Origin of the sequence: Pelomonas lactea, from assembly GCF_043555885.1 — a bacterium.
Taxonomy (GTDB): Bacteria; Pseudomonadota; Gammaproteobacteria; order Burkholderiales; family Burkholderiaceae_C; genus Pelomonas; species Pelomonas lactea.
Genome location: NZ_JBIGHX010000008.1, coordinates 279,147 through 330,356 on the forward strand (window position 1 = coordinate 279,147; position 51,210 = coordinate 330,356).

48 protein-coding genes, 2 pseudogenes and 1 riboswitch (1 of these 51 cut by a window edge) are annotated in these 51,210 nt (G+C 65.6%); of the genes and pseudogenes, 12 read left to right on the top strand and 38 right to left on the bottom strand.

Annotation, left to right across the window (positions count from 1 at the left end):
- The 4 genes from ACG04Q_RS20850 to ACG04Q_RS20865 form a co-directional block, all read right to left on the bottom strand.
- Nucleotides 1-833, bottom strand: partial view of an efflux RND transporter periplasmic adaptor subunit gene (locus ACG04Q_RS20850; protein WP_394513300.1) — the 5' portion only. 643 nt of this gene lie to the left of the window's left edge; only the first 833 of its 1,476 coding nucleotides appear in the window; it begins with the start codon at nt 831-833; its stop codon lies off the left edge, out of view.
- Nucleotides 830-2,062 carry a TolC family protein gene (locus tag ACG04Q_RS20855; RefSeq protein ID WP_394513302.1) on the bottom strand — a complete coding sequence of 411 codons (1,233 nt, stop codon included), beginning with the start codon at nt 2,060-2,062 and terminating at the stop codon, nt 830-832. Before ACG04Q_RS20855 ends, ACG04Q_RS20850 begins: the two co-directional genes overlap by 4 nt.
- A 77-nt stretch (nt 2,063-2,139) precedes the next feature.
- Nucleotides 2,140-2,523, bottom strand: coding sequence for a hypothetical protein (locus ACG04Q_RS20860; RefSeq protein WP_394513303.1), 384 nt, complete (start codon nt 2,521-2,523; stop codon nt 2,140-2,142).
- 183 nt (nt 2,524-2,706) lie between these two features.
- Complete coding sequence (locus tag ACG04Q_RS20865; RefSeq protein WP_394417812.1) at nt 2,707-3,039, bottom strand: YnfA family protein; 333 nt, start codon at nt 3,037-3,039, stop codon at nt 2,707-2,709.
- Nucleotides 3,040-3,395: 356 nt separating this feature from the next.
- On the opposite strand from ACG04Q_RS20865, the gene ACG04Q_RS20870 reads away from it, so the two are divergent.
- Nucleotides 3,396-3,755 (top strand): hypothetical protein, encoded by a 360-nt coding sequence (locus tag ACG04Q_RS20870; RefSeq protein ID WP_394417810.1) that lies wholly within the window; start codon nt 3,396-3,398, stop codon nt 3,753-3,755.
- A 17-nt stretch (nt 3,756-3,772) separates the two neighbouring features.
- Nucleotides 3,773-4,228 (top strand): MerR family transcriptional regulator, encoded by a 456-nt coding sequence (locus tag ACG04Q_RS20875; RefSeq protein WP_394417807.1) that lies wholly within the window; start codon nt 3,773-3,775, stop codon nt 4,226-4,228.
- A 122-nt stretch (nt 4,229-4,350) separates the two neighbouring features.
- Here ACG04Q_RS20875 and ACG04Q_RS20880 read toward each other — a convergent pair whose 3' ends face one another.
- The 6 genes from ACG04Q_RS20880 to ACG04Q_RS20905 all read right to left on the bottom strand — a co-directional run bounded on the left by ACG04Q_RS20880 (nt 4,351) and on the right by ACG04Q_RS20905 (nt 13,742).
- Complete coding sequence (locus ACG04Q_RS20880) at nt 4,351-5,337, bottom strand: cation diffusion facilitator family transporter (protein ID WP_394513304.1); 987 nt, start codon at nt 5,335-5,337, stop codon at nt 4,351-4,353.
- A 12-nt stretch (nt 5,338-5,349) separates the two neighbouring features.
- Nucleotides 5,350-8,514 (bottom strand): CusA/CzcA family heavy metal efflux RND transporter, encoded by a 3,165-nt coding sequence (locus ACG04Q_RS20885; RefSeq protein ID WP_394513305.1) that lies wholly within the window; start codon nt 8,512-8,514, stop codon nt 5,350-5,352.
- 14 nt (nt 8,515-8,528) lie between these two features.
- The gene (locus ACG04Q_RS20890; protein ID WP_394513306.1) at nt 8,529-9,770 is read right to left on the bottom strand and encodes an efflux RND transporter periplasmic adaptor subunit; all 1,242 of its coding nucleotides are present in this window, start codon (nt 9,768-9,770) and stop codon (nt 8,529-8,531) included.
- Nucleotides 9,771-9,785: 15 nt separating this feature from the next.
- The gene (locus tag ACG04Q_RS20895) at nt 9,786-11,015 is read right to left on the bottom strand and encodes a TolC family protein (RefSeq protein WP_394513308.1); all 1,230 of its coding nucleotides are present in this window, start codon (nt 11,013-11,015) and stop codon (nt 9,786-9,788) included.
- Between the two features lie 69 nt (nt 11,016-11,084).
- A complete protein-coding gene (gene czcI / locus ACG04Q_RS20900; RefSeq protein WP_394417791.1) occupies nt 11,085-11,438 on the bottom strand; it encodes a cation efflux protein, CzcI family in 354 nt (117 codons plus the stop codon).
- A gap of 30 nt (nt 11,439-11,468) precedes the next feature.
- The gene (locus ACG04Q_RS20905) at nt 11,469-13,742 is read right to left on the bottom strand and encodes a heavy metal translocating P-type ATPase (protein ID WP_394513309.1); all 2,274 of its coding nucleotides are present in this window, start codon (nt 13,740-13,742) and stop codon (nt 11,469-11,471) included.
- Between the two features lie 96 nt (nt 13,743-13,838).
- Between ACG04Q_RS20905 and cadR the strand changes: the two genes are divergently transcribed.
- Nucleotides 13,839-14,291 carry a Cd(II)/Pb(II)-responsive transcriptional regulator gene (gene cadR / locus ACG04Q_RS20910; protein ID WP_394417785.1) on the top strand — a complete coding sequence of 151 codons (453 nt, stop codon included), beginning with the start codon at nt 13,839-13,841 and terminating at the stop codon, nt 14,289-14,291.
- Nucleotides 14,292-14,660: 369 nt separating this feature from the next.
- On the opposite strand, the gene ACG04Q_RS20915 is transcribed toward cadR, so the two are convergent.
- The 7 genes and pseudogenes from ACG04Q_RS20915 to ACG04Q_RS20940 form a co-directional block, all read right to left on the bottom strand.
- A complete protein-coding gene (locus tag ACG04Q_RS20915) occupies nt 14,661-15,239 on the bottom strand; it encodes a TMEM165/GDT1 family protein (protein WP_394513310.1) in 579 nt (192 codons plus the stop codon).
- 2 nt (nt 15,240-15,241) lie between these two features.
- Nucleotides 15,242-15,427, bottom strand: a riboswitch (yybP-ykoY riboswitch).
- Between the two features lie 94 nt (nt 15,428-15,521).
- Entirely contained in the window at nt 15,522-16,820 is a 1,299-nt protein-coding gene (locus ACG04Q_RS20920) for a carbohydrate porin (RefSeq protein WP_394513312.1), read from the bottom strand.
- Between the two features lie 104 nt (nt 16,821-16,924).
- Nucleotides 16,925-18,256: an NRAMP family divalent metal transporter gene (locus ACG04Q_RS20925; RefSeq protein WP_394513313.1), complete on the bottom strand. Its 1,332-nt coding sequence runs from the start codon at nt 18,254-18,256 to the stop codon at nt 16,925-16,927.
- A gap of 377 nt (nt 18,257-18,633) precedes the next feature.
- Entirely contained in the window at nt 18,634-19,590 is a 957-nt protein-coding gene (locus ACG04Q_RS20930) for an IS110 family transposase (protein WP_394513314.1), read from the bottom strand.
- A 273-nt stretch (nt 19,591-19,863) separates the two neighbouring features.
- On the bottom strand, nt 19,864-20,214 hold the full coding sequence (locus tag ACG04Q_RS20935; RefSeq protein WP_394513316.1) for a hypothetical protein: 351 nt from the start codon (nt 20,212-20,214) through the stop codon (nt 19,864-19,866).
- 90 nt (nt 20,215-20,304) lie between these two features.
- Nucleotides 20,305-20,400 (bottom strand): annotated as a pseudogene (locus tag ACG04Q_RS25685) (AraC family transcriptional regulator); the annotation flags it as partial.
- A gap of 126 nt (nt 20,401-20,526) precedes the next feature.
- Nucleotides 20,527-20,769 carry a hypothetical protein gene (locus ACG04Q_RS20940; protein ID WP_394513317.1) on the bottom strand — a complete coding sequence of 81 codons (243 nt, stop codon included), beginning with the start codon at nt 20,767-20,769 and terminating at the stop codon, nt 20,527-20,529.
- Between the two features lie 384 nt (nt 20,770-21,153).
- Between ACG04Q_RS20940 and ACG04Q_RS20945 the strand changes: the two genes are divergently transcribed.
- The 4 genes from ACG04Q_RS20945 to ACG04Q_RS20960 all read left to right on the top strand — a co-directional run bounded on the left by ACG04Q_RS20945 (nt 21,154) and on the right by ACG04Q_RS20960 (nt 23,173).
- Nucleotides 21,154-21,756 (top strand): hypothetical protein, encoded by a 603-nt coding sequence (locus tag ACG04Q_RS20945; RefSeq protein WP_394513318.1) that lies wholly within the window; start codon nt 21,154-21,156, stop codon nt 21,754-21,756.
- Nucleotides 21,757-22,071: 315 nt separating this feature from the next.
- A complete protein-coding gene (locus tag ACG04Q_RS20950) occupies nt 22,072-22,416 on the top strand; it encodes a hypothetical protein (RefSeq protein WP_394513319.1) in 345 nt (114 codons plus the stop codon).
- A 9-nt stretch (nt 22,417-22,425) separates the two neighbouring features.
- Entirely contained in the window at nt 22,426-22,800 is a 375-nt protein-coding gene (locus ACG04Q_RS20955) for a hypothetical protein (RefSeq protein ID WP_394513320.1), read from the top strand.
- A 25-nt stretch (nt 22,801-22,825) separates the two neighbouring features.
- On the top strand, nt 22,826-23,173 hold the full coding sequence (locus ACG04Q_RS20960) for a hypothetical protein (protein ID WP_394513321.1): 348 nt from the start codon (nt 22,826-22,828) through the stop codon (nt 23,171-23,173).
- A gap of 281 nt (nt 23,174-23,454) precedes the next feature.
- Here ACG04Q_RS20960 and ACG04Q_RS20965 read toward each other — a convergent pair whose 3' ends face one another.
- The 5 genes from ACG04Q_RS20965 to ACG04Q_RS20985 all read right to left on the bottom strand — a co-directional run bounded on the left by ACG04Q_RS20965 (nt 23,455) and on the right by ACG04Q_RS20985 (nt 29,425).
- On the bottom strand, nt 23,455-24,033 hold the full coding sequence (locus ACG04Q_RS20965; RefSeq protein WP_394513322.1) for a hypothetical protein: 579 nt from the start codon (nt 24,031-24,033) through the stop codon (nt 23,455-23,457).
- A 28-nt stretch (nt 24,034-24,061) separates the two neighbouring features.
- Complete coding sequence (locus ACG04Q_RS20970; protein ID WP_394418118.1) at nt 24,062-24,856, bottom strand: endonuclease NucS domain-containing protein; 795 nt, start codon at nt 24,854-24,856, stop codon at nt 24,062-24,064.
- 83 nt (nt 24,857-24,939) lie between these two features.
- Nucleotides 24,940-26,034, bottom strand: coding sequence for a patatin-like phospholipase family protein (locus ACG04Q_RS20975; RefSeq protein WP_394513323.1), 1,095 nt, complete (start codon nt 26,032-26,034; stop codon nt 24,940-24,942).
- Nucleotides 26,031-28,271, bottom strand: a complete 2,241-nt coding sequence (locus ACG04Q_RS20980) for a ThiF family adenylyltransferase (RefSeq protein WP_394513325.1) — start codon at nt 28,269-28,271, stop codon at nt 26,031-26,033. Before ACG04Q_RS20980 ends, ACG04Q_RS20975 begins: the two co-directional genes overlap by 4 nt.
- Nucleotides 28,271-29,425: a ComEC/Rec2 family competence protein gene (locus tag ACG04Q_RS20985; protein WP_394513326.1), complete on the bottom strand. Its 1,155-nt coding sequence runs from the start codon at nt 29,423-29,425 to the stop codon at nt 28,271-28,273. Before ACG04Q_RS20985 ends, ACG04Q_RS20980 begins: the two co-directional genes overlap by 1 nt.
- Before the next feature lie 285 nt (nt 29,426-29,710).
- On the opposite strand from ACG04Q_RS20985, the gene ACG04Q_RS20990 reads away from it, so the two are divergent.
- Entirely contained in the window at nt 29,711-30,586 is an 876-nt protein-coding gene (locus ACG04Q_RS20990) for a ComEC/Rec2 family competence protein (RefSeq protein ID WP_394513327.1), read from the top strand.
- A gap of 109 nt (nt 30,587-30,695) precedes the next feature.
- On the opposite strand, the gene ACG04Q_RS20995 is transcribed toward ACG04Q_RS20990, so the two are convergent.
- From ACG04Q_RS20995 to ACG04Q_RS21010, 4 genes are all read right to left on the bottom strand, one after another.
- The gene (locus tag ACG04Q_RS20995) at nt 30,696-31,172 is read right to left on the bottom strand and encodes a hypothetical protein (RefSeq protein WP_394513328.1); all 477 of its coding nucleotides are present in this window, start codon (nt 31,170-31,172) and stop codon (nt 30,696-30,698) included.
- A gap of 105 nt (nt 31,173-31,277) precedes the next feature.
- The gene (locus ACG04Q_RS21000) at nt 31,278-31,721 is read right to left on the bottom strand and encodes a hypothetical protein (RefSeq protein ID WP_394513329.1); all 444 of its coding nucleotides are present in this window, start codon (nt 31,719-31,721) and stop codon (nt 31,278-31,280) included.
- Nucleotides 31,722-31,909: 188 nt separating this feature from the next.
- Nucleotides 31,910-32,647, bottom strand: a complete 738-nt coding sequence (locus ACG04Q_RS21005; RefSeq protein ID WP_394513330.1) for a hypothetical protein — start codon at nt 32,645-32,647, stop codon at nt 31,910-31,912.
- A 27-nt stretch (nt 32,648-32,674) separates the two neighbouring features.
- Nucleotides 32,675-33,121: a hypothetical protein gene (locus tag ACG04Q_RS21010; protein ID WP_394513331.1), complete on the bottom strand. Its 447-nt coding sequence runs from the start codon at nt 33,119-33,121 to the stop codon at nt 32,675-32,677.
- 18 nt (nt 33,122-33,139) lie between these two features.
- On the opposite strand from ACG04Q_RS21010, the gene ACG04Q_RS21015 reads away from it, so the two are divergent.
- On the top strand, nt 33,140-33,475 hold the full coding sequence (locus ACG04Q_RS21015; RefSeq protein WP_394513332.1) for a helix-turn-helix domain-containing protein: 336 nt from the start codon (nt 33,140-33,142) through the stop codon (nt 33,473-33,475).
- 526 nt (nt 33,476-34,001) lie between these two features.
- Here the strand turns inward: ACG04Q_RS21015 and ACG04Q_RS21020 are convergent.
- From ACG04Q_RS21020 to ACG04Q_RS21050, 7 genes and pseudogenes are all read right to left on the bottom strand, one after another.
- Nucleotides 34,002-34,652, bottom strand: a pseudogene (locus ACG04Q_RS21020) (thymidylate synthase); the annotation flags it as partial.
- 52 nt (nt 34,653-34,704) lie between these two features.
- A complete protein-coding gene (locus tag ACG04Q_RS21025) occupies nt 34,705-35,112 on the bottom strand; it encodes a hypothetical protein (RefSeq protein WP_394513334.1) in 408 nt (135 codons plus the stop codon).
- A 93-nt stretch (nt 35,113-35,205) separates the two neighbouring features.
- Nucleotides 35,206-36,393 (bottom strand): hypothetical protein, encoded by a 1,188-nt coding sequence (locus ACG04Q_RS21030; RefSeq protein ID WP_394513335.1) that lies wholly within the window; start codon nt 36,391-36,393, stop codon nt 35,206-35,208.
- Between the two features lie 269 nt (nt 36,394-36,662).
- Nucleotides 36,663-37,271 (bottom strand): TetR/AcrR family transcriptional regulator, encoded by a 609-nt coding sequence (locus ACG04Q_RS21035; RefSeq protein WP_394513336.1) that lies wholly within the window; start codon nt 37,269-37,271, stop codon nt 36,663-36,665.
- Nucleotides 37,268-38,671 (bottom strand): efflux transporter outer membrane subunit, encoded by a 1,404-nt coding sequence (locus tag ACG04Q_RS21040; protein ID WP_394513338.1) that lies wholly within the window; start codon nt 38,669-38,671, stop codon nt 37,268-37,270. Before ACG04Q_RS21040 ends, ACG04Q_RS21035 begins: the two co-directional genes overlap by 4 nt.
- A 1-nt stretch (nt 38,672) precedes the next feature.
- On the bottom strand, nt 38,673-41,816 hold the full coding sequence (locus ACG04Q_RS21045) for an efflux RND transporter permease subunit (protein WP_394513339.1): 3,144 nt from the start codon (nt 41,814-41,816) through the stop codon (nt 38,673-38,675).
- 16 nt (nt 41,817-41,832) lie between these two features.
- Nucleotides 41,833-43,017, bottom strand: coding sequence for an efflux RND transporter periplasmic adaptor subunit (locus tag ACG04Q_RS21050; protein ID WP_394513354.1), 1,185 nt, complete (start codon nt 43,015-43,017; stop codon nt 41,833-41,835).
- Nucleotides 43,018-43,403: 386 nt separating this feature from the next.
- On the opposite strand from ACG04Q_RS21050, the gene ACG04Q_RS21055 reads away from it, so the two are divergent.
- The gene (locus ACG04Q_RS21055) at nt 43,404-43,904 is read left to right on the top strand and encodes an endonuclease V (RefSeq protein ID WP_394513340.1); all 501 of its coding nucleotides are present in this window, start codon (nt 43,404-43,406) and stop codon (nt 43,902-43,904) included.
- Between the two features lie 10 nt (nt 43,905-43,914).
- Here ACG04Q_RS21055 and ACG04Q_RS21060 read toward each other — a convergent pair whose 3' ends face one another.
- The 3 genes from ACG04Q_RS21060 to ACG04Q_RS21070 form a co-directional block, all read right to left on the bottom strand.
- The gene (locus tag ACG04Q_RS21060) at nt 43,915-44,229 is read right to left on the bottom strand and encodes a CcdB family protein (RefSeq protein ID WP_394513341.1); all 315 of its coding nucleotides are present in this window, start codon (nt 44,227-44,229) and stop codon (nt 43,915-43,917) included.
- The gene (locus ACG04Q_RS21065) at nt 44,229-44,480 is read right to left on the bottom strand and encodes a type II toxin-antitoxin system CcdA family antitoxin (protein ID WP_394513342.1); all 252 of its coding nucleotides are present in this window, start codon (nt 44,478-44,480) and stop codon (nt 44,229-44,231) included. The genes ACG04Q_RS21060 and ACG04Q_RS21065 overlap by 1 nt, the downstream gene beginning before the upstream one ends.
- Nucleotides 44,481-44,708: 228 nt before the next feature.
- Entirely contained in the window at nt 44,709-45,197 is a 489-nt protein-coding gene (locus ACG04Q_RS21070) for a DUF6622 family protein (RefSeq protein WP_394513343.1), read from the bottom strand.
- A gap of 246 nt (nt 45,198-45,443) precedes the next feature.
- On the opposite strand from ACG04Q_RS21070, the gene ACG04Q_RS21075 reads away from it, so the two are divergent.
- Both ACG04Q_RS21075 and ACG04Q_RS21080 read left to right on the top strand, forming a co-directional pair.
- The gene (locus ACG04Q_RS21075; RefSeq protein WP_394513345.1) at nt 45,444-46,904 is read left to right on the top strand and encodes an endonuclease; all 1,461 of its coding nucleotides are present in this window, start codon (nt 45,444-45,446) and stop codon (nt 46,902-46,904) included.
- A gap of 280 nt (nt 46,905-47,184) precedes the next feature.
- Nucleotides 47,185-47,772 carry a hypothetical protein gene (locus ACG04Q_RS21080; protein WP_394513346.1) on the top strand — a complete coding sequence of 196 codons (588 nt, stop codon included), beginning with the start codon at nt 47,185-47,187 and terminating at the stop codon, nt 47,770-47,772.
- A 451-nt stretch (nt 47,773-48,223) separates the two neighbouring features.
- Here the strand turns inward: ACG04Q_RS21080 and ACG04Q_RS21085 are convergent, their stop codons facing one another.
- Both ACG04Q_RS21085 and ACG04Q_RS21090 read right to left on the bottom strand, forming a co-directional pair.
- Nucleotides 48,224-50,344 (bottom strand): hypothetical protein, encoded by a 2,121-nt coding sequence (locus ACG04Q_RS21085; RefSeq protein WP_394513347.1) that lies wholly within the window; start codon nt 50,342-50,344, stop codon nt 48,224-48,226.
- Between the two features lie 190 nt (nt 50,345-50,534).
- Nucleotides 50,535-50,984 carry a hypothetical protein gene (locus tag ACG04Q_RS21090; RefSeq protein ID WP_394513348.1) on the bottom strand — a complete coding sequence of 150 codons (450 nt, stop codon included), beginning with the start codon at nt 50,982-50,984 and terminating at the stop codon, nt 50,535-50,537.
- Nucleotides 50,985-51,210 lie beyond the last annotated feature (226 nt).

Sequence of the window (51,210 nt, forward strand, 5' to 3'; positions counted from 1 at the left end):
GTCTGCGAAGCGTCAGCCTGCAGGACCGCCTTGACCTTTTGGCCACGCACGAGGCTCACGGCTTGGGCCTCCGGCACTTCGGCCACGGCCCACACCTTCTCAAGGCCGGCAATCCGGAAAACGGTCATGCCTGGCGAGACGGCGACACCTTCGCGCACGCCCAGCTCGGCAACCACGCCACCTGCAGGAGCGCTGAGTGTGAACCGCGCCTGGGCGGTGCCAGTCTCTTCGCTCTGGCGAACAAGCGCGTCTGGGATGGACATGGCGCGCAGCCGGTCGCGCGACGCTGCAATCAAGTCCGGGGCGACGCCAGCGTGCTTGAGCGCCAGCAACTCGTTCTGTGGTCCGAGCCATTCGGGCGCGAAGACAGTGGCTAAAGCCTGGCCCTTGCGGACCTGTTCCATCGGCGCACGCACGGCCAAGCGTTCGATGTAGCCGGCAACGCGGGTCTGGACGGCGACGTTCAACCGCTCGTCGAACTGCACCGCACCCACCGCGTCGAACGACGAGGACACGTCGGTCTGCTTGACGACAGCAGTCCGCACACCGAGGTTCTGCTGCACCGTCGAGCTGACTTTGACGCCGCCGTCGCTCGCCTCGTCGGCGTAGACGGGCACGAGCTGCATGTCCATGAATGGCGACTTGCCCGGCCTCTCGAAGCGCGGGCCTGGGACCATCGGATCGTGCCAGTACAGCGGCTTGCGCTCTGCCGAGGTCGTGGCAGCGTCCGGCGCGGACGCGGTGGGTTGAGTCGAACGGCCGGCGTAGAACCCGCCGACGGCCAGTAGTGCGCCGCCTGCGACCAGCGCGGCGACGAGAGTTGCGCGCTTCATCGGGCGGCTCCTTCGAGGATGGATTTCAGAGCAAGCTGAGCCTGGGTCTTGGCCAGGTCGCGTTGGAGGGAGAGCAGCTTTCGCTGCGCCTCGACCTCGGCGTGTCGAGCCTCGAACAGCGTCATAAGGGGAGCCTGGTTGGAGCGGTAGGCCGCCAAGGCCGCCTCCGTGCGTTGCTGAGCAGCGACCACCACCGACCCTCGGTAGCGCTCGATGCGGTCGGCGAGGCGCTTCGCGTCGCTGGCGAGGGCTCGGTATTCGCCGATGGCCATGCGCGTGGCTTCGGCCAAGGCAGCCTCTGCCTTCTCGGTCATGGCCAGCTTGGACGCGATTTCACGGTCCTGTCGCGATGCCGGCGCGATGGTCAATGGAACGCTGACGCCGAACGAGACCATGTCGGGATAGCCAGCGCGCTGGCCGTAGCTGACCTCCCAAGACCAGTTCGGGTTGCGGCTGGTTCGCGCCAGCTCCGCCTCTCTGCGGGCCAGCTCGGCGTCCAGTTGAGCGGCAACCACGGCGGGATGGCTGGCCACATAGGCTTGCTCTTCCGGTATCGGGAGGCCTGCTGGTGCGGCCAGGTCATCGGCTTGGGCGCCCACCCAACGCTCCAAGGCGGCGCGAGCGGTGGCCTGCTGCTGTTTGACCTCGGCCGTCTCGTCCTCTGCGACGCCCCTGGCGCCGGTCAACGCAAGGACTTCCTGACTGTTGCCGGTCGCGGAGGACAGCCGGGCGCGTGCGGCCTCGAGCTCCTCGTGGGCATGGTGCTCCATCAAGGTAGTGAGCTTGAGCGTCTCGCCCATGAACCAGGCGTCGAGGTAGGCCAGGCCGGTCTGGAGGCGAACTTCTGCCGCAGTGGACTGCACTGCAGCAGCTTCCCGCCCGACCATCGCGTCCGCGGCCGCCTGTCGCGCGGCACGCTTCTCGGCAGATAGCCATTCCTGGCTGATGCCGACGCGCTTCATCGTCATCGAGTCCCGCGAGCTGAACCGGTCAACGCCGGAGATGGGCAGGTTGTCGACACCTGCGCGCAGGACCGGGTCGGGTAGTTGGCCAGCGGCGCGAGCGGCCTCGGTAGCACTTGCCGTGCCGGCGCGGGCAGCGTGGGTGGACTCGGAACGCTGAACGGCCAGCTCGAGGGCTTGGTCAAACGTGAGGGGTGCTGCCCAGCACAGGACAGGCAGCAATGCGGCAGCCATTGCGACTGCTCGCAGGAAACGTGGTGATGGCATGAAAACTCCGTGGACGAGCGGCGGCGTTGCCGGGATGCGGACGTGCCGCACCGGCGCCTGTCAGTCGACGGAGCTGGTCAGACTCGGAGTCTGAGCGTGGAAAGGAAGAGTGGGTCCGGAGGCGGCTGAGCCTCCGCTGTGGCCGTAGCGGGCACGGTTGCCGCCTCGACAGCGTCGAGCACCAGCGGCAGTTCCAGCACCTGGACCACCATCGGCAGTGCCAGGGTGGGAACCTTGACGACCTCGAAGGACTGAGCGGCGCTGGAGGAGTGCTCCGCGCAGAGCCCAGGTTGGTCCTGATCCATGCCTTGGCAGGGCACGCCAGCCGCCATCATTTCCGCCATCGTGGCCGGGTCTGCCTGTTGCGGGCAGACGTAGCTTGCCAACGCCAGCTGTGACAACAGCAGCGACAAAACCACGAAGAATGCGGTGGTCAGGCGGCGGGTGGTACGGCGGAACATAAGCGGTCGTAGTCTAGCGCCGCGGCTTAAACCGCGCTGAACGCGACCGAGAACCATGGCATAGGTCAAACGTGGTCGCGCCATGGCGAGCTTCGTTGACAGACGAAGGACGGCCGTGACGGTCTAGGTCTGGCTAAACCTTCTCGACCCTGCGCCGTTCGTGCGGCAAGCGCACGCAGAGCGCTATGCGTTGCGTGGCCCAAACATGATGATGGCCATCCCCGCCAAGCTGACCGCAACCCCAACCCAGTCGGACGTCGATGGCCGCACGTTGTCGACGAGCATCAGCCACACCACGGCCACGCCGATGTACACGCCGCCATAGGCCGCGTAGACACGTCCAGAAGCGGTCGGATGAAGCGAAAGCAGCCACGCAAACAGCGCAAGGCTGGCGGCCGCCGGGATGAGCAGCCAGGAGGTCTTGCCTTGCTTCAGCCACAGGTACGGCAGGTAGCAACCGACGATTTCCGCGACTGCGGTCACGACAAACAGCACCAGGGTCTTCATTGGTTCCATCGCCGAATTGTGGTCGGACCGCTTGCCCCTCAAGTTACTTGAGGTCCTACCTTCGCGATGTGGGCGTTGTGCTCAAGCATCGGAGACGGACATGAGACCTTGGAAGGCTGTTCTGGGCGTGGGCGCGGCGTGCGCCGTATGTTGCGCGGTCCCGCTTCTGGGAGGCGCTGCAGCGCTGACGGCAGGCACGGCGACGCTGGCGGCCACTGGCTCTGCATTGCTGGCCTGCGCTGACGAGCTAGCACCCCTCGGTGCTGGGCTGTTGGTGCTGGCCGCGGCGGCGGGCGGCGTCGTCTGGTGGAGACGTAGTGCTCGGCGTCAGGTTCAACCTACTGTGGGCTGTGGGGGCAACTGCAATGCAAGTCGCGGCTGACGCTCCCATTGCCTGCACCCTGTCCTCTGCTGAGCTGCCAGGGCGGCTGGCTTGGATTCGGCAAGTCACGGCGCAGAGCCTGACCGCGCACCGGCTAGAAGAAACCACGCTGCACCTGACCTACGCGCGCGAGGCCCGGATAGAGCTGGAGCGCATCGTCGATGGTGAACGGCGATGCTGCGGCTTCCTTCGCTTCTACCTCCGCGACACGCCAGTGTCCGTTGAGCTGACCATTGAGGCCCCTGCTGAAGCTGGTGCCGATGCGCGGTGGTTGTTCGATCAGTTCCTGCCCCAGCTGGTTGCCGCCAAGGCATGTGGATGCTCGCCGGGCGCCTGTGGGTGAGTGGCTAGGATGGCGGCATGAGTGCAAGACTCTCCATCGGGCTTGTTGCCCGCCGTACCGGCGCGACGGTGCCCACGGTTCGGTACTACGAAGACATTGGTCTCCTGCCACCGGCCGCGAGAACAGAAGCCGGCCAACGCAGCTATGACGAGGCGACCGTCCGACGCCTCGTCTTCATCCGCCGCTGCCGAGACTTCGGCTTTTCCATCGAGCAAGTGCGGGAACTGGTCGGGCTCGTCGACCAGCCTGACCGCCCGTGCGCCGAAGTGCGCGACATCGCCGCCGCCCACCTGGCGCAGGTGCAGCAGAAGCTTGAGGAGCTGAAGGCGCTCGAAGCCAACCTGAGCGCTTTCGTCTGCAGTTGCGATACCGCCTGTTCGGGCGGCCCGGCAGTCGACTGCACCATCCTGGAGGACTTGGCCTTGCCGGCAGAGAAAGCTCAGGTTGTAGGCGCAGCACGGTGCTGCGGATAGAGGGGCGGGCCTCCCGGCCAGGTCTGGCAGCAGCTCGGCGTTAGGACCACACCAAGCAGTTGCCCACCGGCGCCTGCATGCGTGGTCACCCCACGCCAGTTCGATAAAAACAGTCGCAAATTTCAGTGCTCATGGCCTTGGTGTGAATGGCTCTTCTCGTCATGCTCCTCGGCGAGCGCGGCGGTAGCGCTCTTGAAATGATCCCCCTCGTCGGTCTGGCCACAAGGCTCCAGCTCGCACTGCACGGTGATGTGGTGGATGCCGAAGGTCTCCGCCAGGCGCCTGCGCACCTCGGGAAGGACTTGCTTTTCGACGTTCACTTCCGGCTCCGTCACCAGGTGGACTGTGAGCGTGCTCTTGCCGCTCGTGACCGCCCAGACGTGCAAGTCGTGGAGGCTCTTGACGCACGGAACGGCCAACAGGAGCTTTTTCAGCTCGACCATGTCAACGTCTTCGGGCACCCCTTCCAACAGGATGTTGATGCTCGACTTGAGCAACGTCCAAGTCCGAGGCACGACCCACAGGCCGATGAGGATGGCGACCGCTGAGTCGACCCAGGCCCAGCCTGTGAACTTCAGGATGACCGCCCCGACGATGACGCCGACGGAGCCAATCATGTCGGCCCACACCTCGAGGTAGGCACCCTTCACGTTCAGGCTCGACTCCTGGCCGCCCTGAAGAACGCGCATGCTGACGAGGTTGACCAGCAGGCCAACGACTGCGATGACGAGCATCGCCGTCGACTGGATTTCCGGCGGCGCCTTGATGCGCAGGTAGGCCTCGTAGAGGATGTAGACGGCCACCCCGAACAGCAGCATGGCGTTGAACGCTGCAGCCAGGATTTCGAAGCGGTGATAACCGAAGGTCCTTCGGGCATCGGCCGGACGCTTCGCTATCCGGATGGCCGCGAGCGCGATGGCCAGCGCCGCGACGTCCGTGAACATGTGCGCCGCATCCGAGATGAGCGCAAGGCTCTGCGACACGATGCCGCCGACCAGCTCGACGAACAGGAACACCGTCGTGAGCCCGAAGGCAATCTTCAGCGAGCGCTGGTTCGCGCCCGCTGTGTGGTCGTGGCCTGCTGACCCGTGAGCGTGGTCGTGCGACATCGTCATTTCTCCTTAGGCGTTCACTAAGGTCGCAGCAGGTGCTTCGACTTCGTCGTCATCCCGTCGGTGTGCCCACCGATACAGCAACGGCAGTACAAGCAGGGTGAGCGCGGTCGACGACAAGATGCCTCCGATGACCACCGTTGCCAGCGGCCGCTGCACTTCCGCACCAGTGCCAGTGGCGATTGCCATAGGCACAAAGCCGAGCGAAGCGACCAAGGCCGTCATCAGCACGGGACGCAACCGGGTCAGCGCGCCTTCCCAGATGGCGTCGTCGAGGCTCTTGCCTTCCTCGCGAAGGCTGCGGATGAACGACAGCATCACCAGCCCGTTGAGCACGGCGACACCGGACAAGGCGATGAAGCCGACTGCCGCTGAAATCGACAGCGGAATGCCTCTCAGCCACAGCGCCAGGACACCGCCGGTGAGCGCAAACGGGATGCCCGTGAAAACCAAGAGGCCGTCCTTGGCGTTGCCGAACATGGTGAAGAGGAGTGCAAAGACCATCGCCAGGGCCAGGGGTACTACAACCTGCAGGCGCTGCGACGCGGACTGCAACTGCTCGAAAGTGCCGCCCCAGGCGGTCCAGTAACCCGTCGGCACCTTCACGCTCGCCATCGCAGCCTGCGCGTCGGCGACGAACGAGCCGAGGTCTCGCCCTGTCACGTTGGCGCTGACGACGACCCGGCGCTTGCCGTTCTCCCGGGACACCTGGTTGGGTCCGGGGGCAACTTCTAGGGCCGCGACTTCCCCGAGCGGGATGTATGACGCGCGGCCTTCAGCCCCCGATTTCGGCAACGGGATGGGAAGGCGCTTGAGCGCCTCTACGTCCTGTCGCACGTCTTCCGGCAGCCGCACGAGGATGTCGAAGCGCCGGTCACCCTGGAAGAAGGTGCCGGCTTCGCGACCGCCCACGGCCGTCGCCACGGCCTCCTGCACGTCGGTCATGTTCAGGCCGTAGCGCGTGGCCTTGGCACGGTCGATGTTGACTGAGAGCATCGGCAGGCCCGTCGTCTGCTCGACCTTGACCTCGGTCGCGCCTGGCACCTTCTGCAACGTGGCTGCGATGCGGTTGGCCGTCTCGTTGAGCAGGTCGTTGTCGTCACCGAAAACCTTGACGGCCACATCCGAGCGCACGCCGCTGATGAGTTCGTTGAAGCGGAGCTGGATGGGCTGCGAGAACTCGTAGTTGTTGCCAGGCACTGTGGCGGCTTCCTCGCGGATGGCTGCAAGAAGCTCGTCGCGCGTCTTGCGCGGCTCGGGCCACTGGTCCATGGCTTTCAGCATGATGTAGCCGTCGCTGATGTTGGGCGGCATCGGGTCCGCCGCAATCTCGGCCGTGCCGGTGCGGGCAAAGATGCGCTCAATCTCGGGGAACTTTGCCTTGAGCGTCGCCTCGAGCTGCTTCTGCATCTCCACCGATTGCGTCAAGCTCGTGCCCGGGATACGCAGCGCCTGGATGGCGAAGTCGCCCTCGTTGAGGTTGGGCACGAACTCGCTGCCCAATTTGGTGGCCACGATGACGGACAGAGCCACCATGACGGTCGCGAATGTCATCACGACGGGCGCGTTGCCCAGGGTCGCCTTGAGCGCGGGCTCGTAGCGGCGCTTGGCCCACTCCATCAGGCGGTTCTCCTTCTCTGTCACACGCTCGCCGATGAACAGCGCCACGGCAGCTGGAACGAAGGTCACCGACAGCACCATCGCGCCGAGCAGTGCGAGCAGCACCGTGTAGGCCATCGGATGGAACATCTTGCCCTCCACGCCGGTGAGGGCAAGGATGGGCACGTAGACCACCATGATGATGAGCTGGCCGAAGAGCAGCGGCCGGCGAGCCTCCTTGGCCGCTACGAACACCTCGTGGAAGCGTTCGGCGCGCGTCAGCGCCCGACCCTTGTGTGCCTGGACGTGCGCCAGCCGGCGCACAGCGTTCTCGATGATGACCACTGCGCCGTCCACGATGATGCCGAAGTCCAAAGCGCCCAGGCTCATCAGGTTGGCGCTGATGCCGTACTTCACCATTCCGGTGAAGGTGAAGAGCATCGACAGCGGGATGACCATGGCCGTGATGAGCGCCGCACGGAAGTTGCCGAGGAAGGCGAACAGCACCGCGATGACCAGCAACGCGCCTTCGACCAGGTTCTTCTGGACGGTCTTGATGGCCTTGTCGACAAGCGTGGTCCGGTCGTAGACCGTGACGGCCTTGACGCCAGCGGGCAGCGTCTTGTTGATGGCCTCCATCTGCTTGTCCACGGCTCGCGAGACGGTCCGGCTGTTCTCGCCCATCAGCATGAAGACGGTGCCGAGCACCACCTCCTGGCCGTTCTCGGTGGCCGCGCCGGTGCGCAGCTCCCGCCCCAGCTCGACGGCAGCGACGTCGCGGACGCGGATGGGCTGACCCTGTGCCGTGCCGATGATGATTTCGCCAATGTCCTCGATGGACTTGACCTGACCAGGCGCGCGCACGAGGTATTGCTCACCGCGCCGCTCGATGTAGCCGGCGCCGAGGTTGGAGTTGTTCTTCTCCAGCGCATTGACGACGTCGGCCAGGCTGAGGCCGAAGGCACCGAGGCGCTCAAGGTTGGGCGCCACGACGTACTGCTTCGCGAAGCCGCCGATGGAGTTGATTTCAGTGACGCCGGGCACGTTGCGCAGCTGCGGCTTGACGACCCAATCCTGGATTTCACGCAGGTCAGTGGGCGTGTAGGCTGTGCCGTCGAGCTTCTTCGCGCCCTTCACCGCCTCGACCGTCCAAAGGTAGATTTCTCCAAGGCCGGTGGAAATGGGACCCATGCTCGGCGTCACGCCGGCCGGCAGCCGCTCGCGCGCCTCCTGGAGGCGCTGGTTGACGAGCTGCCGCGCGAAGTAGATGTCGGTGCCGTCCTTGAAGATGACGGTGACCTGAGACAAGCCATAGCGCGACAGGGAGCGCGTCTGTTCCAGGCCAGGCAGGCCGGCCATGACCGTCTCGATGGGATAGGTGACGCGCTGCTCGGTCTCCAGCGGCGAATAGCCCGGTGCCTGGCTGTTGACGACGACCTGCACGTTGGAGATGTCGACGACGGCGTCGATGGGCAGCTTGGTGTAGCTGTAGGCTCCGAGGGTTGCCATGGCCAGCACGGCCAGCATGACCAGCCAACGCTGCTCGATGCAGAAGCGGATGATGCGTTCAAACATGTCCGTCCTCCCGTTCAGTGTTCGTGGCCCGCGCTGGCTTTGCCCAGCTCGGACTTGAGGACGAAGGTGTTCTTGGACGCGACCTGGTCGCCGGCCTTGAGGCCGCTGAGCACCTCGACCGTGCGACCGTCGGAGCGGCCCACCTTGACGGCCACCGCCTCGAATCCGCCGGACACGGCCTTGAAGACCATGGCCTGGTTCTCGATGGTCTGGACCGCATCGGCCGGCACCGTCAGAGGGACGTCCTGGTTCTCGCCGTACACGGCGACAGTGACGAAGAGGCCGGGGCGCCAGGCGCCATCGGGATTGGTCAGCGTCACGCGGGCACGGGCGGTGCGGGTCTGTTCGCCCAGCAGCGCGCCGACGTAGGAGATGGTGCCTTCCACCTTGCTCTCGAACGCAGTCGACGAGACCGAGACACGCTGACCCACGCGAACGGTGGCCAGGTCCTTGGGCGCGACGTTGAACTCCGCCCAGACCAACCGGAGGTCGGAGACGGTGAAGATGCTGGCGTCTTCCTTGACCGCCTCTCCGAGCGCCAGGTGCTTCTCGACCACCGTGCCGTCGAAGGGCGCGCGCAGCTCGAAGCGATTGAGGTTGGCCGACGAACCGGTGGCACCCACGGCCGCGAGCTTCTGGGTCGCATTGCGGACCGCGATGTCCGCTTCACGCAGGGCAGACTGGGCCTGCAGGTAGTCCTGCTCCGCAGAAATCTTCTCCTGCCAGAGCTTCTTCTCGCGCTCGTAGGTGACGCGGGCCGCATCGCGGCGCTCCTGGGCGGTCAGCAGCTCGCTGCGTTGCTCTGACAGCGAGTTGCTGGCAATGACGGCCAGGACCTCACCCTTGCGCACCGACTGGCCGAGATTGGCGACGACTTGTTCGGCCACACCCGCCAGGCGCGGCACGACGTGGGCCGTGCGGTCCTCGTTGAAGCGGATTTCGCCGGTGAACTTGGCGGCAGCCTGAAGCTTCGCCGGGCCCGCGACTTGCACCGCGATGCCAGCCTTCTTGACTTGTTCCTCGGTCAGCTTGACCGCGCGATCTTCATGCTCCTCGTGCGCTTCCTTGGCAGCCGGGGCGGCCTTCTTGTCGTCGTCACCCTCCTTGTGCGCGTAGCCGGCCTCATTGGTGTTTTGGGCCTGTTCGGCTTCTTCGCCGGTCTTGTGCCGTTCGGTGAGCAGCAGTCCGCCGCCGGCCATGACGCCGACCAGGACGATGACCGCCATCGCGATGCGCTGTTTCTTCGTGATTGCCATGTTGGTGTTCCGTTCTCAGCGACCGAGCAGGCGGTCGATGGCCGTGGCGGCCTGGTATGCGTTGGAGAGCGTGCTCAGGTAGCGCGCCCGGGCTTGCAGCAGGGAGCGCTGCGCGTCGATGACGTCAAGGAAACCGAACTTGCCGGCCTCGAAGCCCTTGCTGGCCGAGTCGTAGGCCTGCTGTGCAGCGGGCAGGACCGTCGACTGCAGCGTCTGCAGCGATGTGCGAGCAATGGACAACTGCGCTGCCGCCGTCTGCAGGTCAGCAAGGACGCGCAGGCGCGCGGCCTGGAACTCATCCTCCGCCTTGTCCGCTCGCTTGTTGGCCTCGTAGACCGCGCCTTGGTTGCGGTCAAAGAGCGGCAACGGGATGGACAGACCGACGATGGCCTGCGTGCGTCCCAATTCGTTGTCGCGCTTCGCGCCAACGCTCAGCGTCACGTCCGGCGTCGCCTTGCTGCGCTCGACATCCACCAGCGCCTTGCGGCGCTCCACCTCGGTACGGGCGGCCAGCAGCGCCGGAGCCTCCTCGAGCCGGCCCATCAGCTCGGGAAGGGGCGCACGCTCAGGAATGGCGTTGATGTCTCCTGCGACGCGAACGAACCGTGGCTCTGCATCCCCCCAGAGGTTGGCCAGAGCATGGCGGGCAGTGGACAGCTCCGCTTGCGCTTCAGCGAGCTCGAGCTGCGTGTTGGCTTGGTCGACCTGGGCGCGGGTGGCGTCCACCGGCGAGACCTTGCCGGCCGCTACGCGCTTGGATACAGCCTGTGCGCCACTCGTGGCGAGGTCTGCCGAGTTGGTGGCCAGCTTCGAGCGCTCCTGAGCTGCGAGCACTGCGAAGTACGCCGCGATGGCCGATGAACGAACCTGGGCCTTTGCGTTGGCCAGCTCGACCTGGGCGAGGTCACGCGAGCGCTGAGCCGCGTTCACGCGGGCGGTGCGCTTGCCGCCCAGCTCCAACGGAATGTTCAGCGTCGTGGTTGTCGTTCGCGTCGCGCTACGGGTGTCCTCGACGCTTGCAGCGAGTTCCGGGTTGCGGAACGCGCCAGCCTGCCGGACGGAGCCGTCCTGGGCCTCAAGCTCTCGCTGCGCCGCCGACACCACGAAGCTTCGCGACGTCGCCAGCTCGAGCGCCTGTTCAAGGGTGAGGCTGTCTGCCGCCGTGTTTGTCGCCAGTTGGGCGCGGACGGTAAAAGGGCTGAGCAATGCGGCCGCCAGCCCGAGCGGCCAAAGAATTCTTCTCATCGAATCTCATAGGTTGAAACCAGGGATTCGGCGAGACGGGTGTGGTTGGAAGTCCTCCTGTCTCGCCGGCTAGGCGAGACGGCGCCACTGAGGGCGGTCTGGCGCCCTGGTGGGCGCGGACGCATGAGCGTCGAAGGTGGGAATGTCGAGGCGACTCGTCAGAGCAAGCGCCTCCATGCTGGCCGGAGCCTCGCAAGCCATTGCAGAGCAGGTGGCATGGCAAGCCGTGCAGTCGTTGTCGACAGCGAGCTTCGCGCTCGCGGGCTTCTCAGTGCCTTCGTCCGCCTTGTGTTCATGAGCATGGTGGCCCACATGCTTGGCAGACTGCACGCCAGTCTCATGCTGGCAATACACAGCCGCTGCGCCCCAAGCGAATTGGAGCGGCAGTAGCAAAGCGAGCAGCATTGCGACGAGCCGGTACATGGCCTAAGTATCGCTGCGGGACCGTGACAGTCAGTGGCGGGTCGAGACCCGGAGAAGACGCAACCCGTTGAAAACCACCAGCAGGCTCGCGCCCATGTCGGCGAAGACCGCCATCCACATCGTGGCACTGCCGAACACCGCCAGCACGAAAAACACGGCCTTGATGCCAAGCGCCAAGACGATGTTCTGCCAAAGGATGGCGTAGGTGCGCTGGGACAACCGGATGGTCTCAGGAACCTTTCGCAGGTCGTCGTTCATGATGAGCACGTCGGCCGCTTCCTTGGCCGTATCGGTGCCGGCGCCGCCCATCGAGAAACCCACGGCGGCCGCAGCCAAGCTTGGTGAATCGTTGACGCCATCGCCGACCATGCCCGTCTGCTGGGTTTGACCCAGCTCGGAAATCACCTTGAGCTTGTCCTCGGGCAGCAGATTGGCCTGAACTTCGTCGATGCCAACCTGGCTGGCAATCGCCTTCGCCGTGGACGGGTTGTCACCGGTCAGCATGATGGAGTGGATGCCCAGGGTCTTGAGGTCAGCGACGGCCTGCCTGCTGGTCTCCTTGACGGTGTCGGCGACCGCAAAAAGCCCAAGGACGCTCTCTTGGTCCGCCAGCAAGGACAGCGTGCGCCCCTGCGCCTCGTGCTCCTCAAGCCGCGCCTCCAGCTCGGCGGAGCACAGGCCTCGCTCATGAACCCAGCGGTGATTGCCTAGGATGTATTGGCGGCCATTGACGGTGCCGTGAACGCCTCGGCCCAGGTCGGCGCCGAAGGCTTCGACGGGCAGTGGTTCTCCGTCCAGTCCGGACGCGACGGCCTTGGACACCGGGTGGTCAGAACGGCATGCCAAGCTCTTGGCAATCAGCATCACCTCGGCTTCAGGCAATGTCTGAGACAACGCCGCTTGCGCTACGAGGCGCGGCTTGCCTTCGGTCAGCGTACCGGTCTTGTCCAGCGCAACCACCTTGAGCTTGCGGGCCTCCTCGAGGTGCACGCCACCCTTGATGAGGATGCCGCGACGGGCCGCCGCCGCCAGGCCGCTGACCACAGTCACGGGCGTAGAGATGACGAGCGCGCAGGGGCAGGCGATGACGAGCAGGACGAGGGCCTTGTAGACCGCCGTCAGCCACGGCCAGCCCATGAGGAACGGCGTCCCCACTGCGACCGCCAGCGCCAGCAGGAAGATGGCCGGCGTGTAGATGGCGGCGAACTTGTCGACGAAGCGCTGGGTTGGCGCGCGCTGGCCTTGGGCTTCCTCGACGGCATGGATGATGCGCGCCAGCACCGTGTCGCTGGCGGGCTTGGTCACTTCGAACTCGAGCGCGCCAGCCTGGTTGATGGTCCCAGCAAAGACGTCATCGCCCGGTGCCTTATCCACCGGGATGCTCTCGCCAGTGACGGGGGACTGATCGACGGCGCCCTCGCCGGAGGTGACTCGGCCGTCAAGGGCGAATCGTTCGCCAGGCTTGACGCGGGCCGTCGCACCGACGGCCACGGTCTTTGCATCCACGCTGGCCCAAGTGCCATCGGCTTGGCGCACTTCCACCTGGGGCGGTGACAACGCCAACAGCCCGGTGATGGCGTTGCGCGCCCGCTCGACCGAGCGCGCCTCGATGAGTTCGGCCAAGGAATACAGCGCCATCACCATTGCCGCTTCGGGCCATTGCCCGATGGCAAAGGCGCCGGCAACAGCCACCGACATCAGTGCGTTGATGTTGAGCTGGCCGCGCAGGAGCGACGACAGGCCTTTGCGGAACACGGCGAGGCCGGACAGCGCGATGGCACCTGTCGCGACGGCCATACCGGCCACCTTCCAGACCAGCGTCTCCGGCGCGAAGAAGTGGACCAGTTCAGCAGCGATTGCAACGAGCAGCGCCGCAATCAGGCGGATCAACTCAGCGCGCTGGGCCTTGGCGGTGTCCTCGGCGGGAGGCGGCGCCGACAGCGTCTCCGTCTTGAAGCCGATGCCGTTGATGGCGGCAATCACCGGCTCCCAGACCGCCTGCGGTGCGTTGACGTCCAACGCGCGCGCAGGCAGATCGAACCGCAACCCGCGCACTTCGGGGAAGCGCTCCAGCGCGCGCCGTATCTGCCCTTCCTCGGTTGGGCAATCCATGGCGGGGATGCGCAGCAGCAGGCCGCCGGACGTCGCGACGACTGGGGACTTGGTCTCCACGCCGTGGGCCGAGCCGCAGCATGGCGTCGCTTGCCGGTGTGCATGGCCGTGGTCGTGTCCGGCCCCATGCGCGTGGTCATGCTCATGGTGGTGGTGGGCATGGTCGTCGTGGGCGTGCTCGTGGGTGCTCATGCTTGCTCGTTCGTCAGCTTAGAAAGTATTTGACAACCTGTAGCTGCTACAGAGTCAAGTCTCTACACTTATGTCCTTGCGAGCCCTGGGGTACTCATGAAGATTGGCGACTTGTCAGCCGCGTCAGCAACGCCCATAGAGACGATCCGCTTCTACGAGCGCGAGGGTCTGCTGCCGGCTCCCGGGCGGACACAAGGGAACTTTCGGGTGTACGAGGCGCCCCACTTGGAGCGCCTGCAGTTCATCCGGTACTGCCGCAGCCTTGATATGTCATTAGACGAGGTACGCGCTCTTCTGCGTTTCAAGGATGCGCCTGGCGAAGACTGCGGCGACGTCAATGCGCTGCTCGATGAGCACATTGGTCATGTATCCAAGCGCATCAAGGAACTGCGCTTGTTGGAGAAGCAGCTGAAAGAGCTTCGGCAGCGCTGCAGCGATGTGCGAAAGGCGGATCAATGCGGCATTCTTGCGGGTCTCGAAGAGGCGTCCCAGGAGCCGCCGTCAGCCGAACTGCCGAGCCCGCACCTACGCGCTGTGCACAGGCACTGACGCCTCTGCGCGTATTGGCAGCCGATTGATCGCACTGACCCTGTGTGCCGGCCTGTGACCTTCAACTGGACGTGCAGACCTGTGGACGTGGACTGAACATGGTGACCGCCATGCCCATCAGGCACAGCGCCATGCCAAACCCAGTCAGTCTGTCGATATGAGCGTTGTCCGGGCTTGCGGCCATCATGCCCATCTCGGCGATGAAGGTCTGGCGTCACAAATGACGCTGCCAAACCGCTCCGCATCTGAAGCTGAGCAGCCAAAAAAACGCCCCTGGCCGAAGGCCAGAGGCTTGGAACGTCTCTGCTGTCATCGCGTCGACGCCTGCTCAGCAACCGTCTTGCTGGTCAAGGACTCTGATGGGCAACTTCAAAAGCCTAAGCCGGACCCCGCGCCGATGAGCGTCGCGATACCCAGCACGGCAAAGATCGCCGCTGCAATGGAATGCACCAGCTTCATCGGAATCCTGTCGGCGAGTTTGTCGCCAATGAATACGGCAGGCACGTCCGCCAAGAGCATGCCCATTGTTGTTCCGACCACCACCCAAAGCGGGTTGGCGTAGTGAGCTGCCATGGCCACGGTGGCGATCTGCGTCTTGTCGCCCATCTCAGCCAGGAAAAAGGTAATCAGCGTGGCACCGAAGACACCGAAGCGCTTGGCGACCTGCGTTTCCTCCTCCTCGATCTTGTCGGGAATTAAGGTCCAGATGGCCATGCCGATGAACGAGGCGCCGAGCACCCAGCGGAGGACTCCAGGGGAAACTGCTGAAGTGATCCAAGCGCCTAAGGCGCCGGCGACACCGTGATTCACGATGGTCGCGCACAGGATGCCGGCAATGATGGGCCACGGCTTCTTGAACCGTGCAGCAAGGATGAAGGCGAGGAGTTGGGTCTTGTCGCCAATCTCAGCAAGAGCGACCACACCAGTTGAGACGAGGAGTGCTTCCACGAAGGTTCCACGGCCGGTTCCCAGACGAATGACCACAGCGCTTCCCCGGCCAGTACGGAGGCGCTGTGGTCAAAGGTCTTGCCAGGTCAGGAAACTGCTGACGCCATGGCCTGCAGGCCAAGTGTGTTGACGTCAGCCTCTTCGAGCGAAGAGCGGCTACTCCCCAATGACAACCACATTATCGCTGGACATCTGGCGCCAGCCAGGAGCACGGCGTCAGCCCAATAACTGGCATGCCGACCGAGCCGATGCGGCGCGCAGTTCGCCCTCCGCCCACTCGCATCAGTTCTCCCAATGCAAGCGAAGCGCGTAGAAGGACGCAGGGCCTCGGTCGGCGTTGTAGCCCGGGTTTCGGATGCGCTGCAAGTCGCCGGTGAGGAAGAGCCCTCTGAGCAGCTCGGCCCGGTAGTAGGCCTCGAAGTCCCGCTCCGGCCGGTAACTGAGCTTGCCGTCCCCGAGGAAAAAGGTCTGCCCGCCTCGTGCGAGGAACTGGGTATGCCCCGTGGAAAGGCTGCTCTGGGCGATACCGATCCCGAGGACGTCCTGTGCGCGGCCCCAGGCCGAGCCGCCCACCTGCAGTCCGGCCGAGGTTGATCGGTCGGCTTCAGTAAAGGCGTAGGTCTCGGTCCTGCCGTCTGCCTTGAACGCGCGAATGAAGACACCGATGTTCTCGGCGAGCTTGTGTTCGACGCCGATGCCGACGCCCCATTTCGCTTGATCCTGCTGTCGCACGGCGTCGAGGGTTGGCGTGCCGCTGGTCGCCGAGAGGGCGTCGTCATAGCGTGCCATCACGGCCTTCATGCGGAAGCCAAGCAACCTCACGGTGCCGGTCTGGCCCGCGACAGCGTAGTCCTTGCTCAGCTCGACTTGGTCGCCGTAGTGCCGGAACAGCCGGCTGTCCAGCTGAAGCTGGTTGGGCTCCTTGGGCACGGCGAAGCGGCCCGCGCGCAGCGCCCAGCCTTCAGCGATGTACTCGGCAGCCACGCCATAGGTGTAGCCGCGCGAGTCAGCTGGGTAGTCATAGGCTGCATGGGTCATGAGCGCCCAGTTCATGAACTGCATGCGCGGGTCGTGGGCGTAGCTGTTGGCATCGAAGATGTCCAGCACCGAAAGCGCGCCGGCGCTGAGGACCAGACGCTCAGAAGCAGCCTTGCCCGACAGCTGATGGGCTGCGGACTCAATTGGCTGTTGCTCGCCTCCCAGGTCCACCGTATGCCGCACGAAAAGCCGGGCGCGATACAGCTTGGGCTTGGCGCCGGAAGTCTTGGCCAGCTCTCCGTTGCTGAAACCGGCCAGGCCCACCAGCCCGGAGATGGGTACACCCTGGGCGACCTCGGGGTCGAAATAGGCTTCAGTCAAGCGGCTCAGCCGAACGCCGAAGGCCGCCGTTGCGGTAAACGAATAGCTCTTCTCTGCTTGCGCCAGGAGGCTGTTCGGCCCGGCATACGGCGAACTCAGCGATGGCTTCTTCTGCCAGATGTAGGTGGACTGGAAATGGGCATTCCACGCTTCCTGATCCTGAGCGAAGCTGCTCAGGGCGAAGCCCAGCAATGTCAGGCAAGTAGGGAGGTTTTTGTTCATGGATCACACAGGTCGAAGTGGGCTGGCGCGGAACGAGGCGCGCAGCATCGCCGCCCACCGTGACGGTGGCATGCGGCGAGTTTGAAAGGGCGAGGCTGCGGCGCTCAGGCAGTGATGAACATCACTGCCACGGCGACTGCCATCACGGCGGTGGCCGCCCAGCCGAAGAAGCGGTGGCGGCCCGACATCGTCAGTGCCCCCATGACGCGGCTCGACTGGCCAATCCACATCATCACGACCATGATTGGCACGGAGATGACGCCGTTGACGATGGCGCTCCAGACGAGTGCCTTGATGGGGTCGAGCTCGAACACGCTCATCACCGTGCCGATGCCCGTGGCCGCGATGATGATGGCGTAGAAGCCGCGTGCCTCATCAAAGCCATGGGCGAGGCTGGCCTTCCAGTCGAACACCTCGCTGACCGCGTAGGCCGCTGAACCCGCAAGGACCGGCACCGCCAACAGGCCTGTCCCGACGATGCCTAGAGTGAAGACCGCGAACGCAAACTCGCCGGCCACCGGACGCAGGGCTTGCGCAGCCTGGGATGAGGTCTGGATGCTCGTGATGCCATGCATGTTCAGCGTCACCGCCGTGGCCAGCACGATGCACAGCGCGACGAGGTTGGAGAAGGACATGCCGATGTAGGTGTCCTGCTTGATGCGGAACAGGTGCTCCTGGGCATAGGCCGGCGCAGCGCGCAACTCGACGGTGTCAGGCCGAAGGCGGACGTCCTCGACCTCCTGCGCGGCCTGCCAAAAGAACAGGTACGGGCTAATGGTCGTCCCCAACACGGCCACGACCATGCTGGCGTAGTCGCTGAACTTCGCGTCCGCGGGGAAGAAGGCCCAGGGCTGCAATGACTCCAGGGTTGCCTGGTGCCACGGAACGTGCACCACCAGAACCACGGCGACATACGAGAACAGCGCGAGCGTCAGCCACTTGAGCACACGCACCGAGCGCTCATACGAGAAAAACACCTGGCCAAGAACGCAGGCGGCTCCGAATCCGACGATATACAGGACGCGCGGGCCACCCACCAACAGATGCGCCGCTTCCGCCATGGCTCCGATGTCGGCCGCGATGTTGATGGTGTTGGCCACGACCAGCAAGGCCACCAGTGACAGGGTCAGCCAGCGAGGGCAGACCTTGGCGATGTTGGCAGCCAGGCCTTGGCGGGTCACCCAGCCAATGCGGGCCGACAGCATTTGGATGCCGATCATCAGCGGCGTGGTCAGCAGCAGCGTCCACACCAGGCCGAAGCGGAATTGCGAGCCCGCCTGGGAGTAGGTGGCGATGCCGCTGGGATCGTCGTCGGCGGCTCCGGTAATGAGGCCAGGACCGAGGCGCTGGGTGAACTTACGGGTGTCGGGCAGTTTGTCGAGCGCAGCCTGATAGGCGCTCGACAGCAGCGGGCTGCGGGCAATGAGTTGATGCACGGGTGTCTCCCGCCATCGCGCTTGGGGCGCGATGGACGAACGCGACACCTACAGTGCCGCGTGGTCGTGAAGGGTCCGGGAAGCCGATGCTCGACAACAGGCGAGCAAATCACGGGCGCAATCCCGGGGGTGGGCAGGTTCTCAGCCTCCACCGCCCGGCGCGCAGTTGGCTCGAAGCGTACGAGCCTTCTACTGACAGGACGGCGAAGGCCAGCTACTAGGCGCTGGGTTCATGGCAAAGCCGTCAAGTGAAGAGGCCTAGATTGTCCGCAGTGCAGTCTTGTCCAGTCAACCCAAGAATCCTCGCTGAAACCCCGCAGCAAGGCGGCGCCGAGGAGAACGAACGGGCTGAGGTTTCTGTGGGCTCCGTCCCCAACTCACTGATCGTGCATCATCGGATTCCAGCGTGAACCATGCCGCGCCATTGAATTCAGCGTGGCCAGCAACTTCCGCATGCATGCCACGAGCGCGACCTTCTTGGCCTTTCCACTGGCGAGCAAGCGCTCATAGGAGGACCGAAACACCGCGCAGAAACGTACGGCCACGAGCGTCGCCATGTAGAGGGCACTTCTCACGTCATGGCGACCGCCCCAGATGGAACGCTGGCCGCGCATCTGGCCGGAGTCCCGGTTCATCGGCGCAACACCCACGAGCGCGGCGATCTTGCGCCGGTCAAGCTTGCCAAGTTCAGGGAGGTCCGCAACCAGCACCGCCACGCTGGTCTGGCCAACGCCTGGCACGGAAGTGAGTGCGGCAACCAATTCCGCGTGATGCCGCTCAAGATGCGCGGCGACTGCGGCGTCGTTGTCGGCAAGTTCTTCTTTCAAGAAGGCCAGTACCCGGTCGACGCTTGCACGCGACGCGGCGTGTGATTGCCGCCGTCTAAGCTTCTCCGACGTCTGCATCTCAATCAGCTGGCGCCGACGTTGAACCAGTGCCTGCAATTGCTGGCGGGCCTCATCTGCCAACGGTTTGACGAAGCGTTCACGCTCAGGGTGCTGATGCAGGACGCGACTGAACGAGGCCAAGAGCTTGGCATCTAACGAGTCGGTCTTTGCCAAGAGCCCCATCGCCCGCGCAAAGTCTCGTGCAGTTCGTGGATTGACCACCGCAACCGCAAATCCCTCCAGTTGCAGGGCGGACGCTGCCGCGAACTCGTAGCCTCCTGTCGCTTCGAGCACGATCAGAGCTGGGGCGGCCACCTTCATGCGACGGCCTAGCTCTGCAATGCCGGCTTCGTCATTGCTGACCTGCCAAGTGTTGTGACTTCCAGTGCAAGCCACCTCTAACGTCGCGCTGGCGACGTCGATACCTACAAAAACGGGTTCGGACATGTCCTCTCGTTCCCTTCCTTGCATATGCGAACTTCGAGTTCCAACAACCGTTCGGGTTGAGGAGAAGACGGTCCGACCAAGGCGCTCAGCGCTGAGCAGCGGGCTTTGATGCCCCAGGGAGGATCGAACTACCTTGGCCAGTCCGAGCCGTCAAGATACAAGGGAGGAAAAGCAGGGAGTTGCGACAAAGCCGCGACCTCGATTTCAGTCTAGCAGTGCGCTCCAACGCGGCCTGCCCGGTGCCTTGCAGCGCGCCCGTCGACCGTGGCGTCCTCAGTAGCTCCGCTCCAGGCGCCAGAGGCGATAGCCGAAGTACGCCATGCAGAGCAGCGACAGCGAAAGGGCAGCCGCGACCAGGTAGAACAAGCCCTGACGCAGGGCCTCAGCTGCGACCGCAAACTGTCCGCCCGCGCTCGCTGCATCCAGCGAAGAGCCGGCGAAGAAGGCGACCACCGAGACGATGACTGCGCCTGCGCAGCTCAACAGCCAAAGGCGCGTCAGCTCCTTCTTCTCGGCGGTGAAGGGATCGTCATGGCGATGCCGCGCAGTCTGGTCGCGCAGCGTGAGGAAGAAGTTCACCACCCCGAACGCAAAGTCCGCGATGGTTTCAAGCAGCGATGACATCGAAATCTCCCGACAAGATCGGGCCATTTCAGCACGTCTGGCAGCCGGCGCGAGCGGACTGCAGCGTGCCGGCAACGCCCAGGTTGACGGTTAGCTTCCCTCTCGGGAGTACGCCCTAGGAGCCTTCCCGACGTGGCGGCTGAAGGCAGTGCTGAACGTGCTCGAGGAGGCATATCCGACACGCTCCCATGCGCCGTCGTGCTGCGGCCCCACTAGGCCGGTCAAGGTGGGGTTCTCGGAAAGGCTGTCAGCTAGGTCGCGGTTGCGCTTGATGCCTCTGCACCGCCTGGGCGGAGAGGCCGCTCTGGCGAGTCACAGATCGCCCAACTGCACGCGCTCCTCGCTCCACATCCTCACCAGCTCGCGGGCATCAGCGCGTGCATCCTCCAGGGCGTCGTGACTCGAGGCGCGTATCCCGAGGCATTCGTGGCGGACGGAGCAGCCGGGCTTCCCAGCAAGCACGAGGTTGACCTTGCCGACGAATCCGAGGGGATGCGGCCGCACCGTGAACCAGGCGGAAGCAGAGCCGTCTTCGGCGAAGAACAGGTTGTCCATCAAAACGCTCCATCGACTTGGTGATGCGGCAGCGGCGAGTCTGCAGAGCGTAGGCCCAGTGCGGCGGCGCTTCAAGTCAGAACGGAAGCCCGTCTGCGGTTTCGACGAAGTTCAGCTCGTGCGCGTATGACCGCTGGCTCCTGCGCGTTGCCCGTAGTGCGCCTAGATCACGCTTGCTGGCGGTCGAAGGCACATGGCAGTGGAGAGGCGAAGCGACCGCCCTGGTGGCCCTCCAGCAGTCACGATGAACTGAAGAAGGCCGCACAGAAACCACCGCAGGACCATGTCGACCCCTACACGAAGCTGCTCGACGTAATGCTGAGTTGAGCACGGCACAGCGGCTGAGCGCATGACTGGCATGGCGATTCGAACTAGCATTCCCTAATGCTTCCACCACTCGCAGTCAGTTTCTGTCTTCCCATCCCTCAGGACACGTTCCGCGACTTGGAGGCTGCGCTAGCAACAGGCTCCGTGCCGGTCGAGATTGAAGAGCGTGATCCGCCAGGCCCTCAAGCAGGCCTTGAATGGCTGCTGCCCACCATGGCGATAGTCTTCATCGGAAAGTCCTACTTCGATGGCTTCTTCAAAGAGGCGGGCAAGGACCACTACACGCTGCTCAAAAAAGGCTTGAGCACGCTCTACGGCCGCTTGGTGGGACCTGGCGCGCCAGCGTTGACAGTAGTCAGCACGGCGGGCAAGCGAAGCGACAACGACTACTCCCTGCTGTTCTCGCTGATGGCAGAGGCTGACGATGGGCTGCGCTTCAAGCTGCTCATCCAGAAGAGCGCCTCCGAGGAGGAGTACGCAGCGACTGTGAGTGCCTTCCTGGAGTTTCTCGACGCCTTCCATGCGAAGACGCTTGGTCCGGCCCAGCTCGATGAACTCAGAAGTGTTCGGCATGTCGGCCGCACTGTTCTATTGGCCTATAGCGCAGACCTCAAGCGCGTGACAGTCGTTGATCCTCTGCCTCCCAAAGTCCACCAGTAGGCGCTTGGCCTTGCCTGGCGACAGACGCCAGCGGCGTCGACAGGCCTGATGTCGGCAAGTCTTAAAAGAACGCCCCAGCCGGCCGGTGGCCAGCAGGGGCTAATCCACCCATGGGTGGTGGAGGAGACAAGCGGTACAAAAATCCAATGTTGCAGCGCAGCATATCGACGCCGGAAGGCCGTTCGTCGACACAGGCAGAAGACCCGCGGACAGTCGGGGGATCGGTGACGGCCATGACCTCCCCACTTTGTAGGCAACCCATGGGGAGCTTCGCCATCAACCTGCACAAGCGTCGGCTGCTTCAAAATCGTGGCTATGCCGGCAGACATCCGCGTCCCCATTCCCGCCCCGGGCGAATACTTGCAGCTGTACTTCAACGAGATGGTCGAGAACGATGGCTTTGGCCTGGCGCTCGACTTCAGCGTTGCAGAGTTCGATGAGCTCGCGCAGATGACGGACCTGCAGGTCACCGGCGCAGAGGCCACCGAAGCCGGCGTTGCGGTGCACTACACCGTGAGCTGGGAAGCCTTCCATGCGTGCGACGACCGTACCGTCGGCCGCGAGAACGCCCGCGTGGTGCGCGGAACCGTAGATGGGTGCGACTGGCTCTTCGAAAGGGCCGCGCCATCCGCTGGGCGAAGCACCGTCGACGAGTTCTGATGTAGCGAGATGGATGTACCGACGCCTTCTACGACGCCGGAGCCTGAACTCGAGGGCATCACCAAGTCCATCAAGGACCTCGACCTGCTCATCCGTGCGTTGCTGGCCTCACTACCCGCCAGCAAGCCGTGGCACCGGCAGCTGAGGCTTTACTTGCTGGACGCCGACCGACTGCTGCAGGTGTGGCGGATGACGGTTGTGATGGGCCGGAGTGACGCAGACATCCTGGTGGCCGCGCGCGACCTCTTGGTCCCGATGCGCGCGGCGAACGTCTACGTTGGGTCAGGCCGAGCCGATGCTGGGACGAAGCAAGCCGTTCACCTCGGTTTCAGTTTGGCCCAACGAGCCGTAGCTGGGCTTGAGACCCAGGACGCGCAGGCCTAGGATTTCTGCTCTGCAGGAGAGCCGCATGCTCATCGACGCTACAGGTGAACCAGTCAGCCCCGCTGCTGTTGTCAGGGTCGACGTGGACCATCGTAACCGAGTCGCAACCTACCTGGTTGCTCGAGAAGGCTTTCTACGTCCTGAGGCGGGGCACCTATACGGCCATGCCGGCAAGCTGTTGGGAGATTTGAAGGCGCTGGGCGCCCTCGACTCGGCGACAGAAGGCTCGCTAGTTGCGCGCGTTGAGCGGCACGCGCGTACCGTCGAAGCACAGCCGAACCTGGAAGCGGCAATTGGATTTACCGACAGCGCCGGGGAGAGCGGTTTGGTGCGGATCACTAGCGTGAGACCCGACCCCAAGCCGCGGAAGTAGGCGCACGTCCTGGCCAGAGCTGCCTAGACGAGTGCGTCCTCGGCATCCACGTCCTCACGGCGTTTCACTGGCCCACATGGTGGACGACCTAGACATAAGCAGCCGGGAGTTTCAGGCGGAATCCTCGTTCGTTTGGAGGAATGACGAACCGCCGTACGAGAAGAGCCGGAAGGTGCTGCGTGTGGGTATTACCAGGGCGCGTATCCACACCTTGATCCTCGATGCGATGTGGCCACGATGCCCGATCCTGAAGGGGCACGCTCTGTAGCCATCCGTGCTTCCTACTGAGGCAAGCAATGATGCTTGTGCTTCTCTGATAGGCCGAAGAACGCCCTGAAGACAGCGACTGCCTCTGCGACTTGCTCCTTGAGTTCCTCGACGGTCATATCGACGCTTCGATCCGGTTGGTTCGGCTTCATGTCCCAGTCCAATCGAACGAATGCCAGCATGGGGATTCGGGGATGGTGGGGGCCGAGAGGGGACTCTGCCAGCTTGCCAGGAACGCCCCATCTGCCGTGGGCGTAGTCGTTCCTAAGGGCACGCGCAGAACGTGCGCTCGCAAACCACTGGTCGAACTCGGCAATCACCTCAGGTCCCGCGGACCTGTAGGCCTTCCTTACGAGTTTCCTGAGGATGGCGAGCCGGTTGTCGAGCGTGTACTTCGAAGGGGTGAGGTACTTGGAAACGTCTACCTGGAGGTACGGTCCGAGCCAGTTCAGCTGCAAGCCGACGAAGAAGTCGAACCTCGCAGCCTCATAGACTAGGCGCCCAAGCGAGCGATGCAGCTCGTCCTCCAGGGACTCTTGAGTCCAGTCTGCCGGCGCATGGTGCGCGGCCTTAGGTGCCGCTGCTCGTTTCATGGAGTGTCTTCAATTCCGCGAGCGGTCGTCAGGACGGCAACTCGAGCGCGGGTACTTTCGACACCGTCACCGACAGCCTGTATTCGCAGAGCTCAACGTCTCGGATCGAGGCGCAGGCCAGGCGTAGGTCCTCGGACATCGTTCGGCAGATGATGATGCCCCGCACGCGCTGGCCAGGGTCGGCCACTTCCTTGCGGACCCAATTCATGTAGCGAAGCAACTGGCCGACGACGCGGTCATACCCACGGGACACCTTGAGCTCCAGCACGACGAGCGAGTTGTTGCGGTCCACCGCCAGGATGTCGATTCGCCGACCGCTGCCTGCCTCGAACTCGACGCCACGAATGTCCTCTTCCTCGTACAGCCTAAGTCCTGGCTCGATGCACTCGAGGTTCTCGACGAGATAGCGCTGCAGGTCCTTCTCCAGCAAGAACTCCGACGAGCCAGCCCACGGCTCTTCAGCTTCGGCTTCCTCGCTGTCCGCCGCGACCTGCTGTTCCTGCCGCTCGACATCGCCTTGGACGAGCTCATGAATCGGGGAGGGGTCCTTGCCGGCTTCGTACAGGCGGTACTGGCCGGTGTCCACCTTGAAGAGGATGTCGTCGGTCTCGTTGGTCGAGGGGTGGTGCAGACGGTTCTTGTCGTTCGTTGAGGCCTGCACGAGATGCGCACGGATGGTGACCGGCTTCAGCTTCGGGTAGTTGGTGCTGAACCACTCGACCGCCCTTGAGCTCGTGAACACCTGGCCGGGCTTGAGGTCCCACGCAGCCAGCATGTCCTTCAGAAGGGCCCTGGTGGGCTTGTCATAGATGGTCTTCGCCATGCTGCTCCCTCATCCGTGGTCGTATCGTTTTGCGGCAGCATAGCGTCCCGGGTTGGCATGGCCACCTTCGGCTGCTCCCGTGCTTAATGCTCCTTCGAGCACAGAGCGCCATAGTTGTCCTCCGCAGCCTGCGCGACAGAGCGCCCGTGCTCTGCCAGGCGTTCGAACTGCTCGACAGAAAGGCGGCTGAGCGACGTCGGGAATCGCATCGCATACAGCGCTTCGGCGTCGGGCTCCTCCGGTTTGGGCCCTGCGATATATAGGAACGCGCCTCTGGCCTTGCCGCCCTGTAGAAAGTTCGAGAAGGCTCGCACGCGAAGCGACCGCACCTGCTCGGACATCACATCGGTGATCCGTCGGAGACGGAATATGTTCAGCGGGTTCGATTCGAACCCTGGCGCAAGCGGCAGCCCTGCGTCCGAGGCGACGATGCACTCGTCGCCAACTTTCGAGCGTTGACGGCCTGCGTCGAACAGGGGCTCCAAGCCAAGGTTGTCGTACACACCACCGTCGTACAGGTGGAGGTTTCGAAACGGAAGGGTAACGACCTGCTCGCTGCCGGGCGTCGTGCCCCAGCGGCGCTTTTTCCATTCGAAGCTGTCCGCACGCAGCGTGAGCGGTCCGATGAGGCCAGGGAACGCAGCGGACACAGCCATAGCATTCGCCAAGGGGAAGGTGTGACAGTCCTCCGCGTACCCAAGCTCGTAGTCACCCATCTGGCCCGCCTTGAAACGGAAGCGCTTTCCGTTCTCGGCCGTCGTGCCGTTGATCGACCACTCGGGAGTGCGGGGAAGCGCCGATAGGGGCGCCTGAATCTGCCATTCTTTGCGAAGCGCGAGGCCGAGGAGATTGGCGCGGGACAGCAGGAAGCGCCAGTTCAACGGGTTCAGCAGTTGGCGGAACGCACCCCACATGAGGCTTCGCTCACAAAGCGCCGCTCTCAACTGCGGGTAGACGTGTGTCAGGTATTCGCTCGAGGAGGGCCACTTCATCCCGTTGAACTGAAAGATCAGCCCGGTCAAGAGGCTCCCGCCAGAGACAGTTGAAATGCGAGTGACCCGTTCGAGTAGATCGCGCTCGGCCATCCAGCGAAGGACGCCTGCGTGAAACACTATGGCCCTGACGCCTCCGCCGGAAAGCGCCAGGGCAATGCCGCGTCCTTGCTCTGCCTGCGTCAACGCACCTCTCCTTGGCTGATGAAGATGTCCGTGTCCCCGACGATCAGCTGGAGGACGGGTAGCCCGTCGCTCGACATCTCCAAAGACAGATGGGCCATCTGCACCCGGTCGTCGATGCTCGGCGTCGTGGAATGGCCTCGCGGGTGGCTATGCCATTCGCCGACGTACTTCACGTTGCCCGCAGTTCGCTTCATAGCCTCCTCCACGGTCGGCGCCAGGTCTTCCTTGCCTCGCTCGAATCCGGTGGGCGAGGCCTTGCTGTCCGGCGGCTCGGGCAGAGCGTCAACGATGACCACCATCTTCTCGATGAAGTCGTAGTAGCCCAGCAGCACACCACCGGTTTCATTCGGCAGTTTGGCGGCCCGCATAGCCCTCAGGCGCCGTTCCACACCCGCGTCCATGAAGAGCTTCATTTCACCGAGGTCAATTGAGCCTTCCTCTTCCGCCTGGACGTCGTGCACCGTGACCTGTCCGGTGTCGCCGTCACGCTGCCAGATGCGAATGCGCGCGCCAGCCTGCGACAGGGCCTGCCGCACCTGGTCGGCCAAGCTGCCTGCATGCGTCATGATGAGCGAGTACGGCATCACGGCCGAGATGTCTCGACAACTGGCCCCGCTCCAGAAGGTCGAGGCGTTGCCGGCGAGGTGGTCTTTGCCGAAGTCGTTTCGGATGAGCGCCCGGTAATACTGGGCCTCGAGCGTGCGGAGCCGCAGCTTGCGGGCAGCGTCCTCCATTAGCAGCACCGAGTCGCGGCCGTTTGGCGTCAGGAACACCGATGCATGGCGTGCAGCGCCGTCGCGAGAACTCACCGCGCGGGGGTACTCGAGCGTGGTCGAGGCATCAACAACCAGGGCCGGCGAGTCGATTGCCGCCGCGACCTTGTCGTTGGTGAACTCGCAGGCATCGGCTTCAATATCCGTCACGATGCTCGCGTCCAGCATGGCTGAGACATGGAGCGCCCGCACGACGGCCGTCTTGGGCAACCCTACGTGCTCTCGCATCGCGATGTGTCGCGAAAGGTTGTGGGGCTTGACGTGATCCTTGTCAATGACAGTCCACTTGCCCCAGCCCATGCGCCCCCACAAAGACGCCAGCAGGCTACCCAGCGAGCCGACGCCGATCAACGTGGCTTCCGGCCCGGGCTCCGTGATACCGGACTGGGCGCGCGCCGCCTTCGCGCTGTTGAACTGGAGGACCTCTGACGTGAGCAGAGCAACCGACTTCCACGCATCCGCTGGTTGCGTGCGGAGGACATCCTGGAAGTACCGCCCTGCGTGCTTCATCAGCACGCCAAGCTTTTCGCCAAGCTCAAGCAGGCTTCCAGCGAGCACGAACGCCTGGTGGCGCGTGCGCTCTGGCTCGACGTCTGCAGTGCGCTTGACTGGGATGTTTAAGAGCACGAGGGTGAATTCCTCGTCGGACGTCGGCAGGGCCCCGTCGTGACCGACGCGCGGCTGAACAAGGGCCTTCAGCTCGGCGAGTAGGTCCAATCCCCGGCCTTCCAGAAGACCTTGCAGCTCCGCAAGCGTAGCCGGCTCAGGCATCACCTCGCCTTGAATGACGGGGGGGAGGTCAAGCTGCACCAACGACACCGGTAGGAGACCTTCACAGGCGTTCGGCACAAGCCTCAACGTCAGACGACCATTCGCCAGCTTCATGCCGGGTACTACGGAGAACCTGCCCCCCTCCTTCTTGCGTAGCTCGTCGAAGTTCCAGGGCAGCACAAGCTCGTAGTCGGCAATGAAGAAAAGCTGCTCGACTGGCTGGTCCGCCGCGTGAAGCGTCCCCTTCGCGGAGTTCTCGAGCCACCACTGGATTCGGCGCAGGAAGGTCTCGGGTGTCCATTCACGCAGCACCGCCTTGACCGGCTCAAAATAGAGGCACAGGTCAGCAGGGGCGTTGGGGCCGACTCGGTTCTGGTGCAGCAGCCGCGGGAAGGCCTTACGCAAAGCCCAGACGTTCACCAGAACTTTGGGGTCGGCACGCACCACGACTGCTATGCGCTCGCGGTACTTGATGCCGGCGGCGTTCTTGGAGGGCACGCCGCGCGTCTTCACCTCCATGACGATGAACTCGGCCGTCGTATTGTCGTCACCGCCCAGCCGTGCATATTTTTCGACGGTGAAGTCCCTGTTTCGCCGGGCCGCGGCCGCTATCGCCTTGGTCCGAGGCAGTGTCAGCGCTGCTTCGTCGGACAGGGTCTCGCCGCGAAGCTCATAGAACTCATCGTCGGCCATCAGCCAGCCCGGGGCGCGACGGAGCGCACGATGGCTGCTGCGCCGGCTACAGCAGCGCTTTTGAGCGACAAACCCTGACTGGTGATTTCGAACTCGATTGGCTCGGGGGCGTTCGCCCGAGGCTCTTCGCCCGTCACCAGAAAGTCGTTGCCGTCAACCTTCTTGACGTACTCCTCGTAGGTATTGCGAGCCTGGATGTGGGGCGGCTGTTCCTGCTTGTAGGCTTCTTTGATGTCCGGGATCGGCCGGCTGCTGCTGACGATGTACGACCCAGGCTTACCGCCGAGGAGAATCTTCTCGACGCCCGGCTTGGGCGTCGTCTTCTTCTCGCCCTTTTCGTCGCTGAGGGCCTTGTAGCTGCAGTGATGAGGGATGTTGAAGATGTCCCAGGCCAGGCGGTCCATGTTGTCGTGCTTCTTGGTCGTCTCGACGATTTCCTCCAGCACCTCCCAGGTCGAGTCGCCGACCTCGAGGTAGTCATAGAGGTCGCTGCCGATCTGCATCCGGACATTGAAGATCAGCGACGCATCGTTGCGCACGATGTCTTCACCGTCCCCGCAGTGCTTGATGAAAGGGGAGTGGCAGAAGACCTCAAGGGCATCCTGTACCAGGCTGAAGCCCGGGACGAGCTGGCCGGCGTCGATGAACAAGTGGTCGCGAGCGTCGGACGCCAACCCCTTCTTCTTCAGCTCCTTCTCGAGCCAGTCGATCAGCACCTTCGGTCGTGAGAAGACAAGAATGCCCTTGCCCTCGAGGAGCCGGTGCCGGGCCTCCAAGCACAGCACGTATTCTTCGCGCTCTGGGTTGTCCTCCGGTTCGACCAGCAGCATCGCTGCGGGGAACCACATCTCTTTCGCGAATTTGCGTTCGCCGCCTTGCTTCTTCTTGTCGTGCTCGAGGTGGAAAAAGTCGGTACTACCCTGGATATGGTCCAGGTCGCCGTGCGTGAAGGCGACGACATCGAAATAGTTTTTGCCTGAGCCTTTCAGCTCCGAGCGAAGCCGGCTCGCCAGGTCAATCTCGGGTTCGTCTGAATCCTCCCCCTTGGCGCAGTGCCGGTAGTCGAACAGCAGGCGCCGGCCCTCCGTGGTGATGACCTGCGACGTGTCTCCGTTCCCGACCGGGTAGAAGACTACTTTGTGTGCCTTTGCCATAGATACCCTGAGCGATTTCGGTTGTTAGCACTCGTTCTCTATGAGTGCTAGCAACAAATGTAACGATGATGCGACGCCGGAGCAATCGGGTTGCGGCTCGGCAACGGCAGTGTGAAGGTGGGGTGGCTCACCAGGTGAGCCTGGGTTTCCGCAGAATCGTCAGGGCGTAGGCAAGATCGCGGGCCGGCGAAACCGCAGCCGGTAGCACCGCTGGTCACCGCTGTGAGAAGTGGCTAACCCCCGCTGAAAATCCTGCGGCATCGCAGTAAGACGAGACGGGACGAAATGACACCACCCCTCCACGACGGCGCCCTGCAGATTTTTGACGTGGACCACGGCCAGTGCGCGCTGCTGACGATTCCGTTCGGTCCGAACCACGCCTACCGGGTTCTCATCGACTGCGGGCACGCGGTGAACTTTCGCGGGGCGCCATGGTATCCAGGTCGGCACCTGCAGTCGTTGGGGGTGAACTACCTCGATATGCTGGTTTGCACGAACTACGACGAGGACCACATGTCAGGCTTTCCAGACCTGGAGGCTTGCGGGATCACGGTCGGCTGCATTCTGGGCAATCCCACCGTGCCCGCCGGGACCATCGTGCGCCTCAAGACTGAGGGGGGGCAGAACAACCTCGGCAGGGGTATCGAGGCGGTCGCGAATGCGCTCGCCGCGCGCCAGTCGATTGGCTGGCGGCAGGTTCCGCCAGACATACCGGGCGTCGGCATGATCTGGTCTTGGAACCCTTGCACCCGGTTCAACGACGAGAACAACTTGAGCCTGGTGTTCACCCTTGACGTGTATGGTCACCGGTTCATGTTTCCGGGCGACCTGGAATTGCAGGGGTGGCGTCATCTGCTGGAGACCTGTCCCCCTTTCCGCACAACGGTGGCCGGGGTTGAGGTGCTCATTGCGTCACACCACGGCCGCAGGAGCGGCCTATATCCCGAGATGTTCAGCGTCTATGGCTGCTCACCGAAGCTTGTGGTAATCAGCGACGACTACAAGCAATACGACACCCAAGAGACCACCGGGTTCTACGGCAGCAAGGCCAGCGGCATATACGGATTTCGAAACGAGCAAGGAGTGCGCAGGGTGCTGACCACCCGCTGCGATGGCCCTATCCTTTTCTCGTTTCAGGGCCGGGAATGCTTCGTGTACTGACGCCCCAGGATGGCACTTATGTCGCGGGCGAAAGCTAGGAGCACCCTTTCAAGTGCGGACGCATCTGGTCGTCGGTGGGGAATTTCGTGCAGCCGTATCCGACGTCAGCTCAACCGCCTGACACCACCCGCAACCAGGGCCCAAAGGTCTCCTTCAGACAACCGTGGCAAATGTCGAGGTCGAAGCGCCTCCTGACATCAAGGGCAGAGCCGATACCTCCGTCGAAGCTCAGCTGCAGGAGATTGGTCAATCCGTCGTCAGCGCTGTACTGCGCCGCGGCACCGCAGCGGTCGCATCGGAACTGAGGAACCGAGGGCGTGAGCCTGACGCGCTCTGCGCGCACGATGCCTCCGGACGCCACTGGACGCGGATTGCTGTCGACGTCTATGGAATCGGCCCAGAGCAGCCAATCCTCGTAGAACATCGCTATGGTCCCTTCCGGTAGAAGGAGCAAGGCACGCCGGCCGCGGGCAAAGCGCTCGCAGTGGTCCTGCAGGCGACTCGGGATGTCCGACATGAGGACGTACCTCGTACCCAGTTGCGTCGAATGGACCGGCGTGAAACGCCGTTCGGGAATATCTTCCATGTGCCGACCTCGCTTCGATCAGATGGCCATGAAGCAGTCGCGACCGACACCGGTGTGACGGTCGGGAGTGCCGTCCACCACGCACCGGCGCAACGCCGGCCAGGTTCATCCGTAGCCTCTTTGGACGGCTTGCGCCACCAGGTCGTTCAAGACTTCGCGCCGGCTTTGCGTGCACAAGAACTCCTCAGGAAGGCGCCCGTCGAGTTCCTTGTTCGGCTTGCGAAGCCAGGTGCTAGTCCATAGCCCGGGGTCCACGGCGAGCCTCGCACCCGCTGTGTTCTGGGCCAGTTCTATGCGACCGGTCAACGAGGCGATGAAGAGGAGCACCTCCGTCCGCTCTGCATCCAGAGATGCCCATGTGCGGATGCCAGCTGGTATAGCGTCGGCCTCGAGGTCGACCCACTTGCCCAGCGTTGCGCCGTCGACGCGCAGCCCGCGGGCCAATCTGGTCAACTGGTAGAACGGCAAGCCATCCTGAGAAGCGAGGATGATGTCGCCCGCCGTGGCGTTCGCCCAGTGAGCAAACTGAACTTCGAAGGCGCAGGTCACGGCCGAGGGATAGCCGAACTCGCCAGGCGCGGTGTCTGGCGCGTCTGCTATCTGGCGGAACTGGACAGTCCTTGTGCTGCAGAGCGCGCAACGGAGACGCCGCGAGCGGGCTTCCTCGCTGAGCTCCGTGATGCCGGTTGGACCTACAACTTGGTGGATAGTCCTGCAGTGAGGGCAAAGAGACAGCTTCATGGTGTACGGCCCTCATCGTTGCCTGATCCGTCTGCCGCGGCTTCCTCGGGGGGCAACAACCGGGCGCGCACTACTCGAGTGGCGTACTCCCCCTCAATGTCGCACTCGACCCTCTGGCCGACTTGCAGCTCGCGCCAGTCAATCCCAGGCGTTCGTTTGCCAATGCTCACGGTCAAGTCACCAGCCGCTTCCAGACGCACAAGTTCGAACTCGGGCAGCACGGCCGCCACGATTGCAATGACGCGTTCAGGCTTGCCAGGCGGCAGCAGCGTTCGCCGCCGTTCCACAGCAGATGGGGGAGGGCTGGCCTGCAGGACTGCCGTTAGCACGGCGCTTCTTTCTCGCGCGGAGCCAGCAAGCCACTCTCGTATTTCGACCAGCGCATGGTCCTCGTCGCCGCGAGAGGGATCGCAGAGGATCGTGTTGTCTGCCAAAGGCCCGTCAGGCTCGGCCCGCGAGTTCTCAAGCACGACGAAGTCAGTGACGTCATGCTCGTGCACGTAGGCCGCTATGGGGCCAGCGAGTTCTGCGGCGCCTGCAATCTCTATGTGTCGTGTCCCGAGCGCGGCAAGAAGGATTTCTGCAGCCACGATTGGGTACAACTTATCTGAGTCCCGGTTGAACACCACCTGGACGTCGTTCTGAGGAGCCAGGTCAGCGCCGAGCTGGCCTATCCACTGCACGGCCTCAACGTACTCGGCATCGCGGCTTAGCGGCCCCAGCACCGTGTCCATGGAGAGGAACAATGCGCGCACGACCCATCACCAATTGAAGTGGCGCGACCAGTTGACTTGCAAGACGACCTTGCGCTGCAAGATGTCATCGGGGTCGATGTTCTCGCCGTCGAGCAGGCACAACCCTCTCGGGCCGCCGAGTTCGTAGAGGTACACGGGCACGCCATTGCACTTCCCTCTGACGACGAAATGGACGTACAGGCGAGACCATTGGTCGTTCAGGGTGGGAGGCCTCATGTACAGCAGACTTGCCGGCTGAGCCTTTGGCCGTTGTTTCATGTGCTCCAACAAGGTCTCGATGCTCTGCGCGCAAGCCGTCTCCATCGCGGCGTTGGGCGCCTCGCCGGGGAGCAAATAGGTGAGTACCAGCCAGGGAAGCTGAGTCGACCTGGCCGCCTCATTCACTCCTGCAAGGGCCTTCGACTCCACGCGAGTGACCTCGAGAAAGCTGGGCGAGCGTGCGACGAAAAGCATGGTTGAAGTCTGGTCAATGTGGCGCAGAAAGCAGGGGCGATCAGCGCGCGATGCACAGTATATTGTGTAGACCAAAAGGGCTGTAGTTCACAGAATTCGAGGTTTGCTCGAAAGCCCAGATTGCGCGTCAAGTTCCTAGTTGCCTTTGGTCAGGTCGTCCGTGAAGCACGACTTGGGGCAGCGCTTTCCCAAGAGGAACTAGCGTCTCGGGCAGGGCTGCATCGCAACAGCATCGGGTTGGTCGAGCGCGGAGAGATGGCGCTGGCGCTGGACAGCCTGGATGAACTCTGCACGGCGCTTGGATACCGGCCGTGGCAGTTGCTGCTGGAGGCGGAGAGGCGGGCCCGCCGCTGAAATTCGCAGCGGCCGGCCATGAGGCAGGTAGAACTCGCCGCTCCCCGTAAACAAATCGAAAGCAGGCGCTACTGGACCTGCACGTCCTCGATGTGAATAGCGAACGTATCAGGCCCGGACTGCCCAGATGAGCATCCCGGCGATGACGACCACGACTACTGCCACCGAGCGGATCGCGACGATTCTCACGACATGGTCAGGGTGCTTGTTGAGGTGCTTGATCCATTCAAGGCGGTCTCCCGGCCTAAGCGAGGATGCAAGCTGAATCAGGGGCTTAGGGTCCATTGAGGTGCCTTCGGTGATGCGTCTGCAACTCGGTTCGGAACGCGAGCCTGAGGCCCTCCCCGAGGCGTGATTTCGACGCTTGCGCTGTTTCTTTTGGGGTCTCACAGCGCAGATGCTACGGAGGTCGCGAGCGCCCCTTCACCGACAGACCAGGCCGAAGAACTGCATGTTTCTTAAAAAAGTGCAGCCTGAAAGCGATCTAAGTCATTGATCGTCAATGGAGTTGATTGTTTTTTGGTTCGGTAAAGATGTGGCAGTCGCCGCCGGTCCAGATGAAGTCGCCGAGGGCCAGGTCGCACTGCTGGGCCAGCATCATCGTCAGCAGCGCGTAGCTGGCGATGTTGAACGGCACGCCCAAAAAGATGTCGGCCGAGCGCTGGTAGAGCTGGCAGCTGAGCTTGCCGTCCGCCACGTAGAACTGGAAGAACGCATGGCAGGGCATCAGGGCCATCTTGGGCAGGTCGGCCACGTTCCATGCGCTGACGATGATGCGGCGCGAGTCCGGGTTGGACTTCAGCGTCTTCACGACGTCGGCGATCTGGTCGATGTGGCCGCCGTCCGGCGTGGGCCAGTTGCGCCACTGCACGCCGTAGACCGGGCCCAGGTCGCCGTCCTCGCGCGCCCATTCGTTCCAGATCGTCACGCCGCGCTCCTGCAGCCACTTGACGTTGCTGTCGCCGCGCAGGAACCACAGCAGCTCCAGGATGATGGACTTCAGATGCACCTTCTTCGTCGTGACCAGCGGGAAGCCGGCGGCGAGGTCGAAGCGCATCTGGTGGCCGAACACGCTGCGCGTGCCGGTGCCGGTGCGGTCGCTCTTGTGCACGCCATGCTCGAACACATGGCGCATGAAATCTTCGTATTGCTGCGGAGGGCGGGGCGTCGTGCTCATGCCCCGCATTGTCCGACAGCCATCGGGCCGCAGCGTCGGCGCCGGGGGCGCCTCAGCGTGCAGCCACCCAGTCGCGCGCGCCGGGGGCGGCGATGGTGTAGTCGATGTCACCGTACATGCCGAACACGCGACCCCGGTAGGCGTTGCCCAGAGCCGTGAGCAGCCCGTTGACGTAGACCGGCGCCGACCCGCAGGCCGACACGAAGATGCGGCCGCGGTAGTTGCCGGGCAGCACGTCGTTGTTCAGCGCGGCTGCCAGCTGCTGCGGCGTGTATGCCGGCTGGCCGGCCGCGTTGCCGATCTCGTCGTCGTTGCCGTGCGCCGAGATGAACAAGTCCTCGTCCTGGCCCAGGAGGCCGCGGTAGCTGTGCTTGGGCAGGTAGCAGTAAGGAATGCCGAAGACGTTCTGGTCGTAGCCGGCATAGGCGTCGTTGACGATGCCGATGTCGTCGGAGGTCATGCACAGGATCATGTGGGTTCTCCCGGTTGGTGGACAGCCATGGCGATACCCGCCCCGCGGCAAGGTGCGGCGGGGCGTCTGCTGCGTGGGGTGTCAGAACAGGTCGGCGATCGGGCTGACCAGCACGCCCAGCACCTGCGGGTTGCCCGCGGGGCAACTGGAGGTGACGGTGACGCTGCCCTGGTCGTCGAAGCTCACGTCGTGCGACCAGCCGCCGCTGGCCTCCGCCTCGAAGAACGGGAACACGCCGCCCGCCGCGGCGGCCTTGAAGCTGGCCTGGTCCTGCGTGGATAGACCCGCCTTGGAGGTCATCGTCAGCGAGATGCCATCCACGATGACCATCGCGGCGGCGAAGCGCTGCAGGTTGCCACCGGGGCCGAAGGTGCTCTCCCACGTGATGGCGTCGCCAGCCTTCCAGACCGTGTTGTCCTGCTTGGCATGGGCCTCGCCGAGCGCGGCGGAATTGAACCAAGGCACGAACTGCGACAGCAGGTTGTCGTCGCTGGGCTGCTTCAGCGGCCCGGCGGGCAGCGTCACCAGCTTGGCGAACTTGGCCTGGATGTTCACGCCGGCCGTCGTGACCTTGGTGGTCAGCTCGTCGTAGGACGAGTCGCCGCCCAGGCCGAAGATGTCGAAGATGCCCGACGCTTCGGACTGCGCCCAGGTGTGGCTGACGTCGCTGGACTGCGTACTGCTGTTGAGCTGCACGGTGGCCGGCCTGGCATTGTTCAGCGCGAGCTGCAGCTGCTCGATGGTGGTGGTGTAGGCATAGTCACCCGGGTGCATGGTGGCCGGCGCGAACTGCACGTTCAGCAGCTGGTTGGCCGCCACGGCGATGGGGTCCTGCAGCATGGTGTTGAAGTCGGTGATGCTGGTCGTCACCTGGCTCTGCGGCAGGTTGGCATTGGCCCAGCTGGAGAAGGCCTTGGACCATGCGAGGTTGTCGGCGGGCAGCGGGGAGATGGTCTTCTTGTAGTTGTTCCACTGCGCGTAGTAGTCGCCCATGTCGCGCTGGAATTGCAGCGTGCCCTGGGCGATGACGGCGCTGATGACGCCCGCGTAGTTTTGGCTGAAGCTGCTGACCTGGGCCGGGTTGTAGAAGGTCGTGGCCGTCAGCGGCGGCACGCTGTCGAAGACGTTCCAGAGGTTCTCGGTGGTCGCACCGATGGGCATGGCGCCCTGCATCAGCTGGAACTCGTCCGGCGACAGCTTGCAGCCGGAGAGGACGGCGTTGTACCACTGGGCGGCCAGCGTGTTCATCGCGGTTTGTGCGCTACTCATGGGGAATCTCCATCAGGGTCGGCGTCCAATGTCCTTGGACTGGAGTCGGCCCGTTCGCGGTGCACGCCAGGCGGCAGCGAGGGCAGGTCGACGGCGGCGCGGTGCCGGGCCGAGGGGCTGTGGAAGGTCCGGCACACGCCGAACCAGACTAGGTGCCGGGCTGGCGATTACCATCCTGGCGCTTGAGGACGGCGTGATGTCGGGTTGCGGCCGAAGAAGTCGTTAGGAGTCGCCGCGCCGGTAGTGCCCCGCCGCAGCGGCGGGCGCGATCATGGCGCCAGCAGCACCTGCAGCACGCGCCGCATCACGGGCGCCATGGTCGGCACGCGCTGCGACATCGCCGGGTCACGCACGCCCAGTGCGGTCAGGCCGTTGAACAGCGCCCCCAGCATCAGCGCCCGGCCCTGGATTTCCTCGTCGGCCACGCGGCCGGCGTGCTCGCCCAGGCTCTGCCGGATCAGCTCCTGGGCCTTCTCGTTCACCAGCGCCTGGCTGCGCTGCACGACGGCCGCGAGTTTGGGGTTGCGGCTGGCCTCGGCCAGCACCTCCAGCTGCAGCGCGGCTTCGGCCACCTGGCTGTGCTCGTCGATGGCTTCCTCGGTGCCGGCCAGCATCTGCTCCAGCAGGTCGCCGGCCTGCCGGAACTCGTCGATGCGGGTCAGGATGTCCTGGCAGTCCCGCTCGACGATGGCCGCGATGATGTCGTCCTTGTTCTCGAACAGGTTGTAGATGTGGCCCGGGCTCATGCCCGCCGTCTTGGCGATCTCGGCCATGCTGGCCGCGTGGAAGCCGCGGCGGCGGAAGCAGTCGGCGGCGGCGTCCAGCACCTGCTGGCGGCGGGCCAGCGTGCGGTCGGAGGGAGTGTTGGCGGCAGTCACGACGTGGATTGTGGCGCCGCCGCGGCCGCGCCCTGGCCGCCGCCCAGCGCCTTGTACAGCGTCACGCGGTTGACCTGCTGCGCCAGCCGCGCGTTGATGAGCCCCTGCTCGGCGCCGTACAGCGAGCGCTGCGCGTCCAGCGTGGCCAGGCGATCGTCCACGCCTTTGGCGAAGCGGGCCTCGGCCAGGCGGAGGGTGTCCTGCGTCTGCGCCACCAGCCGCTGTTGCGACGCGACCTGCTGGACTATGGTGGCGCGCTGCGCCAGCGCGTCCGCCACGTCGCGGAAGGCGGCCTGGATGGCCTTCTCGTACTGCGCCACGGCAATGTCGCGGTCCACCTGGGCGATGGTCAGGTTGGCCCGGTTGCGGCCGGCGTCGAAGATCGGCAGCGACACCTGCGGCATGAAGGTCCACAGGCCCGAGCCCGAGCGGAACAGGCCGTCCAGCGCGTTGCTGGCGCTGCCGGCGCTGGCCGTGAGGCTGATGCGCGGGAAGAAGGCCGCGCGCGCCGCGCCGATGTTGGCGTTGGCCGCCTGCAGCGTGCGCTCGGCCTGCTGCACGTCGGGCCGGGCCAGCAGCACGTCGCTGGGCAGGCCGGCGGCCAGCTCGGCGGTCTGCGTGACGGCGGCATCGGTGCCGGCCACGGGCAGCTGCTCGGGCGCCAGCGGCTGGCCCACCAGCAGCGTCAGCGCGTTGCGGTCCTGCGCGACCTGGGTGGTCAGGCCGGCCAGGTCGGTCTGTGCCGTCTCGGCGGCGATCTCGGCCTGGCGCAGGTCCAGCGTGGAGGCCACGCCAGCCGCCTGCAGCCGCTGCGTGAGGCGCAGCCCTTCCTGGCGGGCCAGCAGCGTCTGCTCGGCCAGCCGCAGGCGCTCCTGGTCGGCGGCCAGCGTCAGGTAGGCGCCGGCCACCTCGGCAACGAGGCTGACCTGCGCGCTGCGGCGGGCGTCGTCCGTTGCGAGGTACTGCTGCAGCGCCGCGTCGCTCAGGCTCTTCACGCGGCCGAACAGGTCCAGCTCCCAGGCGCTGACGCCGAGCGTGGCGCTGTACTGGCGGCTGATGCTGCCGCCGGGCGAGCGCGTGGCCGATTGAGCAGCAGCGGCGTTGACGGTGGGCAGCCGATCGGCCTGCTGCACGCCGTACTGGGCCTGGGCGCGCTGCACGTTCAGCACCGCCACGCGCAGGTCGCGGTTGTTCGCCAGCGCCTGGTCGATGAGGCCCTGCAGCCGCGTGTCGGTGAAGAACTCACGCCAGCCGAGGTCGGCGGCCTGGGTGGCGGCGGCGCTGGGCGCCACCGGCCATTGCGCAGCCACCGGGGCGGCGGGGCGCTCGTAGGTGGGCGCCATGCTGGCGCAGCCGGCCAGCGCGAGGCTCGCGGCGAGGATGGTCAGGAACTTGGTCATGTCACACGCCCTCCAGGGCTTGGGGCGCCGCCTGCGGGGCGGGCGCCGGAGAAGTCTTCTTCGGGAACCAGCGTTGGACGGCGATGAAGAACACGGGCACGAAGAACAGGCCCAGCACCGTCGCACTCAACATGCCGCCCAGCACGCCGGTGCCGATCGCGTTCTGGCTGCCCGAGCCGGCGCCGGTGGCAATCGCCAGCGGCAGCACGCCCAGGGCGAACGCCAGCGACGTCATCAGGATGGGGCGCAGCCGCAGGCGCACAGCCTCCAGCGTGGCGGCCACGGCGTCCTTGCCGGCCTCCATCTGCTCCTTGGCGAACTCGACGATGAGGATCGCGTTCTTGGCCGACAGGCCGATGGTGGTCAGCAGGCCGACCTGGAAGTACACGTCGTTGGACAGGCCACGGAGCGTTGCGGCCAGCAGCGCGCCGATGACGCCCAGCGGCACCACCAGCATCACCGCGAACGGGATGCTCCAGCTCTCGTACAGCGCGGCCAGGCACAGGAACACGACCAGCAGCGACAGCGCGTACAGCATGGGCGCCTGGTCGCCGGTGAGGCGCTCCTGGTAGGACAGGCCCGTCCAGCTCACGCCCACGCCGGGCGGCAGCTGGGCGACGATGGCCTCCACCGACTTCATCGCTGCGCCCGAGCTCTTGCCCGGCGCCGGCTGGCCCAGCACTTCGAGTGCGGGCAGGCCGTTGTAGCGTTCCAGGCGGGGCGAGCCCAGCTCCCAGTTCGCCGTGCCGAAGGCCGAGAACGGCACCATCTGGCCCTGCGCGTTGCGCACGCGCCAGTTGTTCAGGTCGTCGGGCTGCATGCGGTAGGCGGCGTCGGCCTGCAGGTAGACCTTCTTCACGCGGCCGCGGTCGATGAAGTCGTTCACGTAGGCACCGCCCCAGGCGGTGGACAGCAGGCTGTTGATGTCGGCGACCGAGAGGCCCAACGCGCCGGCCTTGGCCGTGTCGACGTCCAGGCGCAGCTGCGGCGCGTCGGCCAGGCCGTTGGGGCGCACGGCCACCAGCGTCGGGTCCTTCGCGGCCATGCCCAGGAACTGGTTGCGCGCGGCCACCAGCGCCTCGCGGCCCACGCCGCCCTGGTCCTGCAGGTAGATGTCGAAGCCGCTGGCGTTGCCCAGCTCCAGCACGGCCGGCGGTGCGAACGCGAAGACCGAGGCATCGCGGAACTGCATGAAGGCGCCCATCGCGCGGCCGGCGATGGCCTGCACCTGCTGGGCGGCGCTCTTGCGCAGGCTCCAGTCCTTGAGCTTCACGAAGCCGATGGCCATGTTCTCGCCGCGGCCGGCGAAGCTGAAGCCGGTGACGGCGAACACCGAGTCGACGTTGTCCTTCTCGTTCTGCAGGAAGTGGTTCTCCACGCGCTGCACCACGTCCATCGTGCGCGCCTGCGTGGCGCCGGCGGGCAGCTGGATCTGCGAGAACAGGATGCCCTGGTCTTCCTCCGGCAGGAAGGACGTGGGCAGGCGCAGGAACAGCACCGCCATGCCGGCGACGATGAGGCCGTAGACCACCAGGTGGCGGCCCCAGCGGCGGATCATGCGGGCGACGACGCCTTCGTAGCGGTGGGTCGTCGCGTCGAAGCGGCGGTTGAACGCGCCGAAGAAGCCGCGCGTGGCGGCGCCGTGGCCAGGCTTGAGCAGCGTCGCGCACAGCGCCGGCGTCAGCACCATGGCGACGAGCACCGACAGCACCATGGCCGACACGATGGTGATGGAGAACTGGCGGTAGATGACGCCGGTGGAGCCGCCGAAGAAGGCCATCGGCACGAACACGGCCGACAGCACCAGCGCGATGCCCACCAGCGCGCCGCTGATCTGGCCCATGGACTTGCGCGTGGCCTCCTTGGGCGACAGGCCTTCCTCGGTCATCACGCGCTCGACGTTCTCGACCACGACGATGGCGTCGTCCACCAGCAGGCCGATGGCCAGCACCAGGCCGAACATCGTCAGCGTGTTGATGGAGAAGCCGGCCGCGGCCATGACGCCGAAGGTGCCCAGCAGCACCACCGGCACCGCGATCGTCGGGATCAGCGTGGCGCGGAAGTTCTGCAGGAACAGATACATCACCAGGAACACGAGGATCACCGCCTCGATCAGCGTCTTGACGACCTCGTGGATGGAGACCTCGACGAAGGGCGTGCTGTCGTAGGGGATGACGGCCTTCACGCCGGCAGGCATGAAGCCCTCCATGCGCTTGAGTTCCGCCTCCACCGCCTTGGCCGTGGACAGCGCGTTGGCGCCGGTGGCCAGCTTCACGGCCACGCCCGCAGCGGGCTTGCCGTTGTAGCGCGACACGGTGGCGTAGCTCTCCGCGCCCAGCTCCACGCGGGCCACGTCGCGCAAATGCACGGTGGCGCCATCAGCGGCCGTCTTCAGCACGATGTTGCGGAACTGCTCCGGCGTCTGCAGCCGGCTCTGCGCCGTGACGGTGGCGTTGAGCTGCTGGCCCACGTTGGCGGGCGCGGCGCCCAGCTGGCCGGCGGAGACCTGCGCGTTCTGCGCCTGGATGGCGGCGGATACGTCGGCCGGCGTCAGGCCGTGCTGGTTCAGCTGGTGCGGGTTCAGCCAGATGCGCATCGCGTACTGCGCGCCGAACAGCGTCGCCTCGCCCACGCCTTCCACGCGGCTCAGCGGGTCCAGTACGTTGGTGGAGACGTAGTCCGACAGGTCGGTGCCGGAGAGCTTGCCGTCCTCCGACACGAAGCCCACCACCATCAGGAAGTTGATCGTGGACTTCACCACCTGCACGCCCTGGCGCTGCACTTCCTGCGGCAGCAGCGGCGTGGCGCCGGCCAGCTTGTTCTGCACCTGCACCTGCGCGGTGTCGGGGTTGGTGCCGGCGGCGAAGGTCAGCGTGATGCTGGCGTTGCCCTGCGAGTCCGACGTGGAGGACATGTACGTCAGCCCGTCGATGCCCTTGAGCTTTTGCTCGATGACCTGGGTGACGGTGTCCTCCAGCGTCTTGGCCGACGCGCCGGGGTAGCTCGCGTTGATGGAGACCTGCGGCGGCGCGATGCTGGGGTATTGCGAGACCGGCAGCGTGCGGATGGACAGCGCACCGGCCAGCATGATGACGATGGCCAGCACCCACGCGAAGATGGGGCGGTCGATGAAGAAGCGGGACATGGTCGGGCCTCCTCGATCAGCGCGCCTGGGCCGCCGACGCGGCGATCTGCGCGGTGGCCGGCTGGGCCGGCGCCGCCTGCACGGGGGCCCCCGGGCGCAGGCGCTGCAGGCCGTCGACGATGAGCTGGTCGCCCGCCGCCAGGCCCGCCGTCACCAGCCACTGGCCCATGACGACCGCGCCGGTCTGCAGCACGCGGGGCTCGGCCTTGCCGTCCTTTCCCACCACCATGGCCGTCGCGTTGCCCTTGGCGTCGCGCGACACCGCCGCCTGCGGCACCAGCAGGCCCTGCGCCTGCACGCCGCTCTGCACCTGGGCGCGCACGTACATGCCCGGCAGCAGCTGGCGCTTGGGGTTGGGGAACTTCGCGCGCAGCGTGACGCTGCCGCTGGCCGGGTCCACCTGCAGCTCGGAGAACTGCAGCTGGCCGTCCAGCGCGTACGTCGTGCCGTCTTCCAGCAGCAGCTTCACGCGCGCCTGGCCGGCGGCGTCGCGCTGCAGCGTGCCGTCGGCCAGCTGGCGCTGCAGGCGCAGCAGCTCGGCGCTGGTCTGCGTCACGTCGACGTAGATCGGGTCCAGCTGCTGCAGCGTGGCCATGGCGCCAGCCTGGTTGGCCGTGACCAGCGCGCCGGGCGTGACCGCCGAGCGCCCGATGCGGCCGGCGATGGGCGCGCTGACGCGGGTGCGGTCCAGGTCGATCTGCGCCGTGCGCACCGCGGCGGTGGCGGCGGCCACGTCGGCTTGCGCCTGCTGCAGCGCGGCGCGGGCGTCGTCGCGCAGCTGCTTGCTGACGGCGTCGATGCCGGCCAGCTCGTCATAGCGGCCGGCCTTGAGCCGGGCCGTCGTCGCGTTGGCTTCGGCCTTGGCGAGCGCGGCCTTGGCGCTGTCCAGCGCGGCCTGGTAGCTCGCCGGGTCGATCTGGTAGAGCAACTGGCCGGCCTTCACGTCGCTGCCCTCGGTGAAGGCGCGCGCCTTGACGATGCCACTGACCTGAGGCCGCACCTCGGCCGTCTGGGTGGCCACCGTGCGGCCGGCCAGCTCGGTGCTCAGCGCCACACGCTGCGGCTGCAGCGTCAGCACCGACACGGGCGTCGGCGGCGCCGCCTTGGCGTCGCCCTGCTGGGCGCCGGCGGGGCTGCAGGCGGTCAGGAACACCGCGGCGGCCACCGCCACCAGCACGGTCAGCGTGGCGAATGCAGGCATGCCCAGCGAGCGGCGGCGCGGCTGGGCGGGAGTGCGGGGGAGGGTGGGCGTGGGCATGGAGAGACCTCGGTGCAGGGGGGGCTGACCTTGGGCGCCGCGCCGTGTCGACAGGCGGGGCCGCAAGGTCTTCTGGATATTGAATGATCGTTCATTCTATTTTCTGCCGCATTGCTGGCAAGAAAAGAATGAATGACCATTCAGTGTTGTGGGGCATTCGGCGCCTCGCCGTGAACTGCTGCACGGTGTGGGCGCGGCCCGCCGGCCCGGCTGCCGATGGCGCGGCGCGGCTGGGCCTGCTGAGGGCCGGCCGGCTGGGGAGGCCGCCCGGTCGCGGCGCCGGGTGCGCGCCAGCGCCTGACGGCGCCGCGCCCGCGTCAGAATGGCGCATGAAACTCGCCATCACCGTTCACTTCGACGGCGCTCGGGCTTGCGCCGCCGCCGTCGCGTTCGACGCCTGGGACGCGCCTGAAGCCAGCCAGACCTACGTCACGTCCATCGCCCAGGTGGACAAGCCCGCCCGCGGCGAGCCCGACCTGCGCGAACTGCACTGCGTGATGCAGCTGCTGCGCGAGCACGCGCTGGCGCCCGAGCTCATCGTCATCGACGGCTTCGTCCACCTCGACGCCGAGGAAACGCCGGGCTCGGGCCTGCAGCTGTTCCACGCGCTGGCCGGCCGCGTGCCGGTCATCGGCGTGTCCAAGACCAGCCGGCCGGGGCTCACGGCCCAGTTCGAGGTGATGCGCGAAGAAGAAGCCCGGCCGCTGACCGTGACCAGCGCCGGCGTCGACATCGGCGCCGCCAAGGTGCGCGTGCGCGGCATGCATGGCCGCAAGCGCGTGCCGACGCTGTTGAAGCTGGTGGCGCGGCTGGCGAAGGGCGGCGAGTGAGCCTGGCGAATCAGAACGCGCCGAAGAGCGTGTCCAGCGCGGTCGTGATGTTGCCCTGCTCGACACGCAGGTTGGTCAGCGGGCGTTTGAGCAGGTTCAGCGGCACCGCGCCCATAGCGGCCGTGTCCAGCACGACCGCCTCGTCGGCCACATGCACCAACGGATTCAGTCGATCAGCGCGCGTGCCGAAGTAGGCCTCCGTGCGCAGCGGAATCACCACGCGCGTTGCCAGCCCGTCGATGTAGTCGTTTTGCACATCCAGAAGGAAGGGCGTCGTCTTGCGCTCGCGCACACTCGGGTTGGCGTAGACGTCAAAGCGCGGCATCAATCTTCCTTCGCGAAGCTGCGGTACGCGGCAAGCGGCAGCCCTTCACGCTCGATGCGCGCGTTGTAGTCCTCGATGGCTTGCCGGTTCCGCTCGTTCCAGCGCTCCCAGTAACGCTTCTCCACCTCGGCTGTCAGCAGCGCATCGACCGTGGCTGAGACGTTGATGCCCAACTCCTTGGCCATGTCCAGCACCTTGCTGTTCACGCTGAGATTGACTGCTCGCTTTGGGGCGTCGACGGTTCTGGGCATGAACAGGCTCCACGAATGATGCGCATGAATTATGCGCGTTGCTTCAAGCGGTGAGCTCGGGCCGTGGCTTGCGAGAGAGATGCATGCGTGCCGCGGGGGCAATGCTGATGAAGATGATCCACGCAAGCCAGTGGGGCTGCGTCACGCTTAACCAGGGTCTGCCTTGAAGACCCGGCCTCGCATCCTGGTCGCGAACGTCTGCCAGCCCAGGGCGCCTTGCCGGCCGCGTCAGGCCGCGGCTGCCGCCCGGTCGAAGTGGTGCACGGCCCGGGCACGTGCCGCGAAAGCGCCGCTGAGCAGGCCCAGCACGGCGCAGGCCGTGATGATGAACCACGCGTCGTGCAGCACCTCGGCATGCACGCCGGCCGCAACCCCGAGGCCGAACTTCGTCATGAAGATACCCAGCATCAGGCCCATCGGCACCCAGCTGCCGGGCATGCGCACCGCGCCGCCCTCGCGCGCCAGGCCGCGCGGCGCGAGCAGCGGGGCGCCAAACCCCACCGTGGCGGCAAAGCCTGCCGCCCAGGCCAGCACCGGCATGGCGCCGGCCCCGAAGGTGGCGATGACCCCGAACAACGACAGCGCCAGCATGGCCGCCGCCAGCTTCACCAGCGTGGCCGGCTGCACGAGCCGGCTGCGCGACTGCCGATGGCCCACGGCCAGCAGCACGGCGAGCAGGGCGAAGGGCCAGACGGGAAGGTGGGCGGCGGTGTTCATGGCGGTGGCTCGGGGGTGGCGGTTGCGATGGACCGCACTGTGCAGACACGCCGCCCCGCGGGCGCGCCGCTTGCGACGAATCGACAGCAGGCGGGCCGAATGGCGGCTGCGGCGCCGCCGGCCGGGCCGGCGCCTGCCCGGCATCAGCGCCAGCCCGCACACCAATCCGGCTTCAGGCAAGCCCGACTGGGGACGCGCGACCGCCGCCGCTAGTCTGACGCTTCCGTAAAACTGCGAGGTGTCGTCATGCGTGGGTGCTGGATCGCAACGTGGGCGGCTGCGGCCGCATGGGTGGTGCTGGCCCCGGCCGCGCAGGCGCAGACCGCGCTGGCCAACGGCGTGGCCGCCACCGGCCTGTCGGGCGCGGCCAGCAGCACACGCGACTTCACGCTGGTGGTGCCCTCGGGAGCCACGCAGCTGAGCTTCAAGCTCAGCGGCGGCAGCGGGGATGCCGATCTCTACGTGCGCCGCGGCGCGCAGGCCAGCAGCGGCAGCAACGACTGCGCGTCCACCAGCGGCACCAACACCGAGACCTGCAGCTTCGCCAGCCCCACGGCCGCCACCTACCACGTGCGCGTGCAGGGCTACAGCAGCTACAGCGGCGCCAGCCTGGTCGGCAGCTACACGCCGGCCGGCGGCGGCACGCCCGCCACCGTCGTGCTGCAGCCCGGCGTGCCGGTGACCAACCAGTCCGCCGCCGCCAGCGCCTGGCTGCGCTACCGGCTCGACGTGCCCGCCGGCGCCACCAACCTTGTCGTGCGCACCAGCGGCGGCACCGGCGCGGTGGACCTCTACGTGCGCGCCAGCGCCGAGCCCACGTCCGCCGTGTTCGACTGCCGCCCCCTCGTCAACGGCAACGAGGAAACCTGCACCTTCGCCCAGCCCCAGGCCGGCAGCTACTACATCGGCCTGTACGGCTACAAGGCCTTCACCGGCGTCACGCTGACCGCGTCATTCACGCAGCCGCCGTCCGGCGGCGCCACCTGGAGCGGCTTCAACGCCTACTACGCCCAGGCCATCGGCAAGACCGGCACCGCGCTGCGCGTGGCGCTGAACGAGGCCGCGGCCCGCAACCACACGCGCATGAGCTACTCGGCCGTGTGGGACGCGCTGAAGTACACCGACGAAGACCCCGCCAACACGGCCAACGTCATCCTGATCTACACCGGCCGCTCCGAGCCCAAGACGCACAACGCGTCCGCCAATTCGAACGACCAGGACGCGTGGAACCGCGAGCACGTCTGGGCCAAGAGCCATGGCTTCCCCGATGAGGCGCAATGGGCCCACACCGACATCCACCACCTGCGCCCGGCCGACGTGTCCGTCAACAGCACCCGCGGCAACAAGGACTTCGACTGGGGCGGCAGCGCCATCGGCGAGGCGCCCGGCAACCTGACCGACGCCGACAGCTTCGAGCCGCGCGCGGCGGTCAAGGGCGACGTGGCCCGCATGATGTTCTACATGGCCATCCGCTACGAGGGCAACGACAGCACCGGCGTGGGCAACCTGGAGCTGTCCGACACCGTCGGCACCAGCGGCAACCTGTTCGGCAAGCGCTGCACGCTGGTGGCCTGGCACCGCGCAGACCCGGTGGACGCCAACGAACTCCGCCGCCACGCCCGCATCGTCGAGCGGCAAGGCAACCGCAATCCGTTCGTGGACTACCCGGCGTGGGTGGAAGAGCTGTTTGCGGCGGGGTGCCCCTGAGCCGGGGCCGGGCCGCCAGCCACGACAGCGCATCTCGTGGCGGCCCTCATTCAGGTTTGGCGCATCTTGGCCATCCGCAGGCGCCCGTGCGCCGATTCGGCTTCATGCAATCCCGACTGTGGTGGCGCGACCGGCGTCGCTAGTCTGAGGTGTCCATAGGCGGCCGCGAATTGGCGTGACGGCAGCGCGCACCGCGCTGGCCAGGTGCGTGGCCATCCGGCCACGCGCTCGCGCCGGGTAGTCAGCACCCTCTTGCTTTGAGAACTGAAGGAGATATTTCATGCCGCTCGATGACTTCAAGAAGTACGAGTTCAAGCAGTCAGAGGTGCTGTTCATTAAGGAGCGTGAGGTGGCAGGCACGTCAGCTGCAAAGGGAATATGCCAAGAACTGTGCTGGAAATGGATGAAGCGGATGCATACCAAGCTCGGTAAATATGGGACGCCGAAAGACAGAATGAACGCGCTGTGGAAGGAGTCCACGGTGGACAAAGCAATCGATCACCACAACAACCCCGCTTTGATGAAGAGCGGTGCTCAGAGTGGCTACGGCATTCAAAAGGGAAATTACGCCAGGGCGTGGGGCTATGACATGGGGCTGGTGAACCGCTGGCATCAGAAACGTGGGGGGCTTTTCATCTCGTTTAGATATGTTAACGACGACAATGTCTTGCACGCCATCGCTTTTTACTCCCCGGCGAATACGTTGGCTACAACGTTGTTCTTCTTTGATTCGAATCAGGGGGAGTACGAAATCAGTTTGGGTATGTTCCATAAGTTCCTTCCGGATTATCTGAAGGAAAAATATGGCTCATCGATGAGCGATATTGTCGAGGTTTTTGTGTACGGTGAGCCCGACCAGCTCGTGTAAGTCGAAAAAATTGCCGGCGAGGGCGCCCGAATGAATAAAGGCTCGCTTGGCGCCGGTTCGGGCTTCAGAGCTTTTGTGTGATCTGCCTGGAGCTTCGCATGAATATTATTACCCCGACTCTTGGCGACCCCGAATCTTGGACGCCTTGCCGCAAAAGCTGGCTGGGAGTTGCCCGATGGTGCGCGTCGGAGCGAATTTCTGGGCGTGCAAAGAGAATTGATCGATGGGGGCCATCGTCAGGTAGCAGCAGGCTCCGCCCTCAATCTCCGAAGGCCGCCACAGATCCCGTGCGTGGCCGACTTCTTGAAGTGAGGGGTTGAAATTTGAAACCCGGAGCCATCACCCCGAGCCTGTGCATCGTCGAGCGGCAGGGCAACCGCAATCCGTTCGTGGACTACCCGGCGTGGGTGGAAGAGCTGTTTGCGGCGGGGTGCCCCTGAGCCGGGGCGTGTCAGTCGTCTCCCGCCGGCACGCCGTCCAGCATCACCGCGGGCTTGCCCAGAAAGTAGGCCTCCAGGTTCACACGCAGCCGCTTCAGGGCCGGCGCCGTGCAGGCATGCGCCGCCACCGCCTTCCTGGCCGTGCCGTCCCAGGCGTCGGCCTCCAGCAATCCCATCATGGCCTTGGGGTTGAGGCTCAAGATGGAGCCGAGGGTCTGGATGCCGCGCTCGCCGTGGCGTGAGGCCTTGGCGTCCAGCAGGCTGCGCTCGGCGAACACGCCGGTCGGCACATTGATGGAATGAATGCAGTGGCGGGACACCTCCCGGTAGTTCTGCTCCTGCGTCTGCCACAAGGTGCACTTCGGCTCCGTCAACTGCACAGCATCGACGAGATGCTCGCGGCAGCGGCCCGAGAACTCCGCGATGTAGCCATCTGCCAGGGCCCCCAGCGCCGCGCTGCCGCGGGCCGCGCCCACGCGCTGGAAATCTCCGCTGTACAGCGCCACCATGGCCGTCGACCCGGGGCCGCCGGGCGCCTTGAAGTCCTCGGCCTTCAGCGCCAGCCCGGCCGCTGCGGCAGCGGCCCGCGCGGCCTGCCGCTCCCGGGCCCGGCGGGCTTTTTCCTCGGCATTCAGCCGCTGGACCAGCTCGTCGGCCCTGGCGTCCAGCGGCGCCTTGAAGGCGGCGTAGTGCGCGTCGTCCACGGCCACATGGGCGCCGAACAGGGCCACCAGCTCGTCGCGACGCTCGTCCAGTTCGGCACGGCGCGCGGGCGTGGCCGCCAGTTGCGCCTGCCAGGCCGGCAGCAGCGGCGGCAGCACGCGGTTGCGGGCGTCGAGCAGGGACTGGTAGGCGCGCTGCACCGAGGGCAAGTCGCCATAGCTGTGCAGCTGCCGCTCGAAGTCCTGCTGCAGCGTCACCAGCGTGCGCGCGCCTTCGCGGGTGGCGGCAACGCGGGCCACGCGCTGCGTCACGTCGCTGAGCGTGGGGGCAAGCATCTCGTCCAGCAGGCCTTCCACGCGGCTCCGCACGGTGGCATGGCGGTCCGGCGTCAGCATGCCCATGACCTCCGCCAGCTGCTGCCGGCCCTTGTGCAGCTCGGCAGCGCCGGCCAGGTTGCGCGGCAAGGCCTGCGCCTTGTCCAGCCAGGCGTTGATCCTGTCCATCGCAACGCGGGCGCGTTGTTCCGTCAGGGTGGCCAACAGCCGCTCGCGGTCGGCGGGCAGCAGCAGCGTGAGCTCACGCACCGTGTGACGTTCCGGCGCCAGCTCCTTGGACAGCACCTGCTCCGCATTGCCGCGGTTGGCCATGTTGGCGAGCTGGTTGGCGGTGGCGTATTGCTGCCGCACTCGCAGCACATGGGCACTGATGCTGCCGCGCAGGCGCGGGCCGGACGTGTAGCCCATCACCTCCCGCAGCACCGGCTCCAGGCGCTTGACGCGCTGCGCCTGCGGGCTGCTGCTCACATCCGGGCTGTCGTCCGGCATCACGCGGCGCAGGAGGCCGATGGCCGACACCGGCTGCGCAGGCCGCGGCTTGGGGCGCACGCAGGCGGCCACTTCCGTGTCGTGCACCACCATGCGCAGCGTGTTGTCGTCATCGAACGTGCGGCCGAACACGGCGCGCATGTGCTCGTCGCGGAAGGCCTCCTGCTCGGCCCCGTCCAGCAGCGTGGTCTCCATCCATTGCGCCAGTACGCCGCAGCGGGCCGCGGGGCTGCTGGCGCTGGCCAGGCTGGGCAGCGGGCTTGTGGGCGCGAGCAGGTTCGGCCCCTGCGGCACCGGCGCGGCGGACGGCGGCGCCAGCGCCAACGCCACGGCGCCCACCGCCGTGCCGTCCAGCGCAATCATGTGCTGGCCGCGCAACAGGTCCAGCCGCAGCGTGCGCGTCTGGGGGCAGCGCGCCGTCAGCGTGGCCACGAGCTTCTCGGCAATCACCTGCGCCTGTGCCGGCTCCATCTTCAGCGCCGACGCATGGGTGTACATGCCCGAGACCGGCACCGTCTCGGCACACCGTGGGAGCATCTGGAACAGCATGCCGCCCTCGTTGAGCAGGACGTTCTGGGCCGACGCCGCCGGGCTCAGGACGCAGGCGGCGGCCAGCGCCAGGCCCTGCAGAGGTTTCAATGCCATGTGTGGCCTCGGGTTGCTGCCGTGGAGCCGGGATGCTAGCGACGGGGCGCGCGGTGTGCGAGGGCTTCAGCAGCCGCGGTGGGGGCGTTCGTGCCCGCCGCCGGGCTGACCGGTGAGGGCGCGTGGTGGCGCCGGCGCGGGCCGTGGAGGGCACCAAGCCCGGCAGCGCTCCAGGAGCGGCTCAAACGATTCAGCGTGCCGCGGTCGGGCCGGGTGGATCGCGCGGGGCGGCGCTGGCGAGGCAGGCGTCCACCGCTGCCGCCAGCGCAGCCGCGCCCGGCTTGGCGCCCAGGTCTACGTAGTACAGCCCGCCGGCTTTCAGCTGCAGGCGCAATTGCCGCCGGGGCTCGTCGACCCGCGCGCGAAGGCGGAACCCGGAGAGGTTGGACGCCGGGTACTGGCCGGTTTCCAGCACGCCCAGCCCATCGTCCCGCCGGCTGACCGCCATCCAGAAGCCGTTGCGCTCGCGCAGCGACTGCACCGAGGACGCCACGCAGTCCAGCGCCGTCGTGCCGGAGACGGCCGGCGGCAGGGTCACCGTCTTCTCGGCATAGGGAATGCCGCCCAGGGCTTCAAAGACGGCGCAGCTGGTCAGAGCGGGTGCCAGCGGCAGGAGCAGGGCAGCGAGAGGCAGGCGCATGGGGTGGTGGTGTTGGGCTGGCGTGGAGACCTGGGAATGTCGATCTGACCAGCCGGCGCAAGCCGGCTCTGGCGTTGGATGGAGGGCTTTAGATTAAAGACCTGAAGAATCATCTAGCCCCAATGGCCGGTCTCCGTTCATAGGCCTACCGTTTGGTTTCCAGATCAAGCGGGCGAGCCGCGAAGGAGACCGGCATGGAACTGTATGCAGCCATTGACCTGCACAG

Excerpts from the sequence above, each read along its gene's own strand:
- ACG04Q_RS20855 (WP_394513302.1), bottom strand. The coding sequence starts at position 2,062 with ATGCCATCACCACGTTTCCTGCGAGCAGTCGCAATGGCTGCCGCATTG.
- ACG04Q_RS20860 (WP_394513303.1), bottom strand. The coding sequence starts at position 2,523 with ATGTTCCGCCGTACCACCCGCCGCCTGACCACCGCATTCTTCGTGGTT.
- ACG04Q_RS20865 (WP_394417812.1), bottom strand. The coding sequence starts at position 3,039 with ATGGAACCAATGAAGACCCTGGTGCTGTTTGTCGTGACCGCAGTCGCG.
- ACG04Q_RS20870 (WP_394417810.1), top strand. The coding sequence starts at position 3,396 with ATGCAAGTCGCGGCTGACGCTCCCATTGCCTGCACCCTGTCCTCTGCT.
- ACG04Q_RS20875 (WP_394417807.1), top strand. The coding sequence starts at position 3,773 with ATGAGTGCAAGACTCTCCATCGGGCTTGTTGCCCGCCGTACCGGCGCG.
- ACG04Q_RS20880 (WP_394513304.1), bottom strand. The coding sequence starts at position 5,337 with ATGTCGCACGACCACGCTCACGGGTCAGCAGGCCACGACCACACAGCG.
- ACG04Q_RS20885 (WP_394513305.1), bottom strand. The coding sequence starts at position 8,514 with ATGTTTGAACGCATCATCCGCTTCTGCATCGAGCAGCGTTGGCTGGTC.
- ACG04Q_RS20890 (WP_394513306.1), bottom strand. The coding sequence starts at position 9,770 with ATGGCAATCACGAAGAAACAGCGCATCGCGATGGCGGTCATCGTCCTG.
- ACG04Q_RS20895 (WP_394513308.1), bottom strand. The coding sequence starts at position 11,015 with ATGAGAAGAATTCTTTGGCCGCTCGGGCTGGCGGCCGCATTGCTCAGC.
- czcI (WP_394417791.1), bottom strand. The coding sequence starts at position 11,438 with ATGTACCGGCTCGTCGCAATGCTGCTCGCTTTGCTACTGCCGCTCCAA.
- ACG04Q_RS20905 (WP_394513309.1), bottom strand. The coding sequence starts at position 13,742 with ATGAGCACCCACGAGCACGCCCACGACGACCATGCCCACCACCACCAT.
- cadR (WP_394417785.1), top strand. The coding sequence starts at position 13,839 with ATGAAGATTGGCGACTTGTCAGCCGCGTCAGCAACGCCCATAGAGACG.
- ACG04Q_RS20920 (WP_394513312.1), bottom strand. The coding sequence starts at position 16,820 with ATGAACAAAAACCTCCCTACTTGCCTGACATTGCTGGGCTTCGCCCTG.
- ACG04Q_RS20930 (WP_394513314.1), bottom strand. The coding sequence starts at position 19,590 with ATGTCCGAACCCGTTTTTGTAGGTATCGACGTCGCCAGCGCGACGTTA.
- ACG04Q_RS20935 (WP_394513316.1), bottom strand. The coding sequence starts at position 20,214 with ATGTCATCGCTGCTTGAAACCATCGCGGACTTTGCGTTCGGGGTGGTG.
- ACG04Q_RS20940 (WP_394513317.1), bottom strand. The coding sequence starts at position 20,769 with ATGGACAACCTGTTCTTCGCCGAAGACGGCTCTGCTTCCGCCTGGTTC.
- ACG04Q_RS20945 (WP_394513318.1), top strand. The coding sequence starts at position 21,154 with ATGCTTCCACCACTCGCAGTCAGTTTCTGTCTTCCCATCCCTCAGGAC.
- ACG04Q_RS20950 (WP_394513319.1), top strand. The coding sequence starts at position 22,072 with ATGCCGGCAGACATCCGCGTCCCCATTCCCGCCCCGGGCGAATACTTG.
- ACG04Q_RS20955 (WP_394513320.1), top strand. The coding sequence starts at position 22,426 with ATGGATGTACCGACGCCTTCTACGACGCCGGAGCCTGAACTCGAGGGC.
- ACG04Q_RS20960 (WP_394513321.1), top strand. The coding sequence starts at position 22,826 with ATGCTCATCGACGCTACAGGTGAACCAGTCAGCCCCGCTGCTGTTGTC.
- ACG04Q_RS20965 (WP_394513322.1), bottom strand. The coding sequence starts at position 24,033 with ATGAAACGAGCAGCGGCACCTAAGGCCGCGCACCATGCGCCGGCAGAC.
- ACG04Q_RS20970 (WP_394418118.1), bottom strand. The coding sequence starts at position 24,856 with ATGGCGAAGACCATCTATGACAAGCCCACCAGGGCCCTTCTGAAGGAC.
- ACG04Q_RS20980 (WP_394513325.1), bottom strand. The coding sequence starts at position 28,271 with ATGGCCGACGATGAGTTCTATGAGCTTCGCGGCGAGACCCTGTCCGAC.
- ACG04Q_RS20985 (WP_394513326.1), bottom strand. The coding sequence starts at position 29,425 with ATGGCAAAGGCACACAAAGTAGTCTTCTACCCGGTCGGGAACGGAGAC.
- ACG04Q_RS20990 (WP_394513327.1), top strand. The coding sequence starts at position 29,711 with ATGACACCACCCCTCCACGACGGCGCCCTGCAGATTTTTGACGTGGAC.
- ACG04Q_RS20995 (WP_394513328.1), bottom strand. The coding sequence starts at position 31,172 with ATGGAAGATATTCCCGAACGGCGTTTCACGCCGGTCCATTCGACGCAA.
- ACG04Q_RS21005 (WP_394513330.1), bottom strand. The coding sequence starts at position 32,647 with ATGGACACGGTGCTGGGGCCGCTAAGCCGCGATGCCGAGTACGTTGAG.
- ACG04Q_RS21010 (WP_394513331.1), bottom strand. The coding sequence starts at position 33,121 with ATGCTTTTCGTCGCACGCTCGCCCAGCTTTCTCGAGGTCACTCGCGTG.
- ACG04Q_RS21025 (WP_394513334.1), bottom strand. The coding sequence starts at position 35,112 with ATGACCTCCGACGACATCGGCATCGTCAACGACGCCTATGCCGGCTAC.
- ACG04Q_RS21030 (WP_394513335.1), bottom strand. The coding sequence starts at position 36,393 with ATGAGTAGCGCACAAACCGCGATGAACACGCTGGCCGCCCAGTGGTAC.
- ACG04Q_RS21040 (WP_394513338.1), bottom strand. The coding sequence starts at position 38,671 with ATGACCAAGTTCCTGACCATCCTCGCCGCGAGCCTCGCGCTGGCCGGC.
- ACG04Q_RS21045 (WP_394513339.1), bottom strand. The coding sequence starts at position 41,816 with ATGTCCCGCTTCTTCATCGACCGCCCCATCTTCGCGTGGGTGCTGGCC.
- ACG04Q_RS21050 (WP_394513354.1), bottom strand. The coding sequence starts at position 43,017 with ATGCCTGCATTCGCCACGCTGACCGTGCTGGTGGCGGTGGCCGCCGCG.
- ACG04Q_RS21055 (WP_394513340.1), top strand. The coding sequence starts at position 43,404 with ATGAAACTCGCCATCACCGTTCACTTCGACGGCGCTCGGGCTTGCGCC.
- ACG04Q_RS21060 (WP_394513341.1), bottom strand. The coding sequence starts at position 44,229 with ATGCCGCGCTTTGACGTCTACGCCAACCCGAGTGTGCGCGAGCGCAAG.
- ACG04Q_RS21065 (WP_394513342.1), bottom strand. The coding sequence starts at position 44,480 with ATGCCCAGAACCGTCGACGCCCCAAAGCGAGCAGTCAATCTCAGCGTG.
- ACG04Q_RS21070 (WP_394513343.1), bottom strand. The coding sequence starts at position 45,197 with ATGAACACCGCCGCCCACCTTCCCGTCTGGCCCTTCGCCCTGCTCGCC.
- ACG04Q_RS21075 (WP_394513345.1), top strand. The coding sequence starts at position 45,444 with ATGCGTGGGTGCTGGATCGCAACGTGGGCGGCTGCGGCCGCATGGGTG.
- ACG04Q_RS21080 (WP_394513346.1), top strand. The coding sequence starts at position 47,185 with ATGCCGCTCGATGACTTCAAGAAGTACGAGTTCAAGCAGTCAGAGGTG.
- ACG04Q_RS21085 (WP_394513347.1), bottom strand. The coding sequence starts at position 50,344 with ATGGCATTGAAACCTCTGCAGGGCCTGGCGCTGGCCGCCGCCTGCGTC.
- ACG04Q_RS21090 (WP_394513348.1), bottom strand. The coding sequence starts at position 50,984 with ATGCGCCTGCCTCTCGCTGCCCTGCTCCTGCCGCTGGCACCCGCTCTG.